Genomic DNA, 57427 nt, shown 5'->3' on the forward strand with positions numbered 1-57427 from the left:
AAGTCATTGCTGACCTTTTCGATCTTCAGCGTGCCGGTCACCCACAGCGGCGTGTAGATGTCATCCAGCTTCAAACCTTTTGGATAACGCACCAGCACCAGCTGATTCGGTGGCGGTGGCGGCACATGGATGCAGGCGCCCGGGTACGGCACCAGGAAGAACAACGTGCTGCGACCCTTGGCGTCGGATTCCAGCGGCACCGGATAACCGCCGATGCGGATGTGTTTATCATTCATCGACGCCACGGTCTTGGTCGAATACATCACCGCCGGCAAACCTTTGGCCTGCTTCATCCCGCCTTTCTGGGTGAAGGTGCCGGTGGCTTCCGGGGAGTTGTGGTCGATTTCAGGCATGGCCTCGAGGGCTTTCTGATCCGACTTGGGCATCAGTTCCAGCCAGTCGGTTTCCGGCAGATCGCCGGCGTGAGCCAGACCGCTGCCCAGCAAAAGGAGAGTCAATAGAAGACGGCGCATGGAGGTGCTCGGTAAAGGATGCTCGAATAAGGAGGGAACGCTGAATCGCCGAGCATTCTAGCCCTCCCTGCCGGATTGGCAGAGAGGGCTTTGTCGCTTTGGATCAGTTCTTTTTGATCAGGCCGTAGATCACCAGCAGCACGATCGCGCCGACCAGCGCGCCGATGAAGCCGGCGCCCTGACCTGCCTGATAGATGCCCAGGGCCTGGCCGCCGTAGGTGGCTGCCAGCGAACCGCCGATACCGAGCAGGATGGTCATGATCCAGCCCATGCTGTCATCGCCCGGTTTCAGGAACCGCGCCAGCAGGCCGACGATGAGGCCGATAAAGATGGTTCCGATAATTCCCATGGCATTTCCCTCTGAATAGTATATATGCCCAAGCCTAGTCAGACTTTGGCATCCTGCCATGAGAGAGCGGCGGCCCCTTAATGGTTCCGCCGCTGCCAGATGAAACTGTCGTTACTCGGCGATCAGTGCTTCGACCTTGAGGATCTGCTGCTCGAGAGTCGCCTTGTCCTTGCAGCGCAGATTGGCGTGACCGACCTTGCGCCCGGCCTTGAAGGCCTTGCCGTAGTGATGCAGATGGCAATCATCGATGGCGATGACTTTCTCCACCGGCGGCACGACGCCGATGAAGTTGAGCATCGCGCTCTCGCCGACCTTGGCAGTCGAACCCAGCGGCAGACCGGCAACGGCCCGCAGGTGGTTTTCGAACTGGCTGCACTCGGCGCCTTCGGTGGTCCAGTGCCCGGAGTTGTGCACGCGCGGAGCGATTTCGTTGGCCTTGAGCCCACCGTCGACTTCAAAGAACTCGAACGCCATCACACCGACATAATCCAGCTGCTTGAGTACGCGGCTGGAATAGTCTTCGGCCAGCGCCTGCAGCGGGTGATCGGTGCTAGCAACGGACAGCTTGAGGATGCCGCTGTCGTGGGTGTTGTGCACCAGTGGATAGAATTTCGTCTCGCCATCGCGGGCGCGCACGGCGATCAGCGACACTTCACCGGTGAATGGCACGAAGCCTTCCAGCAGGCAAGGCACGCTGCCCAGCTCGGCGAACGTACCGACCACGTCTTCCGCCTTGCGCAGGACTTTCTGACCCTTGCCGTCGTAACCCAGGGTGCGGGTTTTCAGCACGGCCGGCAGACCGATCGACGCGACGGCGGCGTCCAGGTCGGCTTGCGACTGGATGTCGGCGAACGCCGGGGTCGGAATCCCCAGGTCCTTGAACATGCTCTTCTCGAACCAGCGGTCACGAGCGATGCGCAGGGCTTCGGCGCTCGGGTAGACCGGCACGAATTGCGAAAGGAACGCCACGGTTTCCGCCGGGACACTTTCGAACTCGAAGGTCACCAGATCGACTTCATCGGCCAACTGACGCAGATGATCCTGATCGCCGTAATCGGCCCGCAGGTGTTCGCCCAGCGCAGCGGCGCAAGCGTCCGGCGCAGGGTCGAGGAAAGCGAAGTTCATGCCCAGCGGGGTGCCCGCCAGGGCCAACATGCGACCCAACTGGCCGCCACCGATTACACCGATCTTCATCTCAACAACCTCAGGCAATACGTGGGTCTGGATTGTCCAGGACGCTGTCTGTCTGCTCGGCACGGAAGGTTTTCAGTACCGCGTGGAATTGTGGATGCTTGGCGCCCAGGATGCTCGCCGACAGCAGCGCGGCGTTGATCGCACCGGCCTTGCCGATGGCCAGGGTGGCGACCGGAATACCGGCCGGCATTTGCACGATCGACAGCAGCGAATCGACGCCCGAAAGCATGGCCGACTGTACGGGTACGCCCAGCACCGGCAGGTGGGTCTTGGCCGCACACATGCCTGGCAGGTGGGCTGCGCCACCGGCACCGGCGATGATCACCTCGATGCCGCGGCCTTCAGCCTCTTCGGCGTACTGGAACAGCAGATCCGGGGTGCGGTGGGCGGAAACCACCTTGACCTCGTAAGGGATGCCGAGCTTTTCCAGCATATCGGCGGTGTGGCTAAGGGTGGACCAATCGGACTTGGAGCCCATGATCACGCCAACCAGTGCACTCATCGTCGCGCCTCTTCTCTCTGGGCGCCCGCAGGCGCGTCAAAAACAACAAGCCACGCAGGATGCGTGGCTTGTTGTAGGAAAAATGGCCGGACGAACCGGCCGAAGGCCGCGCAGTATACCGCAAAGAAAGCAATAAACAGCCCCCGTGGCGACCATCTGTCATCTGAACGTAACCACACATTTTGCTGACTCGAGGTTCAAGAATATCGCTTCGTTCTTTCACACGGGAAACATGCTCAACAGGTCGAATGGAGAGCGTGCTCAAATTTCCGCATGAGTTCATGTAATAAAAATCAAAACATTCCCAAGAGCCTCAAAAAAACTTAAATGATATACAACCAAGCATGAAATAAAAAAGAGAGCCCACCAAGAAACCACAAATAAATAACTTTATTTGCACAGCAACAAATTCATATTAAAAGCACTTCCAATATCGCAACGACAGGACAGTCGGCACCATCACGCCTGCCCATCACTATCAAGTCAATTGGAATCATCCTAAGGAAAGGAACATGACCAAACAGCCATTAACACTGAATGTCTTCATCCATGAGGACTTATCGGACGACAGCAGACGAGGCTTGTACAACACCCATTTTTCCTGGTTTACCGACGAAATCCAGGAACTTTCCGGCCGCAAGCTATCAGTCAACATGTTCAGCCCGTCAGAAGCAGAAACCTTGAGTGGCTTTGATTATAAGAAAATATCTGCCGCCGGCTCTTTGGACGCATGGGCAGAAAAATTAAGAAGCTATTTCGGCTCCCAGCTCCTGAAAGACTCACACACCAGATTCAACAAGTATCTACTGCTGACCCGCGACAATATAAATCAGAGCACAATGGGAATTGCACAAATCAAGGGTTACGCAAGTTTAGCCTCGATAAGAAGCGACATGGTTCCTGCTCACGAAGCAGGCCACATGTTCGGCGCAACTCATGAAGACAGCGAAATCCTGTACAATGGATGGTGGAGCGAAACAATCATGACGAGTGATGACTTCTCATCACTTCGAAGCAATGCCAAACGCTTCAGTGATAAAAACAGAGAAAACATCCGCAAATACCTGGACGAACCGATTGCACAGCAAGCCAGGCCGCGCCCCGAAGACGACTGGGACGACGATTGAGACTGATGCAAACCTGCCGCATCTCACGAGCTCTCGTATTTTGATCAAGCTCACCTGACCTGGCAGAGGCGAAAAACAAATTCGCTTCTGCTTTCATTCAGTTGCTGCCACTCGCCGCCCCGCCTTCCAGCTTGCGCCACAACAACCGCACATTGGCCTTGCGCACCAGCGCGCAGCGGTACAGGCGAATTTCCAGCGGCACATGCCATTGCGGGCCGCCGCAGACCACCAGTTCACCCCGGGCCAGTTCGGCGCGCACGCTCAGTTGCGGCACCCAGGCGATACCCAATCCTTCCAGGGCCATGCTTTTAAGGCTGTCGGCCATGGCGGTTTCGTAGATTGTGGTGAAGCGCAGCTGACGCTGGCGCAGCAATCCGTTCACCGAACGGCCGAGAAACGCCCCGGCGCTGTAGGCCAGCAACGGTACGCTGGCCTCACCTTCGAGATCGAACAACGGTTTGCCATTGGCATCCGCCGCACATACCGGAAGCATTTCGGTCTGGCCCAGGTGCAGCGACGGGAAAATTTCCGGGTCCATCTGCATCGCTGCGTCCGGGTCATAGAACGCCAGCATCAGATCGCAGCCACCTTCACGCAGCGCGTGCACCGCGTCGCCAACGTTGGTCGCCACCAGCCGGGTGGCGATGTTCAGGCCTTCGTTGCGCAGTTGCGCGATCCAGCGCGGGAAGAAACCGAGCGCCAGCGAGTGTGCCGCCGCCACTTGAATCACTTCGCCCTGCCCGCCTTCCAGATGATGAAGATGGCGCAGCACTTCACCGAGCTGTTCGACCACCGTGCGCGCGGTTACCAAAAACAGTTGCCCTGCCGCCGTCAGCTCGATCGGCGTGCGCGAGCGGTTGACCAGCGTCAGGCCCAGCGCTGCTTCCAGGCTGCGGATCCGCCGGCTGAAGGCCGGCTGGGTCACGAAGCGCCGTTCGGCCGCCTGCGAGAAGCTACGGGTGGCGGCCAGAGCACTGAAGTCCTCGAGCCATTTGCTTTCCAGATTCATCACGTCCTCCCGGACACGCACCAAAACAGGTCACACGTCTGCCGCGCACGCGGCGTCACACGGGTATTATGCCGAATGTGCATAGGGCAGTGTTTAACAGCATTGGCCCAAAAATTCCCACAAGCCTAGCATTCGCAGCGTTCCGGCACAGACCGGGTCCCTATCGAGATGATTTCTATCATGTCCTCCGCTGCATCATTCCGCACAGAAAACGACCTGCTTGGCTCCCTGGAAGTCCCTGCTCAAGCGTATTACGGCATCCAGACCCTGCGAGCGGTGAACAACTTCCGCCTCTCGGGCGTTCCGATTTCGCACTACCCGAAGCTGGTTGTCGGTCTGGCAATGGTCAAACAGGCCGCTGCTGACGCCAACCGTGAGCTGGGTCACCTGAGCGAAGCCAAGCACGCTGCCATCAGCGAAGCCTGTGCACGTCTGATCCGCGGTGATTTCCACGAAGAGTTCGTGGTCGACATGATTCAAGGTGGCGCCGGTACCTCCACCAACATGAACGCCAACGAAGTGATCGCCAACATTGCTCTGGAAGCGATGGGTCACCAGAAAGGCGAGTACCAGTACCTGCACCCGAACGACGACGTGAACATGGCGCAGTCGACGAACGACGCCTACCCGACCGCGATCCGTCTGGGTCTGCTGCTGGGTCACGACGCGCTGCTGGCCAGCCTCGACAGCCTGATTCAGGCATTCGCGGCCAAGGGTGAAGAATTCAATCACGTCCTGAAAATGGGTCGTACCCAGCTGCAAGACGCCGTGCCGATGACCCTGGGTCAAGAGTTCCGCGCTTTCGCCACCACCATGGGCGAAGACCTGGCCCGTCTGAAGACGCTGGCCCCGGAACTGCTGACCGAAGTGAACCTGGGCGGCACCGCGATCGGCACCGGCATCAACGCCGACCCGCGCTATCAGGCCCTGGCCGTACAGCGTCTGGCCCTGATCAGTGGCCAACCGCTGGTGCCAGCCGCCGACCTGATCGAAGCCACCTCCGACATGGGCGCCTTCGTGCTGTTCTCCGGCATGCTCAAGCGCACCGCAGTCAAGCTGTCGAAGATCTGCAACGACCTGCGCCTGCTGTCCAGCGGCCCGCGCACCGGCATCAACGAAATCAACCTGCCGGCGCGTCAGCCAGGCAGCTCGATCATGCCAGGCAAGGTCAACCCGGTTATCCCGGAAGCCGTGAACCAGGTTGCATTCCAGGTCATCGGTAACGATCTGGCGCTGACCATGGCAGCCGAAGGCGGCCAACTGCAACTGAACGTGATGGAGCCGCTGATCGCTTTCAAGATCCTCGACTCGATCCGCCTGCTGCAACGCGCCATGGACATGCTGCGCGAGCACTGCATCGTCGGCATCACCGCCAACGAAGCGCGCTGCCGCGAACTGGTCGAACACTCGATCGGCCTGGTCACCGCACTGAACCCGTACATCGGCTACAAAAACGCCACCCGCATCGCCCGTATCGCCCTTGAAAGCGGCCGCGGCGTGCTGGAACTGGTGCGCGAAGAAGGTCTGCTCGACGAAGCCATGCTCGCCGACATCCTGCGCCCGGAAAACATGATTGCTCCGCGTCTGGTGCCTCTGAAGGCCTGATCCGACGCGTTACTTGTAGCACCGCTCACCAGGTCGAGGGACTAGACACCTCTCACCTTTTGAGGGCTTGGGGATCATTCCCCGAGCCCTTTTTTTTAACTATTTGGCAGTGAAAAACGTATGTCTGGGAACTGACCAATGTGGGAGCGAGCTTGCTCGCGATGATGGCAGCACAGTCAGCAATGATGTGCCTGACCCACCGCCTTCGCGAGCAAGCTCGCTCCCACAGAAAAGCAGCTCCCGCACAAGCCCGACGCCGGTAACGTCGGGTGTTTCAAAGCTTCGTTTCGTCGCTTGCACCACAACCGTGCAGACGGGCGCCGCACTGATCGGTATAGTGCCGCCCCTCTTCGCGTGAGCGGTCGTCGGTAACGAGGCCATAACCCATGCGAAACCCGAACTAATAACAAACCCGCGATATGGATCCGGGACGAAATCCTCGCCTCGCCCGTTGTGCCGCGCGCGCACCGGTGTAACGCGATGTTTCCGACCATCCAGCATTTGCTTACACAATAAACAGCGAGGAAAAATCCATGCTCGAAGTCATCAACGACTTCCTCTCAGGGAAAGTACTGATCGTGCTCATTGTCGGGCTCGGTAGCTACTTCACGATTCGCTCGCGTTTCGTTCAATTGCGCCACTTCTTCCACATGTTCGCGGTGTTCCGCGACAGCCTCAAAGGCAGCGCCGGGCAACTCAGCTCGTTCCAGGCCTTGATGCTCAGCCTCGCCGGCCGCGTCGGTGCGGGCAACATCGCCGGTGTCGGCATCGCCGTGACCCTCGGTGGTCCGGGCGCAGTGTTCTGGATGTGGGTGACCGCTCTGGTCGGCATGTCCAGCAGCTTCTTCGAATGTACGCTGGCCCAGGTCTACAAGCGCGCCGATGGCGACGGCCTGTACCGTGGCGGCCCGGCCTACTACATCCAGCATGGCCTGAAGCTCAAAGGCATGGCGGTGGTGTTCTCGATCCTGCTGCTCGTCACCTATGGCTTCGCCTTCATCGGCCTGCAGTCCTACACCGTGACCCACTCGCTGCAAAACGCCTTTGCCTTTGATCCGCAACACACCGGTATCGTCCTGGCAGTGCTGCTGGCCATTACCTTCATCGGCGGCATCAAGCGCATCGCTTCGGTGTCCGATCTGCTGGTTCCGATCAAGACCCTGGCCTACATCGGCGTGACCCTGTACGTGATCGGCACCCAGATCGAACACGTGCCAGCCATGCTGGAAACCATCTTCAAGAGCGCCTTCGGTCTCGACCCGGCCTTCGGCGGCCTGCTCGGCAGCGCAATCGTGATGGGCGTGAAACGTGGCGTGTTCGCCAACGAAGCGGGCCTGGGCAGTGCGCCGAACGTCGCCGCCGTGGCTGCCGTAAAGCACCCTGGCGCTCAAGGCGTGGTTCAGGCGTTCAGCGTGTTCCTCGACACCTTCGTGATCTGCACCTGCACCGCGCTGCTGATCCTGCTGTCGGGCTTCTACACCCCGGGCTTCGAAGGTGACGGCATCGTCCTGACCCAGAACTCGCTGGCCGCCGTGGTCGGTGACTGGGGCCGCATGTTCGTCAGCGTCGCGCTGTCGCTGTTCGTCTTCACTTGCATCCTCTACAACTACTACCTGGGCGAAAACAGCCTGCAGTTCCTCACCCGCAACCGCGCGGCGCTGATGACGTTCCGCGGCCTGGTGCTGGCGCTGGTGGTCTGGGGTTCGATGCAGGACCTGTCGACCGTGTTCGCCTTCGCCGACATCACCATGACCTGCCTGGCCTTCGTCAACCTGGTGGCCCTGGCCCTGCTGTTCAAGGTCGGCATGCGTGTGATGCGCGACTACGACGCGCAGCGCCGCGCCGGCGTCGACCAGCCGGTGTTCGACTCCAGCAAGTTCAGCGATCTGGATCTGGACCTGAAGGCCTGGCCTGCCAATCCGTCGGCCGACACCCAGGCCAACGCTCAGCCGCAAGGCATCCCTGCAGCGCAACGCTGATGGATGAATGACGGGCGCATCCCCGCGCCTGTCAGTTACAGTTCGAAAAACTGTGGGAGCGAGCTTGCTCGCGAATGCAGTCGTTCAGTTGATACATATGCTGACTGACACACCGCTTTCGCGAGCAAGCTCGCTCCCACAGGACCTCATCGTTTCGGAGAATCCCCATGAATTCCTCGACCTACCCTGCTGCCCAGCACGTCATGGTGCTGTACACCGGTGGCACCATCGGCATGCAGGCCAGCGCCAACGGTCTGGCCCCGGCCTCCGGTTTCGAAGCGCGGATGCGCGACTACCTGCATAGCCAGCCTGAGCTGGTGGTGCCGCAGTGGCGCTTTCGCGAGATGTCGCCGCTGATCGACAGCGCCAACATGACCCCGGCTTACTGGCAGCAACTGCGAGAAGCGGTGGTCGACGCCGTCGATGTGCAAGGCTGCGACAGCGTGCTGATCCTGCACGGCACCGATACCCTGGCCTACAGCGCCGCCGCCATGAGCTTCCAGTTGCTCGGCCTGCATGCCCGCGTGTGCTTCACCGGCTCGATGCTGCCGGCGGGTGTTACCGACAGCGACGCCTGGGAAAACCTCAGCGGCGCGCTGGTCGCCCTCGGCCACGGCCTGGCGCCGGGTGTGCATCTGTATTTCCACGGCGAACTGCTGGCGCCGACCCGTTGCGCAAAAGTGCGCAGCTTCGGCCGTCATCCGTTCAAACGTCTGGAACGTCAGGGCGGCGGTGTGAAGGCAACTTCCCTGCCTGCAGCGCTGAACTACAGCCAGCCCAAGCAACTGGCCAGGGTGGCGGTGTTGCCGTTGTTCCCGGGCATTGGCGCCGAGATCATCGACAGCCTGCTCGACAGCGGCATTCAGGGTCTGGTGCTGGAGTGCTACGGCAGCGGCACCGGGCCGAGCGACAACCCGGAGTTCCTCGCCAGCCTCGGCCGTGCGCGGGATAAAGGTGTCGTCGTGGTTGCGGTCACGCAGTGCCATGAAGGTGGCGTGGAACTGGATATCTACGAAGCGGGAAGCCGCTTGCGTGGCGTTGGTGTGTTGTCCGGTGGAGGGATGACTCGCGAAGCAGCGTTCGGCAAGTTGAATGCTTTGTTGGGCGCAGGCCTTGAGACAGCTGAAGTACGGCGTCTGGTCGAACTCGACCTGTGTGGTGAGTTGGTCTGAGACCACGTCATACCCTGTGGGAGCGGGCTTGCTCGCGAAAGCGGCATGTCAGATACGTTGATGTCGTCTGACACAACGCATTCGCGAGCAAGCCCGCTCCCGCAATTGACTCTTCGTCCGGCACACAACTTGCTGCCGCTTCCAGTACCCCAAGGCTGGAAGACCCTATGCTCCACTCCCACCTCACCACCCTCAACGCCGTCGCCCTGGTGCTCAACACCTTCAGGGATCAAGGCCTGTCCAGCGAAGCGCTGCTGGCTGGCAGCGGCATCAGTGCGGCGGATCTGAGCCGGGCCGACACCCGCATCACCACCAATCAGGAGATGCAGGTCTGCGCCAACGCGGTCGCGCTCAAGCACGACATCGGTCTGGAACTGGGCCGGCGCATGCACGTTTCCTGCTACGGCATCCTCGGTTACGCGCTGCTGACCTGTGCCACCTTCGGTGACGCTTTGCGGCTGGCGATCCGTTATCCGGCGCTGCTGGGAACACTTTTCGAGCTGAGCCTGGAGGACGACGGCGAGCGCGTCTGGTTCGTCGCCGCCGATTATCGCGAGAGCCCGGCGATGGCAGTGTTCAACGCCGAGTTCTGCCTGGTGTCGCTGAAAGTCATCTGCGATGACCTGCTCGGCCATCCGCTACCGCTGCTCGCCACCCGCTTCGAACACGCCGCGCCAGACTATCGCGACAGCTACGCCGACCACTTCAAGGCGCCCCTGCATTTCGGCGCCAAGGACAATGCTTTCGCCTTCGACCGGCGCTGGCTCGACCAACCGCTGCCGCTGGCCGACATCATCACCCACCAGGCCATGGCCGAGCGCTGCCGCAAGCAGAACACCGAGTTCACCGGTCGTCAGGCGTGGCTGGGGCGGATCCGTCAGTTGCTCAGCGCGCAACTCAACGCCGCACCGGGGCTGGAAGGTCTGGCGCAGCAGATGAACTGCTCGCCGCGCACCTTGCGCCGGCATCTGAAGGACATGGGTTGCAGTTATCAGGAACTGCTCGACGAACTGCGTTTCGAGCGAGCCAAACAAATGCTTTGCGAGGACCAGTTGCCGATCTACCGCATCGCCGAAACCCTGGGTTTCAGCGAAACCGCGAGCTTCCGCCATGCGTTCGTGCGCTGGAGCGGCGTGGCGCCGAGTCAGTTCCGTCCACACGGTTAAACCGTCCAGGGGCGATATCAGGTCAGCATTTTTGGCCACATCGATCCCCTTTTGGCCTCTCTGGCCGTTCTCCGATTCGCTCCGCGCCGCAACACTGGGATCAACCGAATCAGCCCCTGCGGAGAACAACAAATGCTGACGATCTACTCTGACGATCACCACCTGCACCATGGCCGCTGCGAATTGATCGACGGGCAACTCAAGCCTTGCTTCGAGATGCCGTCGCGCGCCGACCACGTGCTGCAACGGGTAAAACATCAAAACCTCGGCCCGGTCGAGGCGCCGAAGGATTTCGGCCTCGGGCCGATCGAGCGCATCCACAGCCGCGACTACCTCGACTTCTTCAAAGGCGCCTGGGCGCGCTGGACCGAATTCAACACCGACGGCGACTTGCTGCCTTACACCTGGCCGGCGCGCACCTTGCGCCAGGTCAAACCGACCAGCCTGCACGGCCAGCTCGGCTATTACAGCTTCGACGGTGGCGCACCGATCACCGCCGGCACCTGGCAAGCGGCGTACAGCGCGGCGCAAGTGGCGCTGACCGCACAAGCGGAAATCCAGCGCGGCGCCCGGGGTGCCTTCGCCCTGTGCCGTCCGCCGGGACACCACGCCGCCGGCGATTTGATGGGCGGTTATTGCTACCTCAACAACGCCGCCATCGCCGCTCAGGCATTTCTCGATCAGGGCCACAAGAAGGTCGCGATCCTCGACGTCGACTACCACCATGGCAACGGCACCCAATCGATTTTCTACGAGCGCAACGACGTGCTGTTCACCTCGATCCACGGCCACCCGGAAGCGGAGTTCCCGTTCTTCCTCGGCTACGAAGACGAGCGCGGCGAAGGCGCCGGCGAAGGCTTCAACTTCAACTATCCGCTGCCGGCCGGTTCCGGCTGGGATGTCTGGAGCGCGGCGCTGGATCAGGCCTGCCAGGAGATCGACAACTACGGTGCCGACATCATCGTCGTGTCGCTGGGTGTCGATACCTTCAAGGACGACCCGATCTCGCAGTTCAAGCTCGACAGCCCCGATTACCTGGCGATGGGCAAGCGCATCGCGGCTCTCGGCAAACCGACCCTGTTCGTCATGGAAGGTGGCTACGCGGTGGAAGAAATCGGCATCAACGCGGTGAACGTGCTTGAAGGTTTCGAACAATGAGCAGACTCAAGCACTTCATCGCGCCAGCGTTGTGCGCAGCGTTGCTGAGCAGCGGCGCCCACGCGGAAGAACGCACCCTGCGTGTCTACAACTGGTTTGACTACATCACCCCCAAGGCACTGGAAGATTTCAAGGCGCAGAACAGCCAGACCAAACTGGTCTACGACATCTTCGACACCAACGAAGCGCTGGAGGCCAAACTGCTGACCGGCAACTCCGGCTATGACGTGGTGGTGCCGTCCAACGTGTTCCTCGCCAAGCAGATCGAGGCCGGGGTGTTCCAGCCGCTGGATCGCAGCCAGTTGCCGAACTGGAACCACCTCGACCCGAAACTGATGAAGCTGATCGAGGCCAACGATCCGGGCAACAAGTTCGCCGTGCCGTACATGTACGGCACCATCCTGATCGGCTTCAACCCGGCCAAAGTCAAGGCGGCTTTGGGGGACAACGCGCCGGTGGACAGCTGGGATCTGATCTTCAAGGAGGAGAACATCAGCAAGCTCAAGCAGTGCGGCGTCGCCCTGCTCGACTCACCGTCGGAGATCCTGCCGCTGGCCCTGCAACACCTCGGCCTGGATCCCAACAGCAAGAACCCGGCGGACTACGCCAAGGCCGAAGCCTTGCTGATGAAGATTCGCCCGTACGTGACCTATTTCCATTCGTCCAAGTACATGGCCGACATTGCCAACGGTGACATCTGCGTTGCGGTCGGCTATTCAGGCAGCTTCTCGCAAGCGGCCAACCGCGCCAAGGAAGCGAAGAACGGCGTAGTGGTGGACATGCGCCTGCCGAAAGAAGGCGCGCCGATCTGGTTCGACATGCTCGCCATCCCCAAAGACGCGAAGAACCCGCAGGACGCCTACACCTTCGTCAACTACCTGCTGCAACCGCAGGTGATTGCGCCGGTCAGCGATTTTGTCGGTTATCCGAACCCGAACAAGGACGCCACCGAACTTGTCGACCCGGCGATCCGCAACAATCCGAATCTGTATCCCACCGATGCGGCGATGAATACGCTCTACACCCTGCAACCATTGCCGCGTGATGCGGAACGGGCACGCACGCGGGCGTGGACGAAGATCAAATCCGGCACCTGAAACCTGCTCATCCAACCCAGACCCGCCCCGGCGGGTCTTTGGATATCGGAGCTCCGTCTTCACTCACCCCAGGCTTGCCGCAAACGGGCCAGGGCCGACTCGATCGCCGGCTCCGGCACCGCGGCAAAGCCCAGCACCAGACCGGCGCGCTGATCGATCGGCGTCGTCGAGTCCGGCAGCCAGTATTTGCTCAAGCCATGGACTTCCACCTCGACGCTGGCGGCCTGCTCGATCAATTGTTGTTCGCGGGCCACGCTATCGACTGCCACCGTGAGATGCAGTCCCGCCGACACGGCCGGCAGATCGCCAACTCCCGCCAATCCGTGTGGCCATCCGTTGATCAGGGCGTTACGCCGACTCAGGGCTGCCCGGCGCATCCGCCGGATGTGCCGCTGGAAGTGCCCGGCCGCCATGAACTCGGCCATCACCGCTTGAGTACTCACTTCGGAATGCCGGACATCCACCGCGCGCCGCTGCGCAAAGGCTTCCACCAGTCCCGGTGGCAACACCAGATAACCCAGGCGCAGCGCCGGGAACGCGACTTTGCCAAAAGTGCCGACATACAACACCCGACCCTGACGGTCGAGTGCAGCCAGCGGGGCCAATGGCGCGCCGGTGTAGCGATACTCGCCGTCGTAGTCGTCCTCGACGATCCAGCCGCCGGTGCGCTCGGCCCAAGCCAGCAGTTCCAGGCGTCGCGCCAGGCTCATCACTACCCCGGTCGGGTATTGATGAGACGGCGTGACATAAGCCACCCGGCAATCTTCGGCGGCCGCCAGTGCCGCACAGTCGATACCCTCTTCATCCACGGCAATGCCATGCAATCGGCCACCGGCCAGCGCGAACGCATGACCCGCAGCGCGATACCCAGGGTTCTCGATGCCCACGCCGGCGCCCGGCTCCACCAGCAACTGTGCACAAAGGCTGATTCCCTGTTGCGCGCCACTGGTGATCACAATTTGCTCAGCGGAGCACTGCATGCCGCGCGAACTGCGCAGATAAGCGGCGATCAGACCGCGCAGGCGCGCATCACCCGCCGGGTCGCCGTAACACAGTTGCTGTAAATCGGGTTTGCGCCAGAACGCCGCGTTCAGCTTGGCCCAGACGTCGAACGGGAACAGATCGAATGCCGGAACACCGACCCGGAATGCTCGCGGCGGACCGCTTGGTGGCATCGGCAAATGGTTCTGCTCAAGCCGCTTCAATGCACCGCTGTGGATAACTTTGCTGGATAAATCCCCAGTGGAATTGACCGAAATTGTGGATAAGGTTGTGGGTAAGCCTGTTGAAAACCCTGTGGATATTTTTGTGGATAATTTTTCCGCTGGCGTCACCGATTGCGGCAACTGCGCCACATAAGTGCCGTCCCCGACCCGGCCTTCAATGAAACCTTCGGCATACAGCTGATCGTAGGCACGCACCACACTGTTGCGGGAAATCCCCAACGCTGTCGCCAGATCGCGACTGGCCGGCAGGCGCGTGCCGCTGGCCAGGCGCCCATCGAGCACCCGCAGGCGCAAGGCCTGGTAGAGCTGACGGCTCAGGCCTTTGCGGCGGTCGAGTTCGATACCGGCAGGGTTGAACGGCAGCGACAGCGTGGTCGAATCGGGCATGACAATGGACCTATGAAATTGGTCATCAATGGCTCTTACAACAGACCAATAGCCTGCCTACGATGCAGCCATTCGCCAAGGAAATTTTCTCCATGTACACACCCCGCGCCTTTGCCATCGACGACTTGTCCCAACTGCACGAACTGATCCTCGCCACCCGCCTCGCCATTCTGGTCACCCACGGCGAACAAGGCTTGCAGGCCAGTCATGTGCCGGTGTTGCTGCATCGCGAACAAGGTCCGAACGGCACGCTGTACGGGCATCTGGCCAAGGCGAATCCGCAGTGGAAAGACCTGCGTGACGGCGCCGAGGCCATGCTGATTTTTCCCGGTGCCGATGCCTATGTCAGCCCGGGCTTTTACCCGAGCAAGGCCGAGCACGGCAAAGTCGTGCCGACCTGGAACTACGTCGCCGTGCACGCCTACGGTCACGCCGAAACTTTCAGCGACGGTGGTCGCCTGCTGGACATCGTCAGCACTCTCACCAATCGCCATGAAGCGGGCCGCGCCCAGCCCTGGTCGGTGGATGATGCCCCGGCCGATTACATCGACGGCATGCTCAAGGCCATCGTCGGGTTCGCCATTCCGATCGACCGCCTCGAAGGCAAACGCAAGCTCAGCCAGAACCGCAGCGCCGAAGATATCGCCGGCGTGCGCGAAGGCCTGGCCGCCAGCCCCGACATCAACGATCAAACCCTCGCTCACTTGATGCGTTAAGGAAGTCACCATGAGTCAGATCGACATCCGTCCGGTCAGCGCCGCCGATCACGCGGCCTGGCTGCCGCTGTGGCAGGCCTACCTGCGCTTCTACAACACTGAATTGCCAGACGCCGTCAGCCAAAGCACCTGGCAGCGCTTTCTCGACCCGAACGAACCGACCCACGCCGCCCTCGCCTGGGCCGACGGCAAAGCGGTGGGCATGGTGCACTTCATCTACCATCGTTCGAACTGGAGCATCGAGAACTCTTGCTACCTGCAAGACCTGCTGGTGGAACCGCAAACCCGTGGCACCGGCGTCGGTCGCCTGCTGATCGAACACGTTTACGCCACCGCCAAGGCGGACGGTTGCTGCAAGGTGCACTGGCTGACCCACGAAACCAACGCCACCGCGATCCAGCTCTACGAGCGCATCGCCGAGCGCCCGGGTTTCATCCAGTTTCGCAAAGCCATTTAAGGAGCCCTGCCCATGACGACTTCACTTGCCGACTGGAAAGGCGTACCAGCCCCGTCGACCACCCTGATCGAAGGCCGCTTCATCCGCCTGGAAAAACTCGACCCGGCACGCCACGGCGACGACCTGTTCAATGCCCTGCAAGGCCCCGGCGCCGACCCGAAACTCTGGGATTACTTGCCCTACGGCCCGTTTCCGGAGCGCAGCGCCTTCAATGACTGGCTCAACAACCACGCCGCCCACAGCGACCCGTATTTCTTCAGCGTCATTGACCGCGCCAGCGGCCAGGTGCAAGGCGTCCTCAGCCTGATGTCGATCGTCCCGGCCCAGGGCCGCATCGAAATCGGCCACGTCACCTTCGGCGCCCCGATGCAGCGCTCGCCGAAAAGCACCGAGGCGGTCTACCTGTTGGCCAAGGAATCCTTCGCCCTCGGCTATCGCCGCCTCGAATGGAAATGCAACAACGGCAACGCCCGCTCCAAATACGCGGCCGAGAGGTTGGGCTTCAGCTTCGAAGGCGTGTTCCGTCAACACATGGTTGTGAAAGGCCAGAACCGCGATACCGCGTGGTACTCGATTCTGGACTCGGAATGGCCGGCGATTGCGGCGGGGTTCGAACGCTGGTTGAGCGATGAGAATCAGACGGCGGAGGGGCAGGTGAAGGGATTGGTTGAGTGCCGCGGTTGAGCCAGTGAACGTAAAAGAGCGCAGCCTGTGGCATCTCGTTCAAGCGATGTCCAAGGCTGCGATTTCGGCTCTGCATCACCGTCGGATCTGCAATGAATTGCAGATGAATGTCCAAATCTGAGGCCTGAACTGCAAAAGAATGCACATAGGCCGTACATCATTCTGTAAAAACCCTCCGCTATACAGGACGCCCCGCTTATAACAAAAAGGACGTTCTCCCCATGCCCTTCCCGCCGCAGCGCCTGTCGTTTGCCATTGCCCTGCTGATCGCCACCAGTGCCGCCCACGGCAAGACCGTGCAGATCGACACCGCCACCACTGCGTCGCAGACACTGGGCGGTAGCGACACCCTGACGATTTCGACACCGGGCAGCATCACCAACAGCGGCAAGGCTGTCAGCCTGAAGGACAAGACCAGCGGTGCCGGTGTGATCATCGACAATTCGGGGAAGATCATCTCCACGGGCGGCCGGGCCATCGACAGCAGCGGCGACCTGACCCAGGCGCGCAACTACGCGATCTACAACCGCAGCAGCGGGCAAATTCTCGGCTCCAACGATGCGATTCGCATCGACAGCAACTTCGCCAGCGGCAGCCTGTTGATCGACAACAGCGGCACCATTCGCTCGACCACAGGCCAAGGCCTGGATCTGGATGCGTTGCGCAGCGACGGGGTGAAAACCACGATCATCAACCGCGCGGGCGGGCTGATTCGTGGCGACGCCAGCGACGGTATGAAGACCGGCGCCAATGCGACCATCAGCAACTACGGGGAGATTTCCACCGGTGACTCGCACAACGCTGATCAGAAGTTCGACGGCATCGATATCGACAGTGCAACCGGCGTCACCGTGACCAACTACGGCGTGATTTCCGGTGGACGCCACGGAATCACCACCGACCTCGGTGCGACGCTGGTCAACTACGGGCAGATCACCGGGCGCAACGGCTCTGGATTCGGTTCCGATGGCGATGGCACAGTGATCAACCACGGCACCATCACTGGTGCGTATTCCGGGTTGCAACCGAATGGCGACGGCGACGGCGTGGACATCGACAAGATTGCCCACATTGAAAACTATGGCACCATTCAGGGCGTCGGCGCCGGCGGTGTGGACAAGGGTGGCTTCGCCAATGGCAGTGAAGGTATTGCTCTGGGCGGCGGCTACATCCTCAACGCCAAAGACGCCCTGATCAGCGGCGCCAACAGCGCCATTCTGGTGGACGACGGCAGCGGCGGTTCGGGGCTGGCGGCCACCACGCTGGAGAACTACGGCACCATCCAGGGCCTCGATGGTTTCGGCGTGAAGTTCGTCGGCGAGTTCGCCGACAACGTGATCAACGGCGGCAACATCAGCGGCAGCAACGGCTTGGCGCTGGGCCTGGGCGGTGGCAACGACAGCCTGACCCTGCGCAGCGGTAGCCGCTTCGTCGGTACGGTCGATGGCGGCAACGGTTATGACCGCGTAGTGATGGACGATGCAGCGGGCGGCAGCTTCGGTGCGAGCCGCAACTTTGAATGGCTGGAAGTCAAACAAGGCGCCTGGACACTGACCGGCAGCGGCGACTTCAGCGACGGCGGTGCCGTGCGCAACGGCGCCACTCTGGTCAACCAGGGCGGCATCGCCGGCAATCTGACCGTGGACGCCGGTGGTGTGTATGCCGGCGGCGGGGCGGTGGGCGGCCTCAACGTCAATGGCACGTTGCGCACCGACACCCGCCTCGGCACCGCGACCATCGTGCACGACTTGAACATGAGTAGCGCATCCACGCTTGCCTACGGCGTCAACGCCGATGGCAGCAGCGCACCGGTCCAGGTCGGCGGCACGGCCAACCTCAACGGCGCAACGCTGGCGGTCAATCCCGGCAGCGGCACTTATCCGTGGCAGAGCCATTACACGGTGCTGCAGGCTGCGCGGGTCAACGGCACATTCGGCGCGGTCACCAGCGACTACGCGTTCCTCACGCCGACCCTCGCTTACACGCCAACACAGGTCGACCTGACTTACACCCGCAATGACGTGGCGTTCAATGAGTTCGCTGCCACCGGCAACGGCAGTAACGCCGCCAACAGCCTGGCCTCGATCGGCAAGAACAATGCGCTGTACAACGCCCTGCTCAACACCACTCAAAGCAGTGCCGGCGCGGCCATCGAGCAACTGGCCGGCGCCAGCAACGCCAACCTGACCAGCGCCACCCTCGGAGCCAGCAGCCAGGTCGGTAGCAGCATGCTCTCGGCGATGCAGAAAATGGGGGGCAGCCCAGGCTTGATGGTCGGCCTCGATCAGCGTGATACGCCGATCCTCGCCGCCAACGGCGTGCCGACCGAAGCGCGAAACCTGAATGATCCGAACGCCCGGGGCCGGCTCTGGCTGCAGGCCATCGGCGGCTACGGCAAGCTCGATGGCGAACACGGCAGCAGCGGTCTGGAACAACGCACCAAGGGCAGCGTGCTCGGTGCTGACTGGGCACTCAATCCGCAATGGCGTCTGGGCGTGCTCGGCGGCTACTCGAAGACCGACCTGGACGCCACCGGCGTCGACGGCAATGTCGAGAGCTGGCACGCCGGTGTTTATGCGCTGCATCAAATCGGCCCGTTGGCCCTGCGCCTCGGTGCGGCGTACAGCGGCCATCAGGGCGAAAGCAAACGCACCATCGCGTTCAACGGTTTCAGTGATCGTCCCAAAGGCGATTACGACGCCGACAGCCAGCAAGCCTTCGCCGAACTCGGCTACGCCATGGGCACTGGCCGGCTCAGCGCCGAACCGTTCGCCAGCCTCGGCTACCAGCGCTATCACCGCGACCGCTATCGGGAAAAGGGCGGCGCGGCGGCCTTGCAGGTCGACAGCCAGACCCAGGACAACTTCAGCAGCACCTTCGGCGTTCGCCTGGCGCACCTCAGCTCGCTGGGCAATGGCATGAGCCTGACCCCGCGAATGGCCGCCGGCTGGAAGCACACCTACGGCGATGTCAGCAGCTCGACCCGTCAGGCGTTCGTCGTTGGCGGCACCGCATTCAGCGTCGATGGCAGCTCGCTGGATCGTGACAGCCTCGTACTCGAAGCAGGGCTGGATCTGGGCATTTCCGCGCGGCATACGCTGGGGCTGGGATACAGCGGCGAGATTGGCAGCAACAGCGGTAATCACGGGTTGATCGGGCAGTGGCAGATGAGTTTTTGAGATTTTGCCAATCCGGATTTCAGCGGGTGTTGTAGGTAAAGGCGTCTGGTCGATTGAGTAAACAAGGCGGGCTCACCATCCGCCAGCTACCGGGCTACAAAAGCAGACGTCATCACCTGCGTTCAGCCCGGAATTGCCCGGCATCGGTGGACCGGCATCGACTTTTACAGTTTGGCCTCAACCTTCACGAGGCCAAACTGAATGCCCATTCAATGCAAATACAAGCTCCAACACCTTGTCCTGGCGGTTGCTCTAGGAGTCGCTTGCGTGGAATTTTCTCTGGCAGAGCAGTCGGAGCCCGACGCGCCCGTCATGGACGAAGTGAAACCCAAGCCTGCGCGCAAGAAGAAAGAGAAACCTGCTCCGCCCAGCCTCGCTAAAGAGCCACTGCTTGAAGAAAGAATCGCTCCGACGCCAGAAACGTTTCCGGTCAGTACTGAGATTCCAGCGGCACCCCTTCCTGCACCCGATGACACTCTCTCTGAGAAAATCGCCACGACAGAGAGTGGCAGCGCGCTCGAAGAAAGCCTTGAAAAACCAGCGCCCTTAACGGAACCCGTTCTCGCCGAAACGCCCGCAGCCAAACAAACTCAAGTGGTAGACCAGTCACCGTCAACGGATTCCCCCCCACCTCCGGGCAACGCAGCCGTTGCAGCCCTGCTCGCTGCCGACGAAACCACAGCCGCCCTCGCCTACGATCAACTGGCCGGCGGCAGCAACGCCAACCTCGCCAAAGCCACCTTGAGCAGCGTCACACCGGTCAGCGCCAGCCTGCTGTCGGCCATGCACCAACTCGACAACCTGCATGACACCCAACCAAACGCACCCCGCCATGCAGCCGGAAACGCCGAGAACGGCAGGGTCTGGCTGCAGGCCCTCGGCCACAGCGGGAAACTGGATCGTGATGTGGAGCCCATGCAGCATTCCACCAAAGGGTTGCTACTCGGTGCGGACTGGCGCCTCGATGAAACATGGCACCTGGGCTTGATGGGCGGCACCTCCGACACGCGCATCGACAGCAAAGAACTGGACGGCGACCTCGACAGTTGGCACCTCGGCGCCTACGCCTTGCGCCAGACCGGCCCGCTGTCACTTCGGCTCGGCGCAACCTGGAGCCGTCACGAAGGCAGCACCCGTCGCGAAGTCGCGTTCGGCCGCTTCCACGACCGACTCAAGGGCAACTACCAAGCCAGCACCCAGCAAGCGTTCATCGAGTCGGGATACAACCTGGGTCGGGCCAACGTCAGCATCGAGCCATTTACCAGCCTCGGCTATCAACGCTACCAGCGCGACGGCTACACCGAAAAAGGCGGGGCGGCTGCGCTCAAGGTGGATGATCAATCCCAAGGCAACTTCAACACCACCGTCGGCCTGCGCATGGCGAAAGTCAGCACGCTGGATAACGGCATGCGCCTCACGCCACGATTCAGCGCGGGATGGAAACACGTTTACGGCGAGACCTACACCAGCACCCGGCAACGTCTCGTCACCGGCGGCCGTGACTACACCGTTTATGGCGCAGAGCTGGATCGTAACAGCCTGACGCTCGACACCGGCCTTGATCTGGCCATCTCGGCCAATCACACACTCGGTGTTGGCTTGGCGGGTGAGATCGGTACCGACAGCCGAAACCATGGTGTATCGGCGCAGTGGCGAATGGCGTTCTGAGTTCTGATCGGGCGCTGCTGCACGTTGCGGCAGCGCCTGAAAGGCAAAAAAAAGGGGAGCACATGCCCCCCCGAGGTTTAAAGCGTTGTATCGAGGCCGTTATCTCAGCCTTCGATCTCGATCAGGATTTCGCCCGGGTTCACCCGGTCGCCCTTGGCAACGTGGATAGCGGTTACCTTGCCGGCAATCGCGGCCTGGACTTCGGTCTCCATCTTCATCGCTTCGGTGATCAGCACGGCCTGACCCGCCTTGACGGTGTCGCCTTCCTTGACCAGCACATCGACGATGTTGCCCGGCATGGTGGTGCTGACGTGGCCCGGTGCAGAGGCTTGCTTGCGCTTGCTGCTGCCGCCGCCGACGAATTCGTTGAGCGGTTCGAACACCACTTCTTCCGGCATGCCATCGATGGACAGGTAGAAATGACGCTTGCCTTCAGCCTTGACGCCGACACCGGTGATGTCCACGCGGTAGGTTTCGCCGTGGACGTCGATGACGAACTCGGTCGGTACGCCTTCGCCGCCGGCCGAAGCCACCTTGCCCGCTTCCGGGATCGGCAGCAGCACTTCCGGAGTGAGGGTGCCGGCGGCACGCTCTTCGAGGAACTTGCGGCCGATGTCCGGGAACATGGCGAAGGTCAGCACGTCTTCTTCGGACTTGGCCAGTGCGCCGATATCGGCACGCAGTTTGGTCATTTCCGGCTTGAGCAGATCGGCCGGACGTACGTCGATCACCTCTTCGCTGCCGATGGCCTGACGGCGCAATTTCTCGTTCACCACACCCGGAGCTTTGCCGTAGCCGCCTTGCAGGTAGAGCTTCACCTCGTTGGTGATGGTCTTGTAGCGCTCGCCGGCCAGCACGTTGAAGAACGCCTGAGTGCCGACGATCTGTGAAGTCGGGGTCACCAGCGGCGGGAAGCCGAGGTCTTCACGCACGCGCGGAATCTCTGCCAGCACTTCGCCCATGCGGTTCAGAGCGCCCTGCTCTTTCAACTGGTTGGCCAGGTTGGAAATCATCCCGCCCGGCACCTGGTTGACTTGAACACGGGTATCGACGGCGGTGAACTCGCTTTCGAACTGGTGGTACTTCTTGCGCACGGCGTAGAAGTACAGGCCGATCTCTTGCAGCAGCTCCAGGTTCAGGCCGGTATCGAACTCGGTGCCCTTGAGCGCAGCGACCATCGATTCGGTGCCAGGGTGACTGGTGCCCGAAGCGAAGCTGGAGATCGCGGTGTCGATATGATCGGCGCCGTTTTCGATCGCCTTGAGCTGACACATCGCCGCCAGACCGGCGGTGTCGTGCGAGTGAATGAACACTGGCAGCGACTGTTCGGCCTTCAGTGCACGCACCAGTTCACCGGTCGCGTACGGGGTCAGCAGTCCGGCCATGTCCTTGATCGCCACCGAGTCGCAACCCATGGCTTCCATTTGCTTGGCCTGGGCGACAAACGCGTCGATGGTGTGCACCGGGCTGGTGGTGTAGGCGATGGTGCCCTGGGCGTGTTTGCCGGCAGCCTTCACCGCTTCGATGGCCACGCGCAGGTTACGCACGTCGTTCATCGCGTCGAAGATGCGGAACACGTCGATGCCGTTGACCGCGGCCTTGGCAACGAACGCCTTGACCACGTCATCGCTGTAGTGACGGTAGCCCAGCAGGTTCTGCCCGCGCAGGAGCATTTGCAGACGGGTGTTGGGCAGCGCAGCACGCAGTTGGCGCAGACGCTCCCACGGGTCCTCCTTCAGGAAACGCACGCAGGCGTCGAAGGTCGCGCCGCCCCAGCACTCCAGCGACCAGTAACCGACCTTGTCGAGCTTGTCGCAGATCGGCAGCATGTCTTCGGTGCGCATGCGGGTGGCGAGCAGCGATTGGTGAGCGTCGCGCAGGATGGTGTCGGTTACAAAAATCTTTTTAGTCATTGTTCTATTCCTCACAGGCCTGCGTGGGCGGCGATGGCGGCGGCGATGGCCAGGGCCAGCTCTTCGGGTTTGCGCTTGATCGAGTAGTTGGTCAGTTCAGGGTGGCTTTCGACGAAGCTGGTATTGAACTGGCCGCTACGGAATTCCGGGTTGCGCAGGATTTCCTGGTAGTACGCGGCAGTGGTCTTCACGCCTTGCAGACGCATGTCGTCGAGGGCACGCAGACCGCGGTCCATGGCCTCTTCCCAGGTCAGCGCCCAGACCACCAGTTTCAGGCACATCGAGTCGTAGAACGGCGGGATGGTGTAACCGGTGTAGATCGCCGTGTCGGTACGCACGCCAGGGCCGCCGGGGGCGTAGTAGCGGGTGATCTTGCCGAAGCTCGGCAGGAAGTTGTTTTTCGGGTCTTCGGCGTTGATCCGGAATTGCAGGGCAAAACCGCGATGCTGGATGTCTTCCTGCTTCACCGACAGCGGCAGGCCGGAGGCGATGCGGATCTGTTCGCAGACAATGTCGATCCCGGTGATTTCTTCGGTGATGGTGTGTTCCACCTGCACCCGGGTGTTCATCTCCATGAAGTAGACCTCGCCCTCGGCGAGCAGGAACTCCACGGTGCCAGCGTTCTCGTAACCCACGGCCTTGGCCGCACGCACCGACAGGTCGCCGATGTAGGCGCGCTGTTCCGGGGTCAGTTGCGGGCTCGGGGCGATTTCGATCAGCTTCTGGTTGCGGCGCTGGATCGAGCAATCACGCTCGAACAGGTGCACGACGTTGCCAAAGCTGTCGCCGAGGATCTGCGCTTCGATGTGTTTCGGATTGACGATGCACTTTTCCAGGAACACTTCCGCCGAACCGAAGGCCTTGGTGGCTTCGGAAATGACGCGAGGGAAGTTCTGTTCGAGTTCTTCGCGGCTGTTGCAACGACGGATGCCGCGACCGCCACCACCGGAAGTGGCCTTGAGCATCACCGGGTAACCGATGCGGTCGCCCTCGCTCAATGCTTCCTCGATGCCCGAGACGTTGCCTTCGGTGCCCGGCGTGACCGGCACGCCGGCCTTGATCATGCTGCGGCGCGCTTCGGTCTTGTCGCCCATGCGGCGGATGACTTCCGCCGCCGGACCGATGAATTTGATACCGCGTTCGGCGCAGATGTCTGCCAGCTCGGCGTTTTCCGAGAGGAAACCGTAGCCGGGGTGCAGTGCATCGCAGCCGGTTTCAACGGCCAGGTTCACCAGCTTGCGCGGGTTCAGGTAGCCGGCCAGCGGCTCGGCACCAATGCTGTGGGCCTCGTCCGCACGCTTCACATGCAAGGCATGCCGGTCGGCGTCGGAATAGATCGCGACCGAGCGAATGCCCATCTCGGCACAAGCACGCACGATTCGTACGGCAATCTCACCACGGTTGGCGATCAGGATCTTTGTTATCACTTGGAGGTTCCCTTGAGCCGGTGGCACCACGACCTGCTAGACCAGGTCGGCACGTGACCAAATGTTTCAATCTGGTCTCGGCTCCACATTAGCGCTGACAAGGGATTAACAAAAATGAATAAAAATTGGGTCAGGCATAAGTAAAGACTTATAGTCAACGAATCAGCCCGCGCCCAGAGTCGGTAGAAAATGCGTAAATCCTTGATGCGTATGACATTGCGTCAATTGCAGATCTTCAACGAAGTGTGTGATTTACGTTCCTACAGCCGCGCAGCCGAGGAAATGTCGCTCACGCAACCGGCCGTCAGCCTACAGATTCGTCAGCTCGAAGAGCTGATCGGGCAGCCACTATTCGATTACGTGGGCAAAAAACTCTACATGACCGAAGCGGCCGAAGCACTTCAGCGCGCCAGCCGGGATATTTTCGGCCGCCTGGAAAACCTCGATATGCAGCTGTCGGACATGCAGGGCTCACTTCAGGGCCAACTGAAGCTTGCAGTGGAATCGAGCGCCAAATACTTCGTGCCGCACCTGTTCGCGGCGTTCAAGCGCCAGCATCCGGAAGTGAACTTGCAACTGACGGTGGTCAACCGTGGCCAGGTGATCCGCCGCCTCTCCGACAACCGCGACGATCTGGTGATCATGTCGATGGTGCCGCAAGACATGGGCCTGGAGTTCCTGCCATTCCTCAACAATCCGATCGTCGCCGCGGCACGCCCGGATCATCCGCTGGCTCACATGGGCCCGCTGCGCTTGCAGGACCTCGAGCCGTACACCTTGCTGATCCGCGAACCCGGTTCGGGCACCCGACTGGCCTGCGAGGAGTATTTCAAGGAGAAGCGCGTGCACTTCACCCAGACCCAGGAAGTGGCGTCGGCCGAGGCCCAGCGTGAATGCGTGGTGGCGGGTCTGGGCCTGGCGCTGTTGACGCGCCACGCCCTGAACCTGGAGCTGGCGACCGGTGGCCTGGTGGAGCTGCCGGTCGAAGAGTTGCCGCTGTTTCGCAGCTGGTGCCTGGTGCAAGCCAAAGCCAAGCGGCTGTCACCGGTGGCGCACGCCTTCCTGGCGTTTATCCGCAGCGAACGGGTGCAGATCAGCGCGCTGGTTGAGCGCTTCGACGGGAAGCTGCCGGTGCTGCCTGCCAGTGATTGATGTCCTCGGGAAAATCGCCGATTTCGGCCTGAAGCTGGCGGAGTTCGAAGCGATCTTCGATAGCGCGGCGAAACTCCATGCGGCGCTGGTCTTCCTGCTGACGACGGGTTTTCGCGGCGCTGTTGCGTTCTTCGTAAGGCTGAGCCATTTCGAGTCTCCCAAGGCGATTACGGGAGTTTCACGATAGGCGCGAGGGATGACGGTTTGGCTGCGGGGGGATGACAGTACGATGAACTTGCAAATGGCGATGGCGTTTTTAAAGCCGCCATCGCGAGCAAGCTCGCTCCCACATTTGATTTCGATATGACACAGAATTTGTGACGTAAAAGATCCCCTGTGGGAGCGAGCTTGCTCGCGATCAAGGTCGGAACGACCTTGCGATGACATCAGTCATCCAGCGCTTTCACCGATTTTGGCGACAGCCGCAGACTGCGCAGGCTGCGCTTGACGCTCTTGAGGTGGTTGACCAGGCTCGGCCCGCGCGCCATGGCCACGCCCATCGCCAGCACGTCGATCACCACCAGGTGAGCGATGCGCGAGGTCAGCGGGGTGTAGATTTCGGTGTCTTCGTGCACGTCGATCGCCAGGTTGACGGTCGACAGCTCGGCCAGCGGTGTCTGGCTCGGGCACAGGGTAATCAGCGACGCACCGCTCTCGCGAACGAGGTTGGCGGTGATCAGCAAGTCTTTGGAACGGCCGGATTGCGAAATGCAGATCGCCACGTCGGTCGGCTTCAGCGTAACCGCCGACATCGCCTGCATGTGCGGGTCGGAATACGCCGCGGCCGTCAGCAGCAGACGGAAGAACTTGTGCTGCGCATCCGCCGCCACCGCGCCCGACGCACCAAAACCGTAGAACTCTACGCGCTGGGCCTGGGACATCAGCGTCACCGCCCGTTGCAGCTCCAGAGGATCGAGCTTCTCGCGAACCTCCATCAGCGTGTGCAACGTGGTGTCGAAGATTTTAAGGCTGTAGTCAGCGACGGAGTCGTCTTCATGGATCGCGAACTGACCGAAGCTGGCGCCGGCCGCGAGGCTTTGCGCGAGCTTGAGTTTCAGATCCTGGAAACCGGAACAACCGATGGCCCGGCAGAAGCGCACGATGGTCGGCTCGCTGATGCCGACGCTGTGGGCCAGGTCGGCCATGGAACTGTGCATCACTGCCGCAGGGTCAAGCAGCACGTGGTCGGCGACCTTGAGCTCCGACTTGCGTAACAGGTGACGTGACTGGGCGATGTGTTGCAGCAGATTCAAGGGGCTGGACTCTTGTTATGGAAAGATGAGTTATGGCCAGATGCCGGGGATGTAGCAAGCTTGTAGTTATACTACATGAATCGGCTTTTTGCCTGCTCAATGCGTAACTCGATCCCCCTGTAACAGGCGACATGCACCTTATGTAGCCCTTTAGAGCGGTTTTTCCCGTTGATGCAACAATGCTGCAAGACCTGCCGCCTCGACAGGCCGACTGATCAGATACCCCTGCACTTCATCACAACCTTCAGCCTTCAGGAACTCCAGCTGCTCGGGCCGCTCGACACCTTCGGCGACCACCTTCAGCGACAACCCGTGAGCCATCGCAATAATCGCCCGGGTGATCGCCGCATCCTCAGTGCCCTCGCCCAGTCCGCGAATGAACGCCTGATCGATCTTCACGTAATCCACCGGAATCCGTTTCAAATAACTCAGCGACGAATACCCGGTGCCGAAATCGTCAATCGCCAGTTTCACCCCCAGATCCCGCAACTGCTGGAACGTGGCAATGATGTGTTCGACGCTGTCGAGCAGCTGGCTTTCGGTCAGTTCCAGTTCGAGGCAGTGCGGCGCCAGTCCGGTTTCTTCCAGCACCTGACGTACCAGACTGACCAGTTTTCCCTGACGCAACTGATGAACCGACAGGTTCACCGAAACACGGATCGGCGTCAGCCCCTGACGCTGCCACTCACAGGTCTGCAAACAAGCCTGGCGCAATACGAACTCACCGATGGGACCGATCAGTCCGGTTTCTTCGGCCAGACCAATGAAATCCCCCGGCGGCACGCGCCCCATGACGGGATGATCCCAGCGCACCAGGGCCTCGGCGGCATTCAGGCGGCCAGTCGCAAGACACAGCTTCGGCTGGTAGAAGACGTGCAGTTGCTTGTCCTCGATAGCTTTGCGCAACTGGTTTTCCAGTTGCAGGCGCTCCAGCGTGCTGGCCTGCAGGCTGTCGGTGTAAAACTGGAAATTGTTGCCGCCCAGGTGCTTGGCATGTTGCATGGCCATGTTCGACTGGCTGACCAACGCGGAAATCTCCCGCGCGTTGTCCGGCAGCATGCTGATGCCCATCGAAGCGCTGACCACCAGCTCATGCCCTTCCACGGTCAACGGCAGTCGCAGCTTGGTCGACAGCCGCGTGGCGACCCGCGCCAGGCTCGACAGGTTGCCGTAGGCGTCGAACAGCACCGCGAACTCGTCGCCGGACAGCCGGGCGATGGTGTCGGCTTCCGGCAAGGCACTGACCAGCCGCCGCGACATCTTTTGCAGCAACTGATCCGCTATCTCATGGCCGAGGCTGTCGTTGAGCAGCTTGAAGCGATCCAGATTGATGTGCAGCAACGCCAGACTCCGGCGCCCGCCCTGTCGCACACGCTGATGCGCTTCGTGCAGGCGTTCGCGAAACAGCGAGCGGTTGGCCAGACCGGTGAGTTCGTCGTAGTGGGTCAGGTAGCGCATGCGCTCTTCGGATTCACGGCGGGCCGACAGATCGGCGAAGAAGCCGACGATATGGCTCACATTTCCCCGACTGTCGCGCACGGCGTTCAGTTGCAGCCACTGCGGATACAGCTCGCCGTTCTTGCGGGTTTCCACCAGTTCGCCCTGCCAGCTGCCGTGCTGCTCCAGCGCGTGGCGAATCGCAACGTAATGTCGGCGGGCATCGCGACTGCACGGCAGCTCGACGACGTTGCGCCCGAGCATGTCGTCAATGTCATACCCGGTGACCCGGCTGAAGGCCTGGTTGATGGCGATCAGCGAATAATTCGGGTCAAGAATAACGATGCCTTCGCTGGCAGCCTCGAAGACCGTCGCTGCCAGTTGCTGTTGGGCTTCCAGGCTTTTGCCGGCGCTGATGTCGCGTCGGGTGCCGACCATGCGGATGACCCGACCGTTCTCGTCGCGCTCCACCGCTCGGCCACGGTCTTCGATCCAGACCCAGTGACCGTCGCCGTGGCGCACGCGGTATTCGATCTGATAATCCTCGGTGCGCCCCTTCAAGTGCTCGATCAACGCCCGTTTGAGCGGCGGCACATCTTCCGGGTGCAGCCGCGGCCGCAGATGCCTGAGCAGCCCGGTGACGTATTCCGGGTCAATGCCAAACAATTCCTGAATCTGCGTGTGGTGAACTTCGTCGGTCTGCAGGTTCCAGTCCCACAGCCCCAGCTCACTGGCCTTCAACGCCAAGGCCAGGCGCGCCTCGCTCTTGCTCAGGGCCTGGTTGGCGACATCCAGTTCACGGCTGCGCTGGGCGACCCGGTCTTCCAGTTCAACCTGAGCTTCGCGCAGCTTGCCCTCGGCGCAACGCCGGTGTTCGATTTCTTTCGCCAACTCCAGGTTGAGCTGTTCGCTGCGGATTTGCGCCTGCTGCAGGTATTCGATCAAGTGCTGATTCTGGAAACGCCGCAGCAAACCACGGTCGATCAATCGATTGACCTGCCACGCCACCACGCTCAGTGAGCCCAACAGAATCAGCCCGAGCCAACCCCAGCCTCGCGCCAGGTCATCGCCGCCCCAGAACAGATAACCAATGGCGGGCAGCAAGCAGGGCAAGGTAAAGGAAAGAAAGGCCGGAATGCTCACGGCGTAGGCCACACTGGCCGACAATGTCGCGGCGCCAATCAGGCCGAACACCCAGGCCTGCTGAATGAAGTTGTCGGCGGGCACCAGCGCGATACCGGCGCCGGCCAGAGTCAGACCGGTCATGGTTGAGCCAAGCAGGAACATCCGCCCCCAGATTGGCTGAGCCTGACGATCGGGAATCGCCGAGTCGAACGCGGCGACCTGAATCACCCGCAACGCCACCAGCGACAGCAGCCACACCAGCCAGACGCTGACCACGAAGTAGCGCTGCGGGCTCCAGAGCAGAACGGCGCAGACCAGACCATTGATCAACATGAACAGGGTGGGCAACAGCGAACCCTGATAAAGAAGGCGCGTGCGCTCGACCGCCATCTGGGTGGCGTAATGCTTGCGGATTAGCCGGGGTTCCACGGAGGGGCCCGACAGGTCGAAGCTGAGGGTCATAGGCAACGTTCTTGTTCTTATAAGTGTGAGCATGCGCCCGGAAACGTGGACGGAGCATACACAAGCCGAACCACTTGCCAAACTGCCCCAGATCATAATTTCACCGAAACTTTTCCGCCGCTCGTCACCCTCCAAAGCCCCGACGTCAGGCGGGCCAACGCCTGTAGCCGATGACCGACCGGTCGTCACGGGCAGCACTTTCATCGGCTAATGCAAAGCTCGGTTTGCCCGGGCCTGCGGCGCACCCTAGAATGCCCCGATGCGCGATGATCTCTCCCTTCTGCTGAACTCCCTCAACGATGCCCAACGCCAGGCCGTAGCGGCTCCCGTTGGTCGTCAATTGGTCCTGGCCGGTGCCGGCTCCGGCAAAACCCGAGTGCTGGTGCACCGTATCGCCTGGTTGATCCAGGTCGAGAACGCCTCGCCCCACTCGATCCTGTCGGTGACCTTCACCAACAAGGCCGCTGCCGAGATGCGCCACCGCATCGAGCAATTGCTGGGCATCAATCCGGCCGGCATGTGGGTCGGCACCTTCCACGGCCTGGCGCACCGCTTGCTGCGGGCGCATTGGCAGGAAGCCGGGCTGAGCCAGACCTTTCAGATTCTCGACAGCGACGACCAGCAACGCCTGGTCAAGCGGGTGATCCGCGAGCTGGGGCTGGACGAGCAACGCTGGCCGGCCCGTCAGGCCCAGTGGTTCATCAACGGGCAGAAAGACGAAGGTCTGCGTCCGCAACACATTCAAGCCAGCGGCGATCTGTTCCTGGCCACCATGCGCGGCATTTATGAAGCGTACGAGGCCGCGTGCCAACGCGCCGGCGTTATCGACTTCTCCGAACTGCTGCTGCGCGCCCTCGACCTGTGGCGCGACCACCCGGGCCTGCTGGCGCACTATCAGAAGCGTTTCCGACACATTCTGGTGGACGAATTCCAGGACACCAACGCCGTGCAGTACGCCTGGTTGCGGCTGCTGGGCAAGGGCGGCGACAGCCTGATGGTGGTCGGCGACGACGATCAGTCGATCTACGGCTGGCGCGGCGCGAAAATCGAGAACATCCACCAGTACTCTTCGGACTTCCCGGACTCGGTGACCATCCGTCTGGAGCAGAACTACCGCTCCACGGCCGGCATACTGAAAGCCGCCAACGCCTTGATCGCCAATAACACCGGGCGTCTCGGCAAAGAGCTGTGGACCGATGGCGGTGACGGCGAAGCGATCAACCTGTACGCCGCGTTCAACGAACACGACGAAGCACGCTACGTTGTCGAAACCATCGAAAGCGCGCTGAAAACCGGCCTGGCTCGCAGTGATATCGCGATTCTCTACCGCTCCAACGCCCAATCCCGCGTTCTGGAAGAAGCCTTGCTGCGCGAGCGCATTCCGTACCGCATCTATGGCGGCCAGCGCTTCTTCGAGCGCGCGGAAATCAAGAACGCCATGGCTTACCTGCGTTTGCTGGAAGGTCGTGGCAACGATGCGGCGCTGGAACGGGTGATCAACGTCCCGGCTCGCGGCATCGGCGAGAAGACCGTCGAAGCCATCCGTGAACATGCGCGCCACAGCGATGTGTCGATGTGGGAAGCCATGCGCCAGCTGGTGGCCAACAAAGGTCTGACCGGTCGTGCGGCCGGCGCACTCGGTGCGTTTATCGAGCTGATCGAGAACCTCGCCGCCAAGTGCGCCGAGATGCCGTTGCACCTGATGACCCAGACCGTCATTGAGCAGTCCGGTTTGATCGCCTACCACGAAGCGGAAAAAGGCGAGAAAGGCCAGGCCCGGGTGGAAAACCTTGAGGAACTGGTCAGCGCCGCGCGCAACTTCGAGAACACCGAAGAAGACGAAGAGCTGACGCCACTGGCGGCGTTCCTCGGCCACGCTTCGCTGGAGGCCGGCGACACTCAGGCCGACGAGCACGAAGACAGCATTCAGTTGATGACCCTGCACAGCGCCAAGGGCCTGGAATTCCCTTACGTGTTCCTGGTGGGCATGGAAGAAGGTCTGTTCCCGCACAAGATGAGCCTGGAAGAACCGGGACGCCTTGAGGAAGAACGGCGTCTGGCCTATGTCGGCATTACCCGGGCGATGCAGAATCTGGTGATGACCTACGCTGAAACCCGACGCCTGTATGGCAGCGAAACCTACAACAAGGTGTCGCGATTCGTACGGGAAGTGCCGAAAGGCCTGATTCAGGAAGTGCGCCTTTCGAACAGCGTCAGCCGACCGTTCGGCGGCAACCAGTCGATGGGCGGCAGCAACCTGTTCAGCGGTAGCGAGATTCCGGAAACCGGCCTGAGCCTTGGCCAGGCTGTGCGTCACTCGATCTTCGGCGACGGCGTGATCCTCAACTTCGAAGGCGCCGGCGCCCAGGCCCGGGTGCAGGTGAACTTCAGTGAAGGCAGCAAGTGGCTGATGCTGGGTTACGCGAAGCTGGAAGCCATTTAAGGGCAGCCCGCCGTTGCTCATCTTTCCCACGCTCTGCGTGGGAATGCATCCCGTGACGCTCTGCGTCACTGTGGACGCGTAGCGTCCATGGCGGCGTTACCACGCAGAGCGTGGGAACGATCGGACACGAACACTGGAGGCAACATTCATGGGCTCGGGCTTCTTTTCTTCCTGGACGTTCTGGGCCCTGCTCTCGGCCACTTTCGCCGCGCTGACGGCCATCTTCGCCAAGATCGGCATCGAAAACGTCAACTCCGACTTCGCCACCCTGCTGCGCACAATCGTCGTATTGGTCAGCCTGGCCTTGATTTTGTACGCCACGGGCCAATATCAGTCCTTGGGATCGATCTCCGCCAAGAGCTACCTGTTCCTGCTGTTGTCGGGCCTGGGCACCGGAGCTTCGTGGCTTTGCTACTTCCGCGCGTTGAAAGTCGGACCGGCATCGCTGGTCGCCCCGGTGGACAAACTCAGCGTGGTCTTCGTGGCGGTGCTCGGTGTGATCCTGCTGGGTGAGAAACTCGACCTGCGCCAATGGGGCGGTATCGGCCTGATCACTGCCGGCGTGGTGATGCTGGCCTTTCGGCGCTGATCCATTTCCTGCTGAACCTATCTCCTTTTCCTACAGACAAAAGTACATGGCCTTATTGCCCCGACCGAGCTGAACGTAACCTGTCAGGCAAAAGCCCGAAACACTCTCTCGCTAGCCAGTAACACTTCAGCTGTGCAACATGGCGCGCGTGTCTCCACAAACGGGAATTCCCTTTATGAAACGTTTTCTAAGCATCGCCATGGCGTTGTGCATCGGCCTGACGATGAGCCTCGACGCCAACGCCAAGCGCTTTGGTGGTGGCAAAAGCGCCGGCGCTGCGCCGACGCACCAGACCAGCCAGATGGCTCCTTCTTCTCCAGGCATGGGCGGCGCTGCGGCGACCGCTGGTGCTGCCGGTGCTGCGGGCGCTGCGGCCAAGGCCGGCGGCGCGTCGAAATGGCTCGGCCCTCTGGCCGGCATCGCGGCCGGTGGCCTGCTCGCTTCCATGTTCATGGGCGGCGGCTTCGAAGGCATGCAGTTCTTCGACATCCTGATCATGGCCGTGATCGCGTTCGTGATCTTCCGCTTCATCGCCGCCCGTCGCCGCAAGCAGCAGGAGCAGTTCGCTCCGGCCGGCGCGCCGATGCAGCGTGAAGTGTTTGAACAGAAGCCAGCAGCCATGGGTTCGATCTTCGGTGGTTCGGCCGCTCCTGCTGCCGCCCGTCCGGTGATCAACGCACCGGCCTGGTTCAACGAACAGCGCTTCCTTGAAGCCGCCCGCAGCCACTTCCAGGCGCTGCAGCAGCACTGGGACGCCAACGAGATGGACAAGATCGCCGAGTTCGTGACCCCGCAAATGCTCGAGTTCCTCAAGCGCGAACGCGCGGAGCTGGGCGACGCCTTCCAGTCCACCTACATCGACAATCTCCAGGTACAACTGGATGGCGTGGATGACCGTGCGGACAAGACCATCGCTACCCTGACCTTCAACGGCGTGTCGAAGACCTCGCGTTTCGATCAGCAGGGCGAAGTGTTCAGCGAAAGCTGGAACATGGAACGTCCACAGGGCGACAACCAGCCTTGGCTGGTCGCCGGTATCCGCCAGAACGGCTGATCACCTCCGACGTTTACGCGAAGTAATGAAAACCCCGGCCTCGGCCGGGGTTTTCTATTTCGCGGTTGCATCTGTAGCGAGCTACTGTATAAACCGGCCCATATGAACCGCGCCATTCAAGCAAGAGGATCCCGGACGTGGAAGAAATCATCGAACAACTGCGCGAAGCCAACGAACCCGTACCGGTTCCCCTGGAGTTGCCTGACGAAGACCAGTTGGTGGAAATCGAAGAAGAGCTCTTCATCAACATCCCGTTCGTCTTCAAAGAGTTTCTGCTGACCGTCAGTGACGTGGTCTACGGCAGCCTGGAGCCGGTGACCGTCACCGATCCACAATCCCACACCTACCTGCCGGACGTAGCCGCCAACGCTTGGGACGCCGGTGTACCGCGCGACCTGATCCCGATCTGTCAGGACGGCGACGACTACTACTGCGTCGAAGAAGACGGCACCGTGGTGCTGTGGTCGGGCGAAGAAGAGCTGATCACCGAAGAGTCCTGGGAGTCGGTCTGGCACTGGGCGCGGGACGTCTGGCTGGAAAGCTGAAACGCCCCACTCCCATTGGGTGGTCAGTGCCCCGACGGCTCCTTGTGGTTGTCGAGGGTTTCCAGCAAGGCCACCTGCATCCGCGTGTGCACCCGGATGAACCAGCGCCAGAGCAGCGCAGCCACGGCGGCCGCGACCACGGCGATCAGCACCAGCAACTTGTTGGTCGGCAAGATACTGGCCGACAAGGCTGCCAGCAGCAGGAAAATCACCAGCAGCGAGATGATCGGGATCACTTCGGCGATCACCCGGCGTACTCGCTGTGTGTGACGCCCCGCCATCTCCGGCTTCACGCCCATCTCCGCCAGCAGCATCGACAGCGCCTTGAGCTTGCGATAGGCCGCGATCAGGAACGGCAACGACACCAGCAACGCCCCACCCCAGATCAACGCTTTCTGCCAGCTTGGGTCGCTGATCCAGTCCTGCATCCAGATCGAGAGGCGTCCGGCAAAGAAAGCGCCGGCAAAGAAGATCGCGATCACCAGCGCCAGATTGACCCCGACCTGTAGCAGAATCCGCCGGATCATCGACGCCAGCATCGCGCCCTCGCCCTGAGGCTGGATGCTGCGCAGCCATTCGCCATACATCCCGAACACCCGACCGAGGCGCTGTGGCATGGCGGCGGACAACTTGATCGACAGCGGATCGGCTGCGCGGATCAGGTAAGGCGTCAGCAATGTCGTGATAACCGAGACCGCCACGGCGACCGGGTAGAGAAAGTTGCTGGTGACCTGCAGGGTCATGCCCAGCGCGGCGATGATGAAGGAAAATTCGCCAATCTGCGAAAGCCCCATCCCGACCCGCAGTGAGGTGCGTCCGTCATTGCCGGCGATAAAAGCCCCGAGGCCGCAGGACAGCATCTTGCCCAGCACCACGGCTACAGTGATCACCGCAATCGGCCACGCGTATTGCAGAAGGATCATCGGATCGAGCATCAGGCCGATGGCAACGAAGAAGATCGCGCTGAACAGGTCGCGAACCGGCTCGATCAGGCGCTCGATTTTCAGCAATTGCCGCGATTCGGCCATGATCGCCCCGATCAGGAATGCCCCGAGCACCATGCTGTACTCGAGTTTGACCACCAACAGGCAGAAGCCGAAACACAGGCCCAGCACAGTGATCAGCAGCATCTCGTTGCTTTCGAATTTCGCCACGTAGGCCAACAGTCGCGGCACCAGCAGAATGCCGATTACCAGAGCGACGATCATGAACAGCGAGAGCTTGCCGACCGTGGAAAACACTTCGCCGGAACTCACTGTGCCGCTGACCGCGATGCTCGACAGCAAGGCGATGATGCCGATGCCAAGGATGTCCTCGACGATCAGCACCCCGAAAATCAGCTGCGCGAAGCGCTCGTTTTTCATCTTCAGGTCGTTGAGCGCCTTGACGATGATGGTGGTCGAGGAAATCGCCAGGATTGCGCCGAGGAACAGCGAATCCATAGTGTTCCAGTCGAACCAGCGGCCGATTTCGTAGCCGATCCAGATCATCAGGACAATTTCGAGGAACGCCGCGATGAAGGCCGTGGCGCCGACCTTGAACAACTTGCGCAGGCTGAACTCCAGGCCCAGGCAGAACATCAGGAAAATCACCCCCAGCTCGGCAAGGGTCTTGATGGTTTCTTCGTCGTGGATCAGGCCGAACGGCGGCGTGTGGGGGCCGATGATGAAACCGGCGACGATGTAGCCGAGCACTACCGGCTGCTTGAAGCGGTGGAACAGCACGGTCACCACACCTGCGACCAACATGATCACCGCCAGATCCTGAATAAAGCTGATGGCATGCATGGTGTGGGCTCCTTGAATGACGAGGCTCACGCAGGCATGGGAAATGTCTGGGCGAGCTGAGTAAAAATCCGCTTTGGGTGTAGGAATCGCTCTTGGGGAGGCGCTTTTGCAGGGTAACACCGCGACTTCCGGCTGAAAGGCGGTGCAATATATGGAAACAGATCGATTCGGGCGTGACGGCGGCCAGTTGCCTGGCGTCCCGATAACGGTGCTTTTGAAAAGCGACCAGGCACCCGCAGAGGTGTTTCTTCCAGCAACCCTGCCTTGACCCGTGAGAACGTTATGGAACCCGGAAACGCCCAGCTGTCGATGACGGTACTGATGACCCCCGACATGGCCAACTTCTCTGGCAATGTCCACGGCGGCACCCTGCTCAAATACCTCGACGAAGTGGCTTACGCCTGCGCCAGCCGTTACGCCGGCCGCTACGTGGTGACCCTGTCGGTGGATCAGGTGATTTTCCGCGAGCCGATTCATGTCGGCGAACTGGTGACCTTCCTGGCGTCGGTGAACTACACCGGCAACACTTCGATGGAAGTCGGCATCAAAGTGGTGACCGAGAACATCCGCGAGCGCTCGGTGCGTCACACCAACAGCTGTTTCTTCACCATGGTCGCGGTGGACGATCAGCGCAAACCCGCCGCCGTACCGCCGCTGCAACCGCAGAACAGCGAAGACAAGCGCCGCTACATGCAGGCGCAGCAACGTCGGCAGATTCGTCAGGAGCTGGAAAAGCGCTATCAGGAAATCAAGGGCGACGCCTGATCAGCCCTTCGATCTACGGCGCTCTGTAGATAGCTTTCGCGAGCAAGCCCGCTCCCACATTTGGAATGCGTTCCCCCTGTGGGAGCGGGCTTGCTCGCGAATGGGACGACGCGGTCTTACAGGCTGATCGGCGTAGCCTCGAACTTCACCCGAGGATGCGCAATCCGGTCTTGCGCCCTCACCAGTTGCAGCTCGTAACTGGCGCAGGCCTGGGTTTCCAGCAGCACTTCATGCACCGCCGCTGCGGTGAATTCGAACGCCGCCACCAGACTGTCGCCGAGCAGCACGCGCGCCAGGAACAGGCCGGACGTGAGATCGCCCACTCCCACCGGCTGACGCGGAAACGCCAGCAGCGGACGCCGCAGATGCCAGCTGCCCTCGGCCGTCACCAGCAACATTTCAAAGCCATCCGCCGGTTTTCCCGGATAATCCAGATGCTTGACCAGCACCGCTTTCGGCCCTCGTGCCAGCAGCGCCCGCGCCATCGCCAGGCAATCGAACAGCGACTGCGGCTTGCGTCCGGAGAAGCTGTCCAGCTCCAACTGGTTCGGGCACATGAAGTCCGCAACGGCAGCGGCCTCTTCCAGCAGGAAGTCACTGACTTCAGCAGGAACGCTGCAACCCTTTTCCGGATGCCCCATCACCGGATCACACAGATAAAGGGCTTTCGGGTTGACTGCCTTGATCCGCTCGATGCCACTGAGAATCGCCCGGCCCTGCGCCGCGCTGCCGAGATAGCCGGACAGCACGGCATCGCAATTGCCCAGCTCACCGATGGCGGCGATGCCTTCGACCAGTTCGGGGATCCGGTGCGGCGCCAGCACTTCGCCGGCCCACTGGCCATACTGCGTATGGTTGGAGAACTGCACCGTATTGAGCGGCCAGACATTCACCCCGACCCGCTGCATCGGAAAAACCGCAGCGCTGTTGCCGGCGTGGCCGAACACCACATGGGACTGGATGGCGAGCAGATGAGGCGTACGTTTCATTCGGGTTTTTCCGTAAAACGATTGAAATTCAAGCCGCGCAGTATGCGACGAAACGCAGCCTGTACGACAGACCGGCGACACAGTTAAGCTGACGCCATCATTTGGAGTTTCGTGTTGATGCTCACCCTGGAAAACATTTTCGTGCTGATGCTGTTCGCCGTCGCCGGTGCGTGGCTCTGGCACAACCACGGCTTGCGCGAGCGGGCGCTGGAGCGGGTCAAACAGCATTGCGTGAATGTCGGCGTCGAGTTGCTCGACGGTAACGTGGCGCTGAAGAAGATCGGCTTGATAAAGGACGCCAGTGGTCGGCGACGTCTGGCCCGGGTCTACAATTTCGAATTCACCGTGACCGGCGAGACTCGGCACAACGGCACCATCACCCAATTCGGTGCGCACAGCGCGCAGATCGAACTGGCACCCTACCCGGCGCCATTCGATGACACACCGCCCGTGGTGGAAGTGACCAAGCCGCGTGGTGAAGTAATCGAGCTGAGCCAGTGGCGTCAGGAACACACCAAGTGGAAGCCTTGAATCAGCTCGCCTGAAGCCGACACTGAGCCAGCGCAGTCTGTAATTCATCGACCGCCTGCGGCTCGTCGAAAATCAGTTCGATCCGGGAGTCCTTGCGCCATTCACTGGGCAGCCAGCTGAGCTCGGCATTGTCCAGCGAATTGGCTGACTGCCAGCCGTCCGGGCTGTGAATCACCAGTTTGGCCCGGCGCCAGTTCAGGCTTTTCAGCCATTGGGTTATCCCCGGCACATCGAACACCTGGCTCGGATGCCAGCGCCAACCGATGCTCCAACCACCCTCCTGCGTCTGACTCAGGCAGATCGGCAATGCCGGATCGCTCCAGATGGCCGGCATTTGCGCCAACCCCTGGGGCACGACCAACTTATCCACACCTGCTTGCGCCTGCACCGCCAGACCCGGCAACTCGCTGAGTGGCAACATCGCCTGCTGCGTCCAAATCAGTCGGACAGGCGGCAACTGCCGGGTGATTCGCTCACGCGAGGGCTCGTCGAGGCTATCTGCCTTGTTCAACAGCAGCAGGCCTGCGCTGGACAAGGTTTCCTGTTGCGCGTCCGGCAGCGGTTTGCCCGCGGCGAGGGCCTGGGCGTCCAGCACCAGCACGCAAGGTTGTACGGCGAGTACGCCTTGCCACGGCGCCTCGTTCAATTGCTTCAGCAACTGCGCCGGGTGCCCGAGCCCCGAGGGCTCGATGAACAAGCGATCCGGCCGTGCCTTGCGCAACAATCGCCCCAGACCGATCTGGAACGGCGCACCGTTCACGCAACACAAACAGCCTCCGGCCACTTCGCCCAGTGCGATACCATCGGCGTCGCGAGTCAACAGCGCAGCGTCGAGCCCGATCTGGCCGAACTCGTTGATCAGCACCGCCCAACGCTCGCCCGCCGGTCGCTGCGCCATGAGCTGGTGGATCAGGCTGGTCTTGCCCGCGCCCAAGGGGCCGGCGATGACGTGGGTGGGAATGTTCTGCAACATGATCAAGGTTTTCTGGAGGTCGAAGATGCGGTGGACGGGATGGTCGTTGCTGCTGGCGCTGGTGTCGGGCGAGGTATTGGCACAGGCCTGCGTGGTGCACAGCCAGGCGGAGCGGCTCGACGTGAAAGTCTGCCAGCAGAACCGCAACATCCCGGAAAAACTGTTCAACGACGGCTTCTGCCAGCCGACCCTGGCCGGGCAGAAAGTCGAGGTTCAATACGTCGACCAGTGCCCCGCCGGCGCATTCGGCGTCTGCAGCAACGCGCAAGTCGCCAATATGCCTTATCGCCAGGATATCCACTATTACGGCGTGGCCACCGATTCGGCGTATTTGCAGCCCTATTGCGAGGCCCAGAGTCAGGGGAAATGGCTCAAACCCTGAGGCGCTATGCGAGCCAGTCGAGGGTCAGCATCAGCCGCCGCTCACCCGGCGCCGGTTGCGGTGAGCGATGGATCAACCCGAAACCTTCGTTGCCGTGCCACTTTTCGCCCTTGAGCAATGCCACTTCGCCCCGACTCAATTGCTGAATCCGTGACGCTTCCTGCGGCTCGGCTTGCGGCTGTCCCAGTTGCCGACGATCCATCTGCCCTTCCCTTAGCCATTCACTGCCGACACCGGCGTACGTGGTGATCAACCGCACCGGCACATGATCGACGTGAAAACGCGGACACATGGCCTTGTCCAGCACCCGCAGGCGCAAGCCGATCCTCCGCGCGCCCAGCAGGCAGGCGAAGGCACTGACCAGCCATTTCAGATCGGCGATAAACCCTTCATAGCCTTCCAGATCGCGAAAGCCGCGGGCCAGTCCCGTGAGATCCGGTTCTGCATCGTCGTCCGGCAATTCCAGGCACAGCGACTCGGCGTAAGGCTCGTTCAGAGACAGCAACAAGTCCGCGAATTCGGCAATGTGCAGCGGAAGCTGGCGTTGCCAGACCGCGAGGTTGGTCTCGTCCTCAAGAATGCTCGCCAGTGCCTGCGGGGTCCGGCCGAAAGACTGATGACGCGTGCTGCCTGGCAGCGGTTTCAGGGCGAGCATCAGGCGACCTCATCGTGCCAGGAGCCAAACGGATCGCGCAGTTTTAGCCAGCCTTGAGTACCGAGCGCCATTTCATCATCGGTCAGCAGGCAACCATCCAGTTCCGACGACAGCTGTGCGAAATCGATGTTCTGCCCGATAAACACCAGCTCCTGGCGACAATCGCCTACGCTGGCGATCCAGTTTTCCATGATCGCGGCGGTACTTTCCTGATCCTGCGGCCACTGTTCTTTCGGCACAAAGCGCCACCAACGTCCGGCGAAACCGTGGCGCATCAGACCACCTGCCTGCGACCAGCTGCCGGCATCGGTGGGTTTGCTGGCCAGCCAGAAGAAGCCTTTGGAGCGCAGCAGTTTGCCGTTTACCCAAGGGCGATCGATGAAGTCGAAGAAGCGCTGCGGATGAAAGGGCCGGCGTGCCCGATAGGCCGTGGATGCGATGCCGTATTCCTCGGTTTCCGGCACATGTGCCCCGCGCAGTTCCTGCAACCAGCCCGGGGCCTGGGCGGCTTTTTCGAAGTCGAAACGACCGGTATTGAGAATTTTCTCCAGCGGCACCTCACCCATGACCATCGGGATGATCTCGGCCTGAGCGTTGAGACGTCTGAGAATGGCCATCAGCTCTTCCCGCTCGCGGCTGCTGATCAAGTCGATCTTGCTGATCAACAGGACGTCGGCGAACTCGATCTGTTCGATCAGCAGGTCGGTGATCGAGCGCTCATCCTCTTCACCGAGGAATTCACCACGGGACGCGAGGTTTTCAGCGGCTTGGTAGTCCGGCAGGAAGTTCATGCCGTCGACTACAGTGACCATGGTGTCGAGACGAGCGATGTCGGCGAGGCTTTGCCCCTGCTCATCACGGAAGGTGAATGTCTCAGCCACCGGCAACGGCTCGGAGATTCCCGTGGATTCGATCAACAGATAGTCGAAGCGGCCTTCGCGGGCCAGCTGACTGACCTCTTCAAGCAGGTCTTCGCGTAACGTACAGCAGATACAGCCATTGCTCATCTCCACGAGCTTCTCTTCGGCACGGTTCAGGCTGACATCACGCTGGACTTCGCTGCCATCGATATTGATCTCGCTCATATCATTGACGATAACAGCGACACGCAAATCGTCTCTGTTACGTAGTACGTAATTCAAAAGTGTACTTTTTCCGGCGCCGAGAAAGCCGGACAAAACGGTCACAGGAAGTCGGGAAGACATTGGATAAACCTCATCAGACGGTCGCTAAACAGCGCTGGAGGCTCTCGGGGCGAGCGTTCTTGGGCTTCGATGGAATCACCAGGGAAACGGACGCTTGAAATGGAAGCCACGGAAAGCCTTGTCCGATAATGTTATAGTATAACAACAAAATCAATCCACTCTCTTCTTGCCCAAAGTGACAAAGGGCCCGAAGCTGCAATCAGGTCGTCGCCGAGTGACATCATGAAAACTGTGCTGAAATACTCGTTTATCTGCCTGGCATTGCTGACGCTGAAAGCCGAAGCACAAGTGCCGGGGCTCGCCAATTGCACGCGCAGCGCGAACCTTTTGGCGTGCATCGATGGCAACGGCAACGCCTATAGCGTCAACACGGTCGGCAGCACGATTTACCTGCGCGGATTTGAAAAAGCCGGAAACCGCTATTGGGCGCAAACCAACAGCCGCTATGGACAACTGACATTCTTCACCGGCATCGCTTCCGATGGAGAAGCTTGGGTTGGCTACAACCGCCGTGTGGGCTGGACGACGATCAACCGGTTCTCCAGCTCCGGCGGCAGCAGCGCGAAGTTCACCTGCAGCCGGATCACTGGCTGCTAAACCCGCGATCCTTTCTGCTCTTGCTGCCAGGCCATGTAGCTGTCGACAGGTGGATTTTTCTGGAAATAGCGCTGCAAGCCCTCAAACAAACCGTCTGCCACGGCTTGCTGATGACGCGCCGTCACCAGGCGCTGACTGTCCCGCGCATTGGAAATGAACCCGGTTTCCACCAGGATCGACGGCACATCCGGCGATTTCAGAACGGCAAATCCAGCCTGTTCCACACGTTTTTGATGCAGCGTGGTGATGCCGGCCAAGCTGCCGAGCACTGTGCTTCCGAGTTGCAAACTGGCGGCGATGGTTGCGTTCATCGACATGTCGAGGATCACGCCAGCGAGCATCGGATCCTTGTCCTTGAGATTGAGCAGGCTGGTCGCGCCGAGCAGATCCACACCGTTCTCACGCTGCGCCATGAAGCGCGCGGTGGCGGAAGTGGCACCGCCTTCCGAAAGGCAATACACCGACGCGCCAGAGGCGGTTAGACGCGGTGCAGCATCGGCGTGCACCGAGACGAACATGTCGGCTTTGTGCTGACGCGCGATCTCCACACGCTTGCGTAACGGGACGAAAAAATCGTCGTTACGAACCAGCTTCACATCAAAGCCTTTCTCGCGCTTAAGCCGACGTGCGAGCAATTGCGCAATGGACAGAACCACATCCTTTTCACGCTCGCCCTTGGCGCCGATTGCCCCTGGATCTTTTCCGCCATGACCAGGGTCGACCACCACCATGATGTCGCGCTTGGGGTGAGATTTTTCCTGGGGTGTTTCACGTGGAACGCTCGCAGGCAGCCCCGATGATGCACTCATCAAGTCCAAAACCAGACGGTGCCCTTGCCCATCTTGAGGCGCCAGCAAGAATGAGTTGAGCTGAACCGGGCTGCTTAGATCCAGTACGATCCGGGAGTTCCCTTGGCCAAAATGGCCGGAGCGAATCGAATGAATAGGGGTGCCGGATAACGCCAACTGGCTGAAATCCCCACTGAGGCTGGCGCCGCTGAAATCGATGATCAACCGCTCGGGCGCACTCAAGGTGAATGTCTTATAGCTCACGGGACCACTCAGATCGAACACCAGCCGAAGCTTGTCATCCGAACGCCAAAGCCGCGCATTGCGTATCTGCGTGGCGGACACCGAAAAAGGCAAAACAAAGGCCGCGCTGGCCAGCATCAGGTTGAGCAAGTGGCGTCTGTGCATATGAAAGCCTGTTCATGAAAAAGGCATCGTGGTTTGAATTGTTATAATGTAACATCAAATTCAATCACCATGATGGAACTGCTCATGAACGCGCTGACTTTGCCGGATGTCGCGGCTCAAGCCGCCCGCCAGGCCCTGCCTCTCGAATGGGTGGGGATGTGCGGCATCGCATTACCTGTGTTTATCGAAGGCCAACGCCTGGCCGCCAAAGCGGATGCAGGCGTCAGTCTGGATGATGGAGACGCCCGCGGCATTCACATGTCGCGGCTCTATCTGGGGCTGGAAGCGCTGGAGCAGCAGAACCTTTCTCCCGCCCTTCTGCGAAAAGCTCTGCAGCGTTTTCTCGACAGCCACGAAAATTTGTCCGAAGCCGCCTATCTCAATATCCACACCGATTTACTCCTGAGAAGGCCCGCGTTGGTCAGTCCTTTGGCAGGATGGAAAACCTATCCCGTCACTGTTTCAGCCCAGCTAAAAAACAAAGTGTTCCACGTGGAACTGAAAATCGACGTCGCGTACTCCTCAACTTGCCCGTGTTCTGCGGCATTGGCGCGGCAGTTGATCCAGCAACAATTCGTCGACGACTTCGCCAACAAACCGCTGCAACACGCCGATGTGCTGGCGTGGTTGGGCTCGACCCAAGGCATCGTAGCCACACCACACAGCCAACGCAGTACCGCCCAGTTGCATCTGCACCTGGACGAATTCGTCGACGAACTACCCCTGACGTCCATCATCAACGACGCTGAAGCCGCCCTCGGCACCGCCGTGCAAACCGCTGTGAAACGCGCCGACGAACAAGCCTTCGCCCTCGCCAATGGTCAGAACCTGATGTTCTGCGAAGACGCTGCCCGACGCCTGAACCTGGCGCTGCGCCGCTCACCCGGTGTCAGCCAATTCCACGTAAGAGTCATCCACGCCGAAAGCCTTCATGCTCACGACGCCGTCGCCGAGAGTTATTGGCGCCGGGAGGAGCCATGATTCACTGCCAGAACCTGAGCTGGGGAGCACCCGGCCAACCGCTCACCGCACCGATTAACATGAAGTTGGAAAGCGGCAGCTTGACAGCAATCATCGGCGTCAACGGCAGCGGCAAAAGCAGCCTGCTCAAAGTCATCGCCGGATTACAGCGACCGCTGTCCGGCAAGGTCGAGTTGGGTGTTCCACGCCAAAGCGGTTTGTCCTTCCTGCCTCAGCAACAGCATCTGGATCGACAGTTCCCGATCAGCCTTCAGGAATTGGTGGCTGCCGGTTTCTGGGGGCGCCGACTGTCATCGCAACTCAGGGCTCAACGTCTCGAAGCTGCGCTCGAGGATTGGCACCTGAGCGGACTGGAACATCGTCCCCTGATGGCCCTTTCCGGTGGAGAACTGCAACGCGCTCTGCTCGCCCGATTGAGTCTGGCCGACACACCGTTGCTGCTGCTCGACGAACCCCATGCCGCGCTCGACGAACTGGGCCAGGAGCTGTTGTGGCAACACCTGCACGCCTGGCATGAACAAGGACGAACCCTGGTCGTGGTTTGCCACGACCTTGCCGCTGTGCGCCAACACATCCCACAAACTTTGCTGATCAAACAGAGCGGCTGCGCATTCGGCAGCAGTGCCGACCTCATCCAGCAAACACCTCACACGCAGGTGGCCTGATGTTGACGCTCAGCCATCTATGGCAGCCGTTCCACGAGTTCGTCTTCATGCGTCGGGCCCTGCTCGGCGGTCTGGTATTGGCGTGCAGTACGGCACCACTGGGCGTGTTTCTGATACTGCGCCGGATGAGTCTGATCGGCGACGCCGTCGCCCACGGCATCCTCCCCGGCGCAGCGTTGGGGTTCTGGTTCGCCGGGCTGAGTCTGCCGGCGCTGACCCTTGGCGGACTCGGAGCCGGCCTTAGCATGGCCGGACTCGCCGCATGGATCACCCGACGCACCGGCCTGCGCGAAGACGCCAGCCTCGCCGCGATCTATCCCATCTCGCTGGCCAGCGGCGTACTGATTCTCGGCATCGCCGGCAAGCGACTGGATCTACTGCACCTGCTGTTCGGCTCTGCCTTGGCGGTGGACGGGCCGACCCTCAACGGCATGTTGTGGGTATCGGCGCTCAGCCTGATGGCCATGGCGCTGATCTACGAACCCCTGCTGCTCGACACCCTCGATCCGTTTTTCCTGCGCACGGTCAGCCGACTCGGCCCCGTCGCCCATGGTGTGTTCCTGACGCTGGTGGTGCTGAATCTGGTGATCGGCTTCCAGGCGATCGGCGCCCTGATGGTGGTCGGCCTGATGATGCTGCCCGCCGCCGCTTCACGCTTCTGGAGCCGGCGCCTGCCGATCCTGATTGCCATCGCCGCGCTCATCGGTTGCGCATCGGTATGGCTTGGTCTGTTGCTGTCGTTCTACTACTCGCTGCCCAGCGGCCCGGCCATCGTGCTGGTCGCCGGTGTCGGTTACTTGCTGTCCGTGGTGTTCGGACCGGTTCACGGTCTGTTGCGCCGCCCGCCTTTGCTCACATCCCAATGAGGTGTTTCCCGATGCGCGTTCTACTCGTGCTGTTCAGCCTGATGCTGTCGATGTCGTTATCGGCGGCGGAAAAACTTCCGGTGGTCACCAGCTTCAGCATCCTTGCCGACATGGTGCACCAGGTCGGCGGCGAGCATATCCAGATCACCAACATGGTCGGCCCCGACGCCGATGCCCACACTTACGAGCCGACGCCGGATGACGCCAAGGCACTGCTCAAGGCGAAGCTGATCATCAAGAACGGACTGGGTTTCGAGCCGTGGCTGGATCGGCTGGTCGCCAGCACCGACACCAGAGCCCCGGTGATCAGCGCCAGTCGCGGCGTGATTCCACGCTCGCTGGATGAGGACGGCGAAACCGTTCCCGACCCTCACGCCTGGCACAACCTGGCGAACGCCGAGCTGTACGTCGCCAACATCACCAAGGCGCTGATCGCTGCTGACCCGGCAAACAAAACCGACTACGAGCGCAACAGCCAGGCTTACCTGAAACAGATCTACGCCCTCCTCGCCCAAGCGAAAGCCAAGCTCGGTTCACTGCCGCCGGGCAACCGCAAGATCGTCACCAGCCACGACGCCTTCGGTTATCTCGGTCAGGCCTACGGCATCGACTTCATGGCGCCACAAGGTCTGTCCACCGAGCGCGAACCTTCCGCTGCCGAAGTCGCCGCGCTGATCACCCAAATTCGTCAGGCCAAAGTCAAAGCGGTGTTCATGGAAAACATCAAGGACGCGCGCCTGCTGAAACAGATCGCCGACGAAAGCGGCGCACATATCGGCGGCACGCTGTACTCCGACGCCCTCGCCGCAAACGATCCGGCCAGTACCTTCACCGGGCTGTTCGAATACAACCTCAACACTCTCTACCAAGCCCTGAGCCAGCCATGATCCGAAAAAATCCTTCCGGTGATTTGCCGCAAATTGCCGAGTCTGCCTACGTCGATAAAACCGCGATCATCTGCGGCAAAGTGGTGATCGGTGAAAACGTGTTCGTCGGCCCGTACGCGGTGATCCGCGCCGATGAAGTGGACGCCACGGGCGACATGGAGCCGATCACCATCGGCGCCAATTCGAACATCCAGGACGGCGTGGTGATCCACTCCAAATCCGGCGCGGCGGTGACCATCGGCGAATTCAGCTCCATCGCCCACCGCTCGATCGTGCATGGCCCGTGCACGGTCGGCGACCGGGTGTTCATCGGTTTCAACAGTGTGCTGTTCAATTGCGTTGTGGGCAACGGTTGCGTGGTGCGGCACAACTCAGTGGTCGATGGCCGGGATCTGCCGGACGCGTTCTACGTGCCCTCCACCACTCGCATCGGGCCGGGCACCGACCTCTCGCAATTCCCGCCGGTGAGCGTCAGCGCTTCGGAGTTTTCCGAAGACGTGGCGCGCACCAACGTCGACCTGGTGCGCGGCTACAAAGCCCTGCAGAACGAGTTCTGAATCATGAGCAGTGTGTTGATTCGCAATGCGCGGCTGGTGAACGAAGGTCGTCAATTCGACGCCGATCTGTTGGTCAGCAACGGGCGCATCGTCAAGATCGCCGGCAGCATCGAAGGTGAAAACGCGACCCGTGAAATCGACGCGAACGGCCAATGGTTGCTGCCGGGAATGATTGACGACCAGGTGCATTTTCGCGAGCCGGGTGCGCCGGCCAAGGGCAGCATCCACACCGAATCCCGTGCAGCCGTGGCCGGTGGCATCACCAGTTTTATGGACATGCCCAACACCAATCCTGCCACTCTGACATTGGAAGCGCTGACCGACAAAAAGCGCCGGGCAGCGATCAATTCGGTGGCCAACTACGGTTTTCACTTTGGTGTCAGTCACGACAATCTGGACACCGTCGCAGCACTCAATCCGAGCGAGGTGGCCGGGGTCAAAGTGTTCATGGGCGCGTCCACCGGCAACATGCTGGTGGACGACCCCAACACCCTCGAGCGCCTGTTCGCTGAAGTGCCGACGATTCTGCTGGCTCACTGTGAACACACGCCAAGCATCGATGCGAATGCCGCGAATCTGCGCGAACGCTTCGGCAACCAACTGCCACCCGACGCCCATGCGCTGATCCGTAATGCCGACACCTGCTTTCGCTCATCGTCTCTGGCAGTGGATCTGGCCCGACGTCACGGCACCCGCCTGCACGTCCTGCACCTGACCACGGCCCGCGAACTGGCGTTGTTCGAAGACAAACCGCTGTCGCAAAAACGCATCACCGCCGAAGTTTGCCTGCATCACTTGCTGTTCGATGACCGTGACTATCCGAACCTCGGCAACCTGATCAAATGCAATCCCGCGATCAAGTCCCAGGCCGATCGTGACGCCCTGCGCCAGGCACTCCTGAGCAATCGGCTGGATGTAATCGGGAGCGATCACGCGCCGCACACTTGGGCGGAAAAACAGCAAGCGTATGAACACGCCCCGTCCGGACTGCCACTGGTGCAGCACGCGCTACCGGCGCTTTTGGAACTGGTGGCGGATGGCGTACTACCGATCACCACGCTAGTGGCGAAGACCAGCCACCGGGTGGCGGATCTGTTTGCCATTCCGGATCGCGGTTATTTGCGTGAGGGGTATTGGGCGGACCTGGTGTTGATTCAACCGGAGCCCAAAGGTGTCGCGGTTTCACGCCAGCCGGTTCTGTCGCAATGCGGCTGGACGCCGTTCGCTCAGCGCAGCTTTCGGCATCGGGTCAGCACGACGATGGTTTCGGGGCAGATCGCATGGCATGACCATCGGATCCATGACAACTGCCAGGGATTGCCACTGCGGTTCATGCGTTGAAAAAAAAACCGCCTCCACTCGACGTGGAGGCGGTTTCGATAATGACGTTACGCTCTCGGTTTGACGGTGCCGCAATCCTGACCCAGCCAGACCGCCCGGGTTTCCAGACTGCCCTTCTGGTTGATCCCGATGGCGTTGAAAGTGCCGTTGGCGACAGTGGTGAACTCGCGGTCACTGAGGAACGTCGCGACACCGGTGCCTTGGGCTTTCGGACAACTGAAGCGGAATTTCCACTGGTTGCCGACACGCTCGGTGATCTGCTGCTTGCAGCCCGACTGCGGATCCGCCAGTGGAATATCGTTGGTTGCCACCTGCTGCGGCGTCAGGCAGGCGCGAATGCCCTTGCCGCCGATGTTGATTCCCTGCTTCTCCAGTTCAGCCCGTTGCTGCGGAGTGATCTGGCCCTGAATCTGGCCGAGGATTGACTGCACATCCATCACCTGATCATCGACCTTCACATTGCTCGACGTCATTTCCCACAACCCCGGCTGCAGCATTTGCGCCTGAGCAACCACCGGCAAGGCCAAACCCAGGCCCAGCGCCAAACCCAGCAGACGAACGTTCATTGAAAAACTCCTGATCAGTAGTGGCCGTTAGACGCCGGCCGCCTGTTTCGGTTCATGGCGGACGCTGGCGGCTTGAAAACAAATAGCGACAATCGCCATGGAAAATGGTCTGTTAAGCATTGAATCTTCAGGAGCAAGGTTGCCCCATGGATTATTTCGGACCGCACATTTTCGGTTATCTGATCGCCCTGATACACACCCTTGGCTCGATCGCCGCAATCCATGCCGTATTGACCGTACGCACCGCCCAAGGCTCGATCGCCTGGGCGTTGTCGCTGATCTTCATTCCCTACCTCACCCTCATCCCTTATCTGGTGTTCGGTCGCAGCACCTTCGATGGCTACATCAAGGCCCGCCGCCAGGCCAACGAACAGATGCGCCAGGCGATTTCCGAACTCAACTGGCGGCCGTGGGTGGAAGAAGCCCTGACCGCCCGCGCCTCGAATGCTTATGACTCGTTGCGGGCAATGCCGAAGCTGGGGCGCATGCCATGCCTGGCCAACAATGAAGTGCGATTGCTGATCAATGGCGCGGCGACCTTCGAGGCGATTTTCCACGCAATCGACCAGGCGCGGGAAGCGGTGTTGATCCAGTTTTTCATCATTCACGACGATCGCCTCGGCCAGCGTTTACGTGACCTGTTGCTGAAGAAAGCCGCCGAAGGCGTGGTGATTCATCTGCTCTACGACCGCATCGGCAGCCACGCCCTGCCCCACAGCTACGTGCAGGCGCTGCGCGATGGCGGCGTCGAGGTCAAGGCGTTCGCCACCCGCAGCGGCTGGCTCAATCGTTTCCAGGTGAATTTCCGCAACCACCGCAAGATCGTGGTGGTCGACGGGCTGATCGGTTTTGTCGGCGGCCACAACGTCGGCGACGAGTACATGGGTGAAAAACCACCGCTGGCACCGTGGCGCGACACCCACGTCCAGGTGCGCGGGCCGGTGGTGGCGTGCATGCAGGAGTCGTTTGCCGAAGACTGGTTCTGGGCCGCGCGGTCATTGCCGCCGCTGATCCTGCCGGACGCATACCCCGAGGACGGCGTGCTTTGCCAATTGCTCGCCAGCGGCCCGGCGGATGCTTACGAAACCTGCTCGCTGTTTTTCGTCGAAGCCATCCACGCCGCCACCGAGCGCGTATGGATCACCAGCCCCTACTTCATTCCCGACGAAGCCGTTTTCGCGGCATTGCGCCTGGCAGTTTTGCGCGGAGTCGACGTGCGCCTGCTGCTGCCTTCGCGCCCCGACCACCGCATCGTCTACGCCGCCTCCAACCTGTATGCGTTCGAAGCGGTACGCGCCGGCGTGCGGGTATTCCGCTACGAGCCGGGGTTCCTGCATCAGAAGGTGGTGTTGATTGACAGCGAGATCAGCGCGATCGGCAGCGCCAATCTGGACAACCGCTCGTTCCGGCTGAATTTCGAGGTAATGCTGCTGACCGTCGACAGCGAATTTGCCGCCAGCGTGGAACAGATGCTCAACGATGATTTCGCCCAGGCCTACGAGGTCGCCAAAGAAGAAAGCCGGGAGATCCACCGCCTGCAACAGGTCGGCATGCGGATCGCCCGGCTGATTTCACCGATTCTCTAGGTTCAAGGGTGGTAGATGTCGTCCCTCGTCCACGGCAGTTCATGACTGCCATCGGCATGGGCCTTCACGGCGAGGATCTGGTGCAGGTTGATCCAGCCGCGAGCGAACGCATAAGCGCAGCCCGCGAGGTACAGACGCCAGATACGCAGCGCCTGGTCCGGCACCAGTTTCGCGGCGGCTTCAAGGTTGTCCTCAAGCCGTTCGCTCCAGTGGTCCAGGGTGCGCGCATAGTGCAGGCGCAGACTCTCGACGTCGACGATCTCCAGACCCGCTTCGCTGATCTCGGCCGAGATCATCGCCAGGTGCGGCAGCTCGCCATTGGGGAACACGTATTTCTCGATGAAATCCCCGGCGCCGCGTCCCACCGGGCGGCCATCGGTGTGCTTGGCGGTGATGCCGTGGTTCATCACCAGACCGCCCTCTTTCACCGCACCGAACAGGGTTTTGCAGTATTCGGCGAGGTTGGCGTGGCCGACGTGCTCGAACATGCCGACGCTGACCACTTTGTCGAAGCGTCCATCCTGGGGCAGATCGCGGTAGTCGAGCAGTTGCAGTTCGATCTGGTCTTCAAGTCCCTCGGCTTTGACCCGCTCACGGGCCAGCGCCAGTTGCTCTTTGCTCAGGGTGATACCGAAGACCTTGGCGCCGAACTCACGGGCGGCATAACGCGCCAGTCCGCCCCAACCGCAACCCACGTCCAGCAGATAGTCGCCGGGCTGCAGGCGCAGCTTGCGGCACAGGTGCCGGAACTTGGCTTGCTGGGCTTGCTCCAGAGATTCGCTACCGGTTTCGAAATACGCGCAGGAATACGCCATGTCGCTGTCCAGCCACAGCTGGTAGAACGCGTTGGACAGGTCGTAGTGATAGGAAATGGCCTTGGCGTCGGTTTCCTTGTCGTGGAGCGTACGCACCGGCTGACTGTCCTCGTCTTCATCGAGCAGCGCGGAGCTCAGCTCATCGCACACCCGGATGACTTCGCTGATCGAGCCCTCCAGTTCGAGTTTGCCCTCCACAAACGCCGCCCCCAACGCGTCGAGACTTGGATGGGTCAACTGGGACACCATCAACGGGTCCTTGACCACGATGGTGACACTGGGCGTCGGGCCCAGATTGAATTCATGGCCGTCCCAGAGTCGCAGGCGAAGAGGAAGCTGCAGATTCTGTAAGGCCGGTGGAAGTTGCGCGAGCATGGAATATCCCCCTGGTTTCAGACGTCTGATCTGAGGGTAGACCATCCTTGAAAATTAGCAGGCTATCGATTTGATAGTCGCCGACTATCAGCCACAGCGGCTGTTCACCGCGCTGTCATCCGTGTTTCAGTGCGCCTTCTTAAATGACTGCGAGAGCGGCGCACAGTTCGAAAAATGATCAGTCCGACGCTGTCAGCTTCAGCAGCGGCTCCTGAAAACGCAGCAGCCGGCCAGCATTGCCCAGCACCAGCAGCGTGCTAAGGTTGTGCAGCAATGCAGCGATCATCGCGCCCGCCGCACCGAGCCAACCGAAGGCCGCGAATACCACGATGGCCAGCGTCCAGCCCAGGCCGATGATCACGTTCACCTGCAAGGTTTTTCGACACTGTCGACTCAGGCGCACACAGGTGCCAAGCCGACGCAGGTCACTGCCGATCAGCACGATGTCGGCTGACGCCAACGCAATGTCCGCGCCGCCCGCTCCCATCGCCACCCCGACCACGCCCGCCTTGAGCGCCAGCGAGTCATTGATCCCGTCGCCGACTACCATCGGCCGGAAGCCGTTGTCGATTTCCTTGAGCACTCGGTTGAGCTTGTCTTCGGGCAACGCCTGGGCTTCGACTTCGTGCAGGCCGACATCCCTGGCGAGGGTTTGCGCGACGCTCTGTCTGTCGCCGGTCAACAGCAATTGCCGCCCCAGCCCGAGGTCACGCAGTTCACTCAGCGCAAATCGTGCTTCCGGTTTGACCGTGTCGGCCAGCAACAGCCAGGCGAGGAATTCTCCGTTCAATGCCAACCCGGCAATCGGGCCATCGTGTTCGGGGATGGCGGTGGTCGGGATGCCCAACTGCGCAAACAGCTCCGGACGCCCGAGTGCGGCCTCGCCTTGCGCGGTTTTGGCCACTACGCCCAGCCCCTGCCGCTCATGAATATCGGTCAGCACCAACACCTGTTCCGCGCTGACCAGTCCGGCCAGCGCACGGCTGACCGGGTGGCTGCTCGCCGCCCCCAGGCTTGCAGCCAATGCCATTACCGACCCGTGATCCGCTCGCGGGCTGTTGATCGACTGCAAGCGCAGCGTGCCGTACGTCAGGGTGCCGGTCTTGTCGACGACCAGCGAGGTGAGATCGGCCAGTTCCTCAAGGAACGCCGAACTGCGGATCAGAATCCCGTGCCGGGCCGCCACCGCCACACCGGCAATCGCCGTGGCCGGCGCCGAAAGCACCAGCGCGCATGGGCACGCCGCCACCAGCACCGCGAGCATTGCCTGTGCATCGTTGGTGATGAACCAGGTCACCGCCGCGAGCAACAACACCAGCACCATATAACTACCGGCATACCGTTCGAGCAAACGGGTGATTGGTGGCTTGGAGCGTTCGGCGTTCTGCATCAGCGCGATGACCTTGCCGAGGGTCGATTCGTCCCCGGTACGGGTCACTTCGATTCGCAGCAACCCGTCGAGGTTGATCGCGCCGCCGAACACCGCCATGCCGACGCCCGCCTCCACCGGCACTGACTCACCGGTGATCGACGCCGTATCGAGGCTGGCCTGGCCGGATAAAACCCGACCGTCCGCCGGCACCCGATCCCCGGCGCGCACTTCGACTTTGTCACCGGCGTTGAGCGCGCCGTTGTCGACTTCGATGATCGAGCCGTCCGCCTGCACCTTGCGCGCATGACTGCGCGTCAGTTGGCCGAGGGCATGAATCGCTTCCTGGGAGCCGATCACACTGCGCTCTTCCAGCACGTGGCCGAAGATCATGATGATTGGCAACAGCGCGGCCGTGAGCAGATCGCCCGTGGCCCAGGCCCCGATCATCGCCAGGGCGATCAACTGGTCGGTGATGCCATGCAGGCTCGGATAACGCAGGCTGAACCACGCCGAACGCATCACCGGCACCGCGACTAATAAAGAAGCGAATCCGAGCAACAACTGACTGACGCCGGTTTGCTCCGGCATCAGCCAGCGCCAGATCAACCCGAGACCGAGCAAGCCGAGGGCGAGCATCGCCAAGGTCAACTGGCGCGCGGCGCGGCGTTGTTCGGCCGAGGACAACAGGCCCGGAGCGGAGGTAGTGGCAGTCATTTACTGGCTCCCTGAATGATCAGGCGGGAATCGTCTTTCGGATCGACCGTGGTGACCGAACCGGCCTGACCGAGAATCTTCGGCATCCGCTCGCGGTACAGGCGCAACAACATCTGCGGGTCCGTGCCCTGCTGTTGCGCCTTGGCCAGGCTCAACACCGTCGCCGTGTCGGCGGAAGCTTTGGCAAGGCGCTCACCGGCCTGGGCGTGGGCGACTTGCAGCGTGCGGTCGGCCTGCTCGTTCGCAGACTGGGTGAGTTTTTCGGCCTCGGTACGGGCATTGGCGACCGCTTTGTCGGCTTGCTGGCTGGCAGTGAGGACGGCGTTGAACGCACTGACCGCCGGCTCCGGCAGACTCGATTGCACATCGACCCGCGCCACTTCGATGCCGATGCCCTGACCGCTCGCCTTCAACTCGGCGAGACGTCGGTTGATGCCTTGCACCAGATCGCCACGCAGCCGCTCGCGACGTTCGGCCGCCTGATTGTCAGCGCCGATCAACTCTGGCCGCGCCACCAGAATCGTGTCCAGGTCCCGCGCGGCCGTCAGCGCCACTGCGCTGCGGGTCACCACTCGATCCAGCGCCGGCAGCACGTGCTCGCCTTGCAGCACAAAGTCATAAGGATCGGTGACCTTGTAGAACACCCGCACATCCAGCTGCACAACACCGGCGTCACCGGTGAGCAGATAACCGGAACCGGCGAGCGCATCACTCAGCGGCGTGGCGAAGGTAGCGACGCGATCCGCGTGCAAGGCCTGATCGCTGCGCAGCAGATTTTCCACCCGCCGTTCGATCACTCGATCCGCCGCCGGCAACAAAACCACCTGTTCGAACGGCTGCGGCCAGGCCAATAACAACCCGGCATTCTGAATGCGATCCAACGCTCCGAAATGCAGAACCACCGCGCGATTTTGCGGATCGATTTGCCGGACGTTGGAAAATGCCCAAGCCAATGCCGCGAGTACCGTCACCGCGTACAGCGCGAAAAACGCCAGACGTCCCGCTTGAATCCACGGACTGTTCAGCGAATGTGTTCCACGTGGAACTTCATTCATGGCTGCGTTCCGCTTTTGCTGTCGAGATTGGGCGGACCGTCGACCAACACCCGGAATGGCGCGGCGTCGGTGCGCAGGATCAGCTTGGTGTCTGGCGAAACGATGGTGCCCAGGGTGTCCAGCGAACGCAGCAAGTTGTACAGCTGCGGCGAACCGGCGTAAGCACGTCCGTAAATCTGCGCCGCTTCCACTCGCGATTGGGCTTCGATATCGGCGGCTTTCACCGTGGCATCGGCTTGCACAATTCGCGCATCGCGTTCGGCGGCGGAGCGGATTTGCGCCGCTTCACGTTTGCCGATGGCAGTACGTTCGGTGGCGATGGTTTCACGCTCGGCACGCATCCGGTCGACCGTTGCGGTCAGGGTCACCGATGGCAAGGTCAGCCGTTCGATGCCCACCTGCACCACCCGCACGCCGTAAGTGGCGAGCAGTTGCTGATCGATTTGCTGGCGCAACTGCGCTTCAAAATCGGCGATGCGTACTTGGCTGGCATCGGTATTCACTAGATTGGCCAGATCGAAACTGCTGGCCGTTGTTTCCAGTGCCGAGCCGACAAACGTCCGAATCTGTCGCGCCGCTTCGTCCGGCTGGTTCTGCACCGCTCGCATGAAGCGCTGCACGTTGTCGGGATCGCCTTGCACCTGCCAGGCCACATACGCCTGAACGATGATGCGCAAACCATCGCGGGTGCCGACGTCCTGCAAGCCACTGGAGGTCGTGCGTAAACGCAGGTCTACCGGAATCGCCGCTTCGAACGGTGCCGGCCAACGCCAGCTCAGACCCGGTTCCAGCAACACGCGGGACGGATTGCCGAAACGGGTGATGACCGTGGCTTCACCGGAGCGCACTTGCACCAGGCTCGCCGCCGCGATGGCGAACGCCACCAGCAACGCTGCCCAGCCCATGCGTCTCCACGGAAAAGGCCCCGCCTCCTCCGGCGCACCGTGGTGATGGTGATGATGCCCGTGATGGTGATGACCGCCGCCATGAGCATGATCGTGGCCGCTGTGGTCATGGTGATCGTGAGTGTGCGACTGGCTCAATGGGTGGCTCCTGGCTGAGCGGTGGTACGCGCCGGATCTGCCGGCAGCGTGAACGTACGCAGGTCGATGGTCGGTGCGTTACTGCTGCCGCCCAGGCGATGGTCGAGTACCAGCAGTTTGGCTTTGCTCAAACCCTGGCTGAGTTGGCTGAGGTATTGCTCCAGCACGAAGGCCTGGCCGGCGCTGGCGTAGGCTTTTTGTTCGGCGCTGAATTTCAGATCCGCCGCCCGGGCCGTGGCGTTGATTTCATGGGCGTTGGCACTGGCCTGATCCCGCACGAGGCTGGCCTGCAACTGCGCCTGATTACTGGCTTCGGCAGCAGCACCGCGCTCGCGTGAGATCAATGCCTGAGCGCCGATCTGCGCGGCTTGCACGCTGTGATAGGCATTAGCCGCCCCTGCCGGCGGGTGAATCGCTTCGACCACCGTGGCGAGAATTTCCACGCCGCTGTCGAGCTTCTGCAGATCGTTTTGCACGGCGCGGCCGATTTCTTCGGCGAGCCCGGTCCTGTCCTCACCGAGCAAACCGTCGAGAGTGCGCGACGCAAAGTCATGCACCAGAATCCGGCTGGCGGTGCTGCGGATCAGCGTGGGCACATCGGCGCTGTTGTAGGTGGCGGCCAGCGCGGCTTGATCGCTCAGACCGATGCGGTAGACGAAGCGCACGTCCATGTTGACGATCTGAAAGCTCTGCTGATCGCCCCGGCTGCTGGCGATAACCTGAGACTTGTCATTGACGTGACTGGCGTCCCACAAACGGTTGGCGGTGAGTGGCGCCGGGCCTTCTGCCGGGTCCAACTGCACGGGTGCCGGGTTTTCACCGACGCTGGTCGCCAATTCATGGACCACGCCGTTCTCGACACTCAGCACACGCCCCAGCGGCCAAGGCAAACCGGCGTGCAGCCCCGGGCCGAACACCTGCACCGGTTTGCCGAAGCGCTCGTAAATCCCACGGCTTTGCATCGGAATTTCGTGAA

Annotated in this window: 51 protein-coding genes (2 of these 51 cut by a window edge); 28 read left to right on the top strand and 23 right to left on the bottom strand. The window is 61.2% G+C overall.

Translation table 11 applies throughout. The features are described 5' to 3' along the window. The 4 genes from CAF63_RS15100 to purE form a co-directional block, all read right to left on the bottom strand. On the bottom strand, positions 1–473 hold the 5' portion of the coding sequence (locus CAF63_RS15100) for a DUF3299 domain-containing protein (RefSeq protein ID WP_085606207.1). Its footprint begins 64 nt before the window's first position; only the first 473 of its 537 coding nucleotides appear in the window; the start codon lies at positions 471–473; its stop codon lies beyond the left edge, outside the window. Positions 474–576: 103 nt separating this feature from the next. Then, a complete protein-coding gene (locus CAF63_RS15105) occupies positions 577–822 on the bottom strand; it encodes a GlsB/YeaQ/YmgE family stress response membrane protein (RefSeq protein WP_003229635.1) in 246 nt (81 codons plus the stop codon). 111 nt (positions 823–933) lie between these two features. Next, positions 934–2016 carry a 5-(carboxyamino)imidazole ribonucleotide synthase gene (locus CAF63_RS15110; protein ID WP_085686002.1) on the bottom strand — a complete coding sequence of 361 codons (1083 nt, stop codon included), beginning with the start codon at positions 2014–2016 and terminating at the stop codon, positions 934–936. Positions 2017–2026: 10 nt separating this feature from the next. Next, positions 2027–2518, bottom strand: a complete 492-nt coding sequence (gene purE / locus CAF63_RS15115) for a 5-(carboxyamino)imidazole ribonucleotide mutase (protein ID WP_007954291.1) — start codon at positions 2516–2518, stop codon at positions 2027–2029. A 512-nt stretch (positions 2519–3030) separates the two neighbouring features. Between purE and CAF63_RS15120 the strand changes: the two genes are divergently transcribed. Next, positions 3031–3645, top strand: a complete 615-nt coding sequence (locus CAF63_RS15120; RefSeq protein WP_085686004.1) for a hypothetical protein — start codon at positions 3031–3033, stop codon at positions 3643–3645. Positions 3646–3742: 97 nt separating this feature from the next. Here the strand turns inward: CAF63_RS15120 and CAF63_RS15125 are convergent, their stop codons facing one another. Beyond that, the gene (locus tag CAF63_RS15125; protein WP_085686006.1) at positions 3743–4654 is read right to left on the bottom strand and encodes a LysR substrate-binding domain-containing protein; all 912 of its coding nucleotides are present in this window, start codon (positions 4652–4654) and stop codon (positions 3743–3745) included. 180 nt (positions 4655–4834) lie between these two features. Between CAF63_RS15125 and aspA the strand changes: the two genes are divergently transcribed. The 6 genes from aspA (at position 4835) to CAF63_RS15155 (ending at position 12831) form a co-directional block, all read left to right on the top strand. Next, on the top strand, positions 4835–6259 hold the full coding sequence (aspA, locus tag CAF63_RS15130) for an aspartate ammonia-lyase (RefSeq protein WP_085686008.1): 1425 nt from the start codon (positions 4835–4837) through the stop codon (positions 6257–6259). 533 nt (positions 6260–6792) lie between these two features. Then, the gene (locus CAF63_RS15135; protein ID WP_085686010.1) at positions 6793–8238 is read left to right on the top strand and encodes a sodium:alanine symporter family protein; all 1446 of its coding nucleotides are present in this window, start codon (positions 6793–6795) and stop codon (positions 8236–8238) included. A 167-nt stretch (positions 8239–8405) separates the two neighbouring features. Then, entirely contained in the window at positions 8406–9410 is a 1005-nt protein-coding gene (locus tag CAF63_RS15140) for an asparaginase (RefSeq protein WP_085686012.1), read from the top strand. Positions 9411–9577: 167 nt separating this feature from the next. Beyond that, complete coding sequence (locus CAF63_RS15145; RefSeq protein WP_085686014.1) at positions 9578–10576, top strand: AraC family transcriptional regulator; 999 nt, start codon at positions 9578–9580, stop codon at positions 10574–10576. Positions 10577–10708: 132 nt separating this feature from the next. Then, positions 10709–11734: a histone deacetylase family protein gene (locus CAF63_RS15150; protein ID WP_085686016.1), complete on the top strand. Its 1026-nt coding sequence runs from the start codon at positions 10709–10711 to the stop codon at positions 11732–11734. Further along, on the top strand, positions 11731–12831 hold the full coding sequence (locus tag CAF63_RS15155; protein WP_085686019.1) for a polyamine ABC transporter substrate-binding protein: 1101 nt from the start codon (positions 11731–11733) through the stop codon (positions 12829–12831). Before CAF63_RS15150 ends, CAF63_RS15155 begins: the two co-directional genes overlap by 4 nt. Before the next feature lie 59 nt (positions 12832–12890). On the opposite strand, the gene CAF63_RS15160 is transcribed toward CAF63_RS15155, so the two are convergent. Next, entirely contained in the window at positions 12891–14444 is a 1554-nt protein-coding gene (locus CAF63_RS15160) for a PLP-dependent aminotransferase family protein (protein ID WP_085686021.1), read from the bottom strand. 92 nt (positions 14445–14536) lie between these two features. On the opposite strand from CAF63_RS15160, the gene CAF63_RS15165 reads away from it, so the two are divergent. The 5 genes from CAF63_RS15165 to CAF63_RS15185 all read left to right on the top strand — a co-directional run bounded on the left by CAF63_RS15165 (position 14537) and on the right by CAF63_RS15185 (position 21148). Continuing rightward, complete coding sequence (locus tag CAF63_RS15165) at positions 14537–15160, top strand: FMN-binding negative transcriptional regulator (protein ID WP_085686023.1); 624 nt, start codon at positions 14537–14539, stop codon at positions 15158–15160. Positions 15161–15170: 10 nt separating this feature from the next. Continuing rightward, positions 15171–15617 (top strand): GNAT family N-acetyltransferase, encoded by a 447-nt coding sequence (locus tag CAF63_RS15170; protein WP_011336633.1) that lies wholly within the window; start codon positions 15171–15173, stop codon positions 15615–15617. Positions 15618–15629: 12 nt separating this feature from the next. Then, the gene (locus CAF63_RS15175) at positions 15630–16301 is read left to right on the top strand and encodes a GNAT family N-acetyltransferase (RefSeq protein ID WP_085686025.1); all 672 of its coding nucleotides are present in this window, start codon (positions 15630–15632) and stop codon (positions 16299–16301) included. A 221-nt stretch (positions 16302–16522) separates the two neighbouring features. Further along, positions 16523–19480: an autotransporter domain-containing protein gene (locus tag CAF63_RS15180; RefSeq protein ID WP_085686027.1), complete on the top strand. Its 2958-nt coding sequence runs from the start codon at positions 16523–16525 to the stop codon at positions 19478–19480. Positions 19481–19747: 267 nt separating this feature from the next. Next, complete coding sequence (locus tag CAF63_RS15185) at positions 19748–21148, top strand: autotransporter domain-containing protein (protein WP_371807407.1); 1401 nt, start codon at positions 19748–19750, stop codon at positions 21146–21148. Between the two features lie 104 nt (positions 21149–21252). On the opposite strand, the gene oadA is transcribed toward CAF63_RS15185, so the two are convergent. Both oadA and CAF63_RS15195 read right to left on the bottom strand, forming a co-directional pair. After that, positions 21253–23061, bottom strand: coding sequence for a sodium-extruding oxaloacetate decarboxylase subunit alpha (oadA, locus tag CAF63_RS15190; protein WP_085686031.1), 1809 nt, complete (start codon positions 23059–23061; stop codon positions 21253–21255). Positions 23062–23072: 11 nt separating this feature from the next. Beyond that, complete coding sequence (locus tag CAF63_RS15195) at positions 23073–24488, bottom strand: acetyl-CoA carboxylase biotin carboxylase subunit (protein ID WP_085686033.1); 1416 nt, start codon at positions 24486–24488, stop codon at positions 23073–23075. A 189-nt stretch (positions 24489–24677) separates the two neighbouring features. Between CAF63_RS15195 and CAF63_RS15200 the strand changes: the two genes are divergently transcribed. Beyond that, complete coding sequence (locus CAF63_RS15200; protein WP_085686035.1) at positions 24678–25640, top strand: LysR family transcriptional regulator; 963 nt, start codon at positions 24678–24680, stop codon at positions 25638–25640. Here CAF63_RS15200 and CAF63_RS28995 read toward each other — a convergent pair. The 3 genes from CAF63_RS28995 to CAF63_RS15215 all read right to left on the bottom strand — a co-directional run bounded on the left by CAF63_RS28995 (position 25582) and on the right by CAF63_RS15215 (position 29917). Beyond that, positions 25582–25788, bottom strand: coding sequence for a PA3496 family putative envelope integrity protein (locus CAF63_RS28995; protein ID WP_007954251.1), 207 nt, complete (start codon positions 25786–25788; stop codon positions 25582–25584). The genes CAF63_RS15200 and CAF63_RS28995 overlap by 59 nt on opposite strands. Positions 25789–26026: 238 nt before the next feature. Further along, positions 26027–26893: a transcriptional regulator HexR gene (gene hexR, locus CAF63_RS15210; protein WP_007954250.1), complete on the bottom strand. Its 867-nt coding sequence runs from the start codon at positions 26891–26893 to the stop codon at positions 26027–26029. A gap of 150 nt (positions 26894–27043) precedes the next feature. Beyond that, positions 27044–29917, bottom strand: a complete 2874-nt coding sequence (locus CAF63_RS15215) for a bifunctional diguanylate cyclase/phosphodiesterase (RefSeq protein WP_085686037.1) — start codon at positions 29915–29917, stop codon at positions 27044–27046. A gap of 259 nt (positions 29918–30176) precedes the next feature. Here CAF63_RS15215 and uvrD point away from each other — a divergent pair, with 259 nt between their 5' ends. From uvrD to CAF63_RS15235, 4 genes are all read left to right on the top strand, one after another. After that, entirely contained in the window at positions 30177–32360 is a 2184-nt protein-coding gene (gene uvrD / locus CAF63_RS15220; protein ID WP_085686040.1) for a DNA helicase II, read from the top strand. Between the two features lie 148 nt (positions 32361–32508). After that, positions 32509–32949, top strand: coding sequence for an EamA family transporter (locus tag CAF63_RS15225; protein WP_085606235.1), 441 nt, complete (start codon positions 32509–32511; stop codon positions 32947–32949). A 175-nt stretch (positions 32950–33124) separates the two neighbouring features. Further along, the gene (locus CAF63_RS15230) at positions 33125–34003 is read left to right on the top strand and encodes a Tim44 domain-containing protein (RefSeq protein ID WP_085686042.1); all 879 of its coding nucleotides are present in this window, start codon (positions 33125–33127) and stop codon (positions 34001–34003) included. 137 nt (positions 34004–34140) lie between these two features. Then, the gene (locus CAF63_RS15235; protein WP_007954245.1) at positions 34141–34548 is read left to right on the top strand and encodes an SMI1/KNR4 family protein; all 408 of its coding nucleotides are present in this window, start codon (positions 34141–34143) and stop codon (positions 34546–34548) included. 23 nt (positions 34549–34571) lie between these two features. Here CAF63_RS15235 and CAF63_RS15240 read toward each other — a convergent pair whose 3' ends face one another. Beyond that, positions 34572–36335, bottom strand: a complete 1764-nt coding sequence (locus CAF63_RS15240; protein ID WP_085686044.1) for a cation:proton antiporter — start codon at positions 36333–36335, stop codon at positions 34572–34574. Between the two features lie 282 nt (positions 36336–36617). Here CAF63_RS15240 and CAF63_RS15245 point away from each other — a divergent pair, with 282 nt between their 5' ends. Then, the gene (locus CAF63_RS15245; RefSeq protein ID WP_003229693.1) at positions 36618–37100 is read left to right on the top strand and encodes an acyl-CoA thioesterase; all 483 of its coding nucleotides are present in this window, start codon (positions 36618–36620) and stop codon (positions 37098–37100) included. 116 nt (positions 37101–37216) lie between these two features. Here CAF63_RS15245 and pdxY read toward each other — a convergent pair whose 3' ends face one another. Next, complete coding sequence (gene pdxY / locus CAF63_RS15250) at positions 37217–38089, bottom strand: pyridoxal kinase PdxY (RefSeq protein WP_085686046.1); 873 nt, start codon at positions 38087–38089, stop codon at positions 37217–37219. A gap of 117 nt (positions 38090–38206) precedes the next feature. Here pdxY and CAF63_RS15255 point away from each other — a divergent pair, with 117 nt between their 5' ends. Next, positions 38207–38620 (top strand): DUF3301 domain-containing protein, encoded by a 414-nt coding sequence (locus CAF63_RS15255; RefSeq protein WP_007954242.1) that lies wholly within the window; start codon positions 38207–38209, stop codon positions 38618–38620. 1 nt (position 38621) lies between these two features. On the opposite strand, the gene CAF63_RS15260 is transcribed toward CAF63_RS15255, so the two are convergent. Next, the gene (locus CAF63_RS15260) at positions 38622–39593 is read right to left on the bottom strand and encodes a GTP-binding protein (protein ID WP_085686048.1); all 972 of its coding nucleotides are present in this window, start codon (positions 39591–39593) and stop codon (positions 38622–38624) included. A gap of 25 nt (positions 39594–39618) precedes the next feature. Between CAF63_RS15260 and CAF63_RS15265 the strand changes: the two genes are divergently transcribed. Next, a complete protein-coding gene (locus CAF63_RS15265) occupies positions 39619–39975 on the top strand; it encodes an NADH:ubiquinone oxidoreductase (protein WP_085686050.1) in 357 nt (118 codons plus the stop codon). 4 nt (positions 39976–39979) lie between these two features. On the opposite strand, the gene CAF63_RS15270 is transcribed toward CAF63_RS15265, so the two are convergent. Together CAF63_RS15270 and zigA are read right to left on the bottom strand one after the other, a co-directional pair. Further along, positions 39980–40630, bottom strand: a complete 651-nt coding sequence (locus CAF63_RS15270) for a DUF1826 domain-containing protein (RefSeq protein WP_085686052.1) — start codon at positions 40628–40630, stop codon at positions 39980–39982. Next, positions 40630–41835 (bottom strand): zinc metallochaperone GTPase ZigA, encoded by a 1206-nt coding sequence (gene zigA / locus CAF63_RS15275; RefSeq protein ID WP_085686054.1) that lies wholly within the window; start codon positions 41833–41835, stop codon positions 40630–40632. Before zigA ends, CAF63_RS15270 begins: the two co-directional genes overlap by 1 nt. A 222-nt stretch (positions 41836–42057) precedes the next feature. On the opposite strand from zigA, the gene CAF63_RS15280 reads away from it, so the two are divergent. Continuing rightward, positions 42058–42432 (top strand): glutamine synthetase, encoded by a 375-nt coding sequence (locus CAF63_RS15280; protein WP_085686056.1) that lies wholly within the window; start codon positions 42058–42060, stop codon positions 42430–42432. Here the strand turns inward: CAF63_RS15280 and CAF63_RS15285 are convergent. Next, on the bottom strand, positions 42429–43628 hold the full coding sequence (locus CAF63_RS15285; RefSeq protein WP_085686058.1) for an N-acetylmuramoyl-L-alanine amidase: 1200 nt from the start codon (positions 43626–43628) through the stop codon (positions 42429–42431). The genes CAF63_RS15280 and CAF63_RS15285 overlap by 4 nt on opposite strands. An 84-nt stretch (positions 43629–43712) precedes the next feature. Here CAF63_RS15285 and folE2 point away from each other — a divergent pair, with 84 nt between their 5' ends. The 6 genes from folE2 to CAF63_RS15315 are packed head-to-tail and all read left to right on the top strand — an operon-like array spanning position 43713 to position 48925. Further along, on the top strand, positions 43713–44609 hold the full coding sequence (gene folE2, locus CAF63_RS15290; RefSeq protein ID WP_085686060.1) for a GTP cyclohydrolase FolE2: 897 nt from the start codon (positions 43713–43715) through the stop codon (positions 44607–44609). Further along, complete coding sequence (locus CAF63_RS15295) at positions 44606–45274, top strand: metal ABC transporter ATP-binding protein (RefSeq protein WP_085686062.1); 669 nt, start codon at positions 44606–44608, stop codon at positions 45272–45274. The genes folE2 and CAF63_RS15295 overlap by 4 nt, the downstream gene beginning before the upstream one ends. Beyond that, positions 45274–46140: a metal ABC transporter permease gene (locus tag CAF63_RS15300; protein WP_085686064.1), complete on the top strand. Its 867-nt coding sequence runs from the start codon at positions 45274–45276 to the stop codon at positions 46138–46140. Before CAF63_RS15295 ends, CAF63_RS15300 begins: the two co-directional genes overlap by 1 nt. Positions 46141–46151: 11 nt before the next feature. After that, complete coding sequence (locus CAF63_RS15305; RefSeq protein ID WP_085686066.1) at positions 46152–47027, top strand: metal ABC transporter substrate-binding protein; 876 nt, start codon at positions 46152–46154, stop codon at positions 47025–47027. After that, positions 47024–47584: a carbonate dehydratase gene (locus CAF63_RS15310; RefSeq protein WP_074689871.1), complete on the top strand. Its 561-nt coding sequence runs from the start codon at positions 47024–47026 to the stop codon at positions 47582–47584. The genes CAF63_RS15305 and CAF63_RS15310 overlap by 4 nt, the downstream gene beginning before the upstream one ends. A 3-nt stretch (positions 47585–47587) precedes the next feature. Next, positions 47588–48925 (top strand): dihydroorotase, encoded by a 1338-nt coding sequence (locus tag CAF63_RS15315; protein ID WP_085686068.1) that lies wholly within the window; start codon positions 47588–47590, stop codon positions 48923–48925. A gap of 47 nt (positions 48926–48972) precedes the next feature. Here CAF63_RS15315 and CAF63_RS15320 read toward each other — a convergent pair whose 3' ends face one another. Further along, complete coding sequence (locus tag CAF63_RS15320) at positions 48973–49491, bottom strand: DUF3617 domain-containing protein (RefSeq protein WP_007954220.1); 519 nt, start codon at positions 49489–49491, stop codon at positions 48973–48975. Between the two features lie 146 nt (positions 49492–49637). Between CAF63_RS15320 and cls the strand changes: the two genes are divergently transcribed. Continuing rightward, positions 49638–51077 (top strand): cardiolipin synthase, encoded by a 1440-nt coding sequence (gene cls, locus CAF63_RS15325; RefSeq protein WP_085686070.1) that lies wholly within the window; start codon positions 49638–49640, stop codon positions 51075–51077. A gap of 2 nt (positions 51078–51079) precedes the next feature. On the opposite strand, the gene cfaB is transcribed toward cls, so the two are convergent. From cfaB to hflK (CAF63_RS15350), 5 genes are all read right to left on the bottom strand, one after another. After that, a complete protein-coding gene (gene cfaB / locus CAF63_RS15330) occupies positions 51080–52267 on the bottom strand; it encodes a C17 cyclopropane fatty acid synthase CfaB (protein ID WP_085686072.1) in 1188 nt (395 codons plus the stop codon). A 178-nt stretch (positions 52268–52445) separates the two neighbouring features. After that, positions 52446–54353, bottom strand: coding sequence for a heavy metal translocating P-type ATPase (locus CAF63_RS15335; RefSeq protein ID WP_085686074.1), 1908 nt, complete (start codon positions 54351–54353; stop codon positions 52446–52448). Then, a complete protein-coding gene (gene hflK / locus CAF63_RS15340) occupies positions 54350–55408 on the bottom strand; it encodes a protease modulator HflK (protein ID WP_085686076.1) in 1059 nt (352 codons plus the stop codon). Before hflK (CAF63_RS15340) ends, CAF63_RS15335 begins: the two co-directional genes overlap by 4 nt. Continuing rightward, positions 55405–56451, bottom strand: a complete 1047-nt coding sequence (hflC, locus tag CAF63_RS15345) for a protease modulator HflC (RefSeq protein WP_085686078.1) — start codon at positions 56449–56451, stop codon at positions 55405–55407. Before hflC ends, hflK (CAF63_RS15340) begins: the two co-directional genes overlap by 4 nt. Further along, positions 56448–57427, bottom strand: partial view of a protease modulator HflK gene (gene hflK / locus CAF63_RS15350; RefSeq protein WP_085686080.1) — the 3' portion only. 967 nt of this gene lie beyond the right edge of the window; only the last 980 of its 1947 coding nucleotides appear in the window; the start codon falls outside the window, past its right edge; its stop codon occupies positions 56448–56450. The genes hflC and hflK (CAF63_RS15350) overlap by 4 nt, the downstream gene beginning before the upstream one ends.

Source organism: Pseudomonas sp. B20(2017) (assembly GCF_002113125.1).
Classification (GTDB): Bacteria; Pseudomonadota; Gammaproteobacteria; order Pseudomonadales; family Pseudomonadaceae; genus Aquipseudomonas.

What these genes read in the sequence shown, in the direction of transcription:
- CAF63_RS15125 (WP_085686006.1), bottom strand. Translation starts at nt 4,654, where the DNA reads ATGAATCTGGAAAGCAAATGGCTCGAGGACTTCAGTGCTCTGGCCGCC.
- CAF63_RS15145 (WP_085686014.1), top strand. Translation starts at nt 9,578, where the DNA reads ATGCTCCACTCCCACCTCACCACCCTCAACGCCGTCGCCCTGGTGCTC.
- CAF63_RS15335 (WP_085686074.1), bottom strand. Translation starts at nt 54,353, where the DNA reads ATGACTGCCACTACCTCCGCTCCGGGCCTGTTGTCCTCGGCCGAACAA.
- uvrD (WP_085686040.1), top strand. Translation starts at nt 30,177, where the DNA reads ATGCGCGATGATCTCTCCCTTCTGCTGAACTCCCTCAACGATGCCCAA.
- CAF63_RS15270 (WP_085686052.1), bottom strand. Translation starts at nt 40,630, where the DNA reads ATGCTCGCCCTGAAACCGCTGCCAGGCAGCACGCGTCATCAGTCTTTC.
- CAF63_RS15245 (WP_003229693.1), top strand. Translation starts at nt 36,618, where the DNA reads ATGGAACCCGGAAACGCCCAGCTGTCGATGACGGTACTGATGACCCCC.
- CAF63_RS15240 (WP_085686044.1), bottom strand. Translation starts at nt 36,335, where the DNA reads ATGCATGCCATCAGCTTTATTCAGGATCTGGCGGTGATCATGTTGGTC.
- CAF63_RS28995 (WP_007954251.1), bottom strand. Translation starts at nt 25,788, where the DNA reads ATGGCTCAGCCTTACGAAGAACGCAACAGCGCCGCGAAAACCCGTCGT.
- CAF63_RS15230 (WP_085686042.1), top strand. Translation starts at nt 33,125, where the DNA reads ATGAAACGTTTTCTAAGCATCGCCATGGCGTTGTGCATCGGCCTGACG.
- CAF63_RS15150 (WP_085686016.1), top strand. Translation starts at nt 10,709, where the DNA reads ATGCTGACGATCTACTCTGACGATCACCACCTGCACCATGGCCGCTGC.
- CAF63_RS15155 (WP_085686019.1), top strand. Translation starts at nt 11,731, where the DNA reads ATGAGCAGACTCAAGCACTTCATCGCGCCAGCGTTGTGCGCAGCGTTG.
- CAF63_RS15160 (WP_085686021.1), bottom strand. Translation starts at nt 14,444, where the DNA reads ATGCCCGATTCGACCACGCTGTCGCTGCCGTTCAACCCTGCCGGTATC.
- CAF63_RS15170 (WP_011336633.1), top strand. Translation starts at nt 15,171, where the DNA reads ATGAGTCAGATCGACATCCGTCCGGTCAGCGCCGCCGATCACGCGGCC.
- CAF63_RS15315 (WP_085686068.1), top strand. Translation starts at nt 47,588, where the DNA reads ATGAGCAGTGTGTTGATTCGCAATGCGCGGCTGGTGAACGAAGGTCGT.
- purE (WP_007954291.1), bottom strand. Translation starts at nt 2,518, where the DNA reads ATGAGTGCACTGGTTGGCGTGATCATGGGCTCCAAGTCCGATTGGTCC.
- CAF63_RS15215 (WP_085686037.1), bottom strand. Translation starts at nt 29,917, where the DNA reads ATGACCCTCAGCTTCGACCTGTCGGGCCCCTCCGTGGAACCCCGGCTA.
- CAF63_RS15320 (WP_007954220.1), bottom strand. Translation starts at nt 49,491, where the DNA reads ATGAACGTTCGTCTGCTGGGTTTGGCGCTGGGCCTGGGTTTGGCCTTG.
- CAF63_RS15260 (WP_085686048.1), bottom strand. Translation starts at nt 39,593, where the DNA reads ATGTTGCAGAACATTCCCACCCACGTCATCGCCGGCCCCTTGGGCGCG.
- oadA (WP_085686031.1), bottom strand. Translation starts at nt 23,061, where the DNA reads ATGACTAAAAAGATTTTTGTAACCGACACCATCCTGCGCGACGCTCAC.
- CAF63_RS15295 (WP_085686062.1), top strand. Translation starts at nt 44,606, where the DNA reads ATGATTCACTGCCAGAACCTGAGCTGGGGAGCACCCGGCCAACCGCTC.
- pdxY (WP_085686046.1), bottom strand. Translation starts at nt 38,089, where the DNA reads ATGAAACGTACGCCTCATCTGCTCGCCATCCAGTCCCATGTGGTGTTC.
- CAF63_RS15200 (WP_085686035.1), top strand. Translation starts at nt 24,678, where the DNA reads ATGCGTAAATCCTTGATGCGTATGACATTGCGTCAATTGCAGATCTTC.
- CAF63_RS15175 (WP_085686025.1), top strand. Translation starts at nt 15,630, where the DNA reads ATGACGACTTCACTTGCCGACTGGAAAGGCGTACCAGCCCCGTCGACC.
- cls (WP_085686070.1), top strand. Translation starts at nt 49,638, where the DNA reads ATGGATTATTTCGGACCGCACATTTTCGGTTATCTGATCGCCCTGATA.
- zigA (WP_085686054.1), bottom strand. Translation starts at nt 41,835, where the DNA reads ATGTCTTCCCGACTTCCTGTGACCGTTTTGTCCGGCTTTCTCGGCGCC.
- CAF63_RS15305 (WP_085686066.1), top strand. Translation starts at nt 46,152, where the DNA reads ATGCGCGTTCTACTCGTGCTGTTCAGCCTGATGCTGTCGATGTCGTTA.
- CAF63_RS15180 (WP_085686027.1), top strand. Translation starts at nt 16,523, where the DNA reads ATGCCCTTCCCGCCGCAGCGCCTGTCGTTTGCCATTGCCCTGCTGATC.
- cfaB (WP_085686072.1), bottom strand. Translation starts at nt 52,267, where the DNA reads ATGCTCGCGCAACTTCCACCGGCCTTACAGAATCTGCAGCTTCCTCTT.
- CAF63_RS15135 (WP_085686010.1), top strand. Translation starts at nt 6,793, where the DNA reads ATGCTCGAAGTCATCAACGACTTCCTCTCAGGGAAAGTACTGATCGTG.
- aspA (WP_085686008.1), top strand. Translation starts at nt 4,835, where the DNA reads ATGTCCTCCGCTGCATCATTCCGCACAGAAAACGACCTGCTTGGCTCC.
- CAF63_RS15110 (WP_085686002.1), bottom strand. Translation starts at nt 2,016, where the DNA reads ATGAAGATCGGTGTAATCGGTGGCGGCCAGTTGGGTCGCATGTTGGCC.
- folE2 (WP_085686060.1), top strand. Translation starts at nt 43,713, where the DNA reads ATGAACGCGCTGACTTTGCCGGATGTCGCGGCTCAAGCCGCCCGCCAG.
- CAF63_RS15255 (WP_007954242.1), top strand. Translation starts at nt 38,207, where the DNA reads ATGCTCACCCTGGAAAACATTTTCGTGCTGATGCTGTTCGCCGTCGCC.
- CAF63_RS15165 (WP_085686023.1), top strand. Translation starts at nt 14,537, where the DNA reads ATGTACACACCCCGCGCCTTTGCCATCGACGACTTGTCCCAACTGCAC.
- CAF63_RS15280 (WP_085686056.1), top strand. Translation starts at nt 42,058, where the DNA reads ATGAAAACTGTGCTGAAATACTCGTTTATCTGCCTGGCATTGCTGACG.
- hflK (WP_085686076.1), bottom strand. Translation starts at nt 55,408, where the DNA reads ATGAATGAAGTTCCACGTGGAACACATTCGCTGAACAGTCCGTGGATT.
- CAF63_RS15310 (WP_074689871.1), top strand. Translation starts at nt 47,024, where the DNA reads ATGATCCGAAAAAATCCTTCCGGTGATTTGCCGCAAATTGCCGAGTCT.
- CAF63_RS15225 (WP_085606235.1), top strand. Translation starts at nt 32,509, where the DNA reads ATGGGCTCGGGCTTCTTTTCTTCCTGGACGTTCTGGGCCCTGCTCTCG.
- CAF63_RS15140 (WP_085686012.1), top strand. Translation starts at nt 8,406, where the DNA reads ATGAATTCCTCGACCTACCCTGCTGCCCAGCACGTCATGGTGCTGTAC.
- CAF63_RS15285 (WP_085686058.1), bottom strand. Translation starts at nt 43,628, where the DNA reads ATGCACAGACGCCACTTGCTCAACCTGATGCTGGCCAGCGCGGCCTTT.
- CAF63_RS15120 (WP_085686004.1), top strand. Translation starts at nt 3,031, where the DNA reads ATGACCAAACAGCCATTAACACTGAATGTCTTCATCCATGAGGACTTA.
- CAF63_RS15300 (WP_085686064.1), top strand. Translation starts at nt 45,274, where the DNA reads ATGTTGACGCTCAGCCATCTATGGCAGCCGTTCCACGAGTTCGTCTTC.
- CAF63_RS15105 (WP_003229635.1), bottom strand. Translation starts at nt 822, where the DNA reads ATGGGAATTATCGGAACCATCTTTATCGGCCTCATCGTCGGCCTGCTG.
- CAF63_RS15265 (WP_085686050.1), top strand. Translation starts at nt 39,619, where the DNA reads ATGCGGTGGACGGGATGGTCGTTGCTGCTGGCGCTGGTGTCGGGCGAG.